We start from the raw sequence: 56105 nt of genomic DNA, 5'->3' as shown, positions 1-56105 counted from the left end.
GAGCACGCCGTCGTGCACGGCGCGCGCCAGGCGCACGCGCTCGGCCGCGGCCGCGGCCGCGCGCTGGGCGAGGTCGCGCTCGGTGGCCATCTCCTGCAGCGAGCCGCACATGTAGCCCACGATCGGGCCGCCGATGACGAGCAGGAAGACGTTGCCGTAGTTGTTCTGCGTGAGGTCCTCGCGCACCAGCAGGTCGGTGCCGCCCAGCGCCAGCCCGGCGACCAGGCCGCCGGCCCAGCGCCAGTGGACCGCCCAGGCCAGCAGGGCACCCATCACCCAGAAGCCGGGCAGCGACGCGCTGAACCCGTCGCCCTTGAGCAGCGGCGTCACCGCCAGCGAGCCCACCGCGAGCCCGAGGTCGGCCACGAGCAGCAGCGCCGTGCGCCGCCGGACCACGGCGTACGCCGCGAGCGCCACGCCGGTCCACACGACCATGGCGACGACCGCCGCCGCGGCCCACCGCGGGTGCTGGAAGTTCTCCGCGCGGTAGAGGTTGAGCCCGACCGCGTTGGCCAGCACCACCACCCGCAGCACGGCGAGCGCCCGGAACAGCCGGTCCTCGACCGCCCGCGCGGCCGCGCTCGCAGGACCCACCGGTCTCAGCCCACCGGTCTCAGGAGGCCTGGCGCCGGGAGTCCTCGGCGGCCTTCTCCTCCGCGCGCGCCCTCGCCTGCTCCTTGGCCAGGTCCTTGGCCTGCTCCTTGGCCAGGTCCTTGGCGCGGGTGGCGTACATGTCGACGTACTCCTGCTCGGAGAGCCGCATGATCTCGTACATGATCTCGTCGGTGACCGAGCGCAGGATGTAGCGGTCGTTCTCGAGGCCCTCGTAGCGCGAGAAGTCCAGGGGGCGGCCGAAGCGCACGATCGGTCGGGTGAACGAGCCGAATTTCTTGCCCGGCGGCGCCACGACGTCGGTGCCGACGACGGCGACCGGGACCACCGGCACCCCGGTCTCGAGCGCGAGGCGGGCCACACCGGTCTTGCCGCGGTAGAGCCGGCCGTCGTGGGAGCGCGTGCCCTCGGGGTAGATGCCGAAGAGCCCGCCCTCGCCGAGCACCCGCTTGGCCGACGCCAGCGCGCCCGCCGCCGCGTCGCCGCTGGTGCGGTCGATGGGGACCTGGCCGGATCCGGAGAAGAACGTCTTCTGCAGCCAGCCCTTGAGGCCGGTGCCGGTGAAGTACTCCGCCTTGGCCACGAAGGTCACCCGCCGCGGCAGGGTCAGCGGCATGAAGAGCCAGTCGGCGTAGGAGAGGTGGTTGCTGGCCAGGATGGCCGGGCCCTCGGGGGGCACGTTGTCGGCGCCGAAGGTCTGGGGGCGGAAGACGACCCGGAGCAGGGGGCCGATCGCGACCCACTTGAGGAACCAGTAGAACACCGAGACACCCTCCCCGACCTCGCACGCCTGTCACACCACGACCGCCAGCGCCGATCAGCTGGAGGGGCCGTCGGCCCGGGTCGCCAGGCGAAGACTAGGGCATGATCGCCGCCATGGAGACCCAGCCGCAGGTCCACCCGCAGGCGCAGCCGCTCTCGATCCCCGCGCGACCGGAGCTCACCGGCGGGCGCCGGGTGGGGGTGCTGCTCACCCACGGGTTCACCGGCTCCCCCGCCTCGATGCGACCGTGGGGCGAGCGGCTCGCAGCCCGCGGCTACGCCGTCGAGGTGCCGCGCCTGCCCGGGCACGGCACGTCGTGGCAGGACCTCAACACCGTCGGCTGGTCGCAGTGGCGCGACGCGCTCGACGAGACCCTGGAGGAGCTGGCCGCGCGCTGCGACGCCGTCGTGCTCGCCGGGCTCTCCATGGGCGGGGCGCTGGTGCTGCGCCTGGCCGCCGACCACGCCGACGACCCCCGGGTGGCCGGCGTCGTCGTGGTCAACCCCGCGCTGGCGACGAAGCGTCTCGACGTCAGGCTGCTGCCCGTGCTCAAGCACGTCGTGCCGTCCTTCCCCGGCATCGTCAACGACATCAAGCGACCCGGCGCCGACGAGCACGGCTACCACCGCACGCCGCTCAAGGCGGCCCACTCGATGATGCGCGCCTGGCCGGGGGTCGTGGCCGACCTGCCCCGCATCGCGGTCCCGCTGCTCTACCTGCGCTCCACCGTCGACCACGTCGTCGACGACTCCACCGAGCTGCTCGTGATGGACCGGATCTCCTCGCCCGACCGCACGCTGGTCCGGCTCGAGGACAGCTACCACGTCGCCACGCTCGACAACGACGCCCAGCGGATCGTGGAGGAGACGCTGCGCTTCCTCGAGCGGGTGACCGCACCCGCCCGCTGACCGCGTACCGTGGGCCGGGTGCAGCGTGAACCCCACGACGCCGAGGACGGGTCGACCGACCCCCACGACGCCGCCTGGCGCGCGATCGTCGACAACTACGGCGACCGCCCCGAGCTCGACCCCGACGACCTCCCGGGGGCGGGGCCGCACCACGACGACGCCGCGGCCGGCCCCGGTGACGCACCGGAGCCTCCCGCTGAGCGCGTGGGCCGGTGGCGCCTGGAGCCCGAGACCCCCGTCGAGGGACCCCGCGACCCGTTCGCGCTGACCCCGGAGGACCGCTTCGTGCCGCCGGAGCCCCCGCCGGTCGACCGCCCGCCGCTCGACCGCCTGGCGGCGTGGGTCGGTGTGCTCGGCGCCCCCGTGGTCGTGGTGGCCCTGCTCCTGCTCTCCACCGTGCTCGGCGTCGGGTTCCCCGGCTGGGTGCTGCTGCTGCTGGTGGCCGCCTTCATCGGCGGGTTCCTCTACCTCGTGGCCCGCATGCCCCGCGAGCCCCGCGACCCCTGGGACGACGGCGCCCAGGTCTGAGCCCCACCCGCGGGCGCCGGCACCCGGGCGGCCTCAGCCTCCGGCGGCCCCGCGCGCCAGGTACGCCGCACCGACGACGCCGGCCTCGGGGCCGAAGCGGGCCCGCAGCACCGGAGGCACGCGGCGGTGGGCGGCGCCGACCAGCGACCGGGCCAGCGCGGAGCGGGCCGGCTCGAGGAGCCGGTCGCCCGCGGCCGAGACCCCGCCGCCGACCACGACGACCTCGGGGTCGAAGGCGGCCACGAGGTTGGCCAGGCCCACACCGAGCCAGTCGCCGACCGACGCGAAGGCCTGCCGGGCCAGCAGGTCGCCGTGCTCGGCGGCCTCGGTGACCATCGGGCCGAGCAGCCGCTCCGGCACGCCGCCGCACATCTCCTCGAGCACCGTGGGCTCGTGGCCGAGGCGGTCGCGGGCGAAGCGGACCAGGGCGTTGCCGCTGGAGTACTGCTCCCAGCAGCCCCGGCCCCCGCACTCGCACGGCGCACCGTCGGGCACGACCTGCGCGTGGCCGAACTCGCCGGCCATGCCGTTGGTGCCGCGGTGCACCCGCCCGCCCAGCACGACCGCACCCCCGATCCCGGTGCCCATCGTGACCACCAGGGCCTCCGAGGCGCCCCGGGCGGAGCCGGCCACGCACTCGGCCAGCGCGGCGCAGTTGGCGTCGTTGTCGAGGGCGACCACGGTCTCCCAGCGCGCGGCCAGCCGGGCGCGCACGTCCTCGCCGCGCCAGGGCAGGTGCGGGGCGAACATCACCCGCTCCCCCGCCGCGTCGACGAAGCCGGCCGCGGCCAGGCCCACCCCCGCGACCGGTCGTCCGTCGGCCACCTCGCGCACGGCCTCGTCCAGGGCGGTCTCCACCAGACCCACCTCGACGCGGCGGCCCGGGGTGGAGCGGCGGGCGATGCGCGGCAGGGAGTCGTCGGGGGCGACCTCGGCGGCGAGCACCTTGGTGCCGCCGACGTCGACGCCGATGTACAGCCCGGCGCCGTCGCGCGACACCGTCTCGTGGGGCGGGGCCACGTCAGTAGCGCGCGAGGTCGGCGGCGCCGATGAGGCCCGCGCGGTTGCCCAGGCGGGCCTTGCGGATCTCCAGGCTGGGGCGGTGCCCGCGTCCGGTGAGGTTGGCCGCGAAGGCCTGGCGGATCGGGCCCAGCAACAGCTCGCCGGCCTCGCTGACCCCGCCGCCGATCACCACCACGGCCGGGTCGAGCACGGCGGTGAGCGAGGCGATGCCCTCCCCGAGCCAGCGACCGAGGTCGGCCAGCTGCTCCACCGCGAAGGGGTCGCCCTCGCGCGCGGCCTCGGTGATGAGGGGGCCGGTGATCGCCTCGGCCGCCCCGCCGGCGCGGTCGAGCAGGGTGCGCGCCAGCAGCGAGCCCCCCGCGGCGGCGCCGCGGGTCTCGCGCACCAGCGCCGAGCCGCTGGCGTACTGCTCGAAGCAGCCGTAGTTGCCGCAGCCGCACAGGTGCCCGCCCGGCACGACCCGCATGTGGCCGATCTCGGCGCCGACACCGAAGGCACCGCGCCGCAGGTGGCCGTCGAGCACCAGCCCGCCGCCGACGCCGGTGCCCACGGTGACGAGCAGCAGGTCGTCGACGTCGTGGCCCGCACCGAAGCGGAACTCGCCCCAGGCCGCGGCGTTGGCGTCGTTCTCGATCACCACCGGCAGGTCGACGCGCGCCTCCAGCTCCGCCTTGAGGTCGACGTGGCGCCAGGCGATGTTGGGCGCGAACATCACCACCGCGCGCGACTTGTCAACGTAGCCCGCGGCGCCGACGCCCACGCGGGTGATGTCGTGGCGGCTGCGCAGCTCGGTCACCAGCCCGGCGATGGCCAGCTCGATGGCCTCCTCGTCGGAGGCCGGGGAGACCACGCGCAGCTCCTCCAGGATGCTGCCGTCCTCGTCGACCACGCCTCCCGCGATCTTGGTGCCGCCGACGTCGATGCCGCACGTGAGCGTCACTGGTCCTCCTGGAGGTGCTGGGTCTGGTCGTGCGGGGTCTGGTCCTGCTGCTGCTCGGCCCGCGGGGGCCGGGCCGGGTCGGGCGGGTCGGGCGGGTCGTCGTCGAGGTCGATGTGCTGCACCCGGGACGGGCGCCGCTCGGCCGCGGCCCCGGTCGGGTCGGCCTCCGAGCGGTCGGCCCCCGTGGTGCGGGGGCCGGCGTCGTCGGGCACCTGGGTGGCCAGGACCCCGGCGGCGGCCTGCACGAGGGAGGAGGCCGCGGAGGTGAGGTGGGCGCGCACCTCCGGGCTGAGCTGGCGCACCGCGGCGACGGCACGGCAGACCGGGCACCAGGCGCACTCGGGGGCGCCCGTGGCGAGGTTGTCCTGGAGACCGCGGTGCACGTGCTCGCCGACGCGGGCGGCCTGCTCGGCCACCTGCTCGGCCAGCCCCGAGAGGCCGGCGCCGAGGCCCGACCCCAGCCCTGCGCCCAGGCCCGCGCCGAGGCCGGGGCCCTGGTCGCGGGCCCAGTCGGCGAGGGCGCCCATGAGCTTCGCGGCCTCCTCGGCCACGTCGCCCACGTCCTCACCGGACCCGCTGCGCGCGTCCGGCTCGCCCGCAGCGCCCGGCGGCTGCTCCTCCGGCCCGGTCACGACGTGCGCTCCCGTCGCGGGGGCACGTCCACGGCCGCGGCGGGAGCCCCGGCGAAGCGCACCTGCAGCTCCCCGTCGACCACACCGGCGCCGACGAGGTCGAGGCGCGCGAGGGCGGTGGGCAGGGTGAGCAGGCGGCGGTAGGACCCCACGGTCACGACGAGGTCGTCGGCGGTGCGGGCCAGGTCGACCTCCGAGCGGGTGGCGCCGGGCAGGGCCAAGCGCAGGACGGCGCCGTCGCTGCTGCGGGTGATGCGGAAGGGGCCGGCCCCCGTGGGCGCGGCGAGCGGGTCGTCCCCGGCGTAGAGCTCCTCGGCCAGGCCGCGCAGCGCCTCGAGGCCGACCGGCTCCTGCGCGCGGTAGGCCGCGCGCCACACCGGGAGGCCCGCGAAGGACTCCTCGACGCCGGCCAGCACGTCGTCCTGGGCGAGCACCCAGCCGGCACGCCAGTCGTCGGAGCCGCCGGCCGGGAAGACGCGGTTGGCCACGACGCCGTCGACGCGGTAGCCGAAGAGCGACAGGGTGGTGTGGAGGCGACGGGCCTCGGCGACGACCACCTGCTCGGGGGTCAGCACGAGGCGCACGCTGGCCTCGGGCCCCGAGAGCAGCGCCTGCACCTCGACCAGGTCGGCGTGCAGCCGCTCCAGCGCGCCCAGCACAGAGTCGGCGGGCAGCGGCACGCCCGCCGCGCGGGTCAGCACGGGGCGCAGCGCGCGCACCAGGCGCCGGTCGGCGGGCAGCGCGCGCTCGACGTACCACCCCAGCGCCTCCGGCAGGGCCAGCAGCCGCAGGGTCTCGGCGGTGGGCGCGCAGTCGACGACCACGACGTCCCACTCGCCGGTGAGGGCCTGAGTGCGCAGCTCGAGCAGCGCCAGCACCTCCTCCGCGCCGGGCACCACGGTGAGCTCCTCGGCGGTGACCGCGTCGACGCCGGCGCGGTCGAGCACGGAGAGCAGGTAGCCCTGCACCTCCACCCAGGACTGCTGGAAGCGCAGCTGCGCGTCGACCTGCTGCACGCTCAGGTGCGGCGCGACCTCGGTCGGCTCGCTGCCCACCGCCACACCGAAGGCGTCGGCCAGCGAGTGGGCGCCGTCGGTGGAGAGCAGCAGGGTGCGGTGACCCTCGGCCGCGGCACGGGCGGCCGTGCCGGCGGCGACGGTCGACTTGCCCACGCCGCCCTTGCCGGTGAACAGCAGGATGCGCACTGGTGCGTCCCGGTCAGGCGATCGACTCGACGCGCTTCTTCAAGCCCTTCAGCGCCGTGTCGATGAGGATCTTCTCGCCGCGGCGCTTGAGCATGCCGATGAGCGGGATGGTGACGTCGAGCGCGAGGCGGTAGGTGACCTCGGTGGAGCCGCCGGGCAGGGCACGCAGGGTGTAGGCACCGTCGAGGGAGCGCAGCATCTTGCCCTCGACCAGGGTCCAGGTGACCTCGCGGTCGCCGGACCAGGTGTAGGCCAGGGTGTACTCGTCCTTGATCGGGGCGACGTCGAGGACGAAGAAGACCTGCGCGGCCCGGTCGCCGCTGCCGGGCTCGACGACCTCGACCGTCTTCACGCCCTTGGCCCAGGCGGGGTACGACGGGAAGTCGGCGATCACCGCCATGACGTCGGCCGGCGCGGCGTCGATCACGATCGACGACGTGGTCTGCTCGGCCACGCGAGCCTCCTTGTTCCTACGGCATTCTTGCGGCTTGGTCTGGGGCTCGGCCGGTGGCGGGCGCCTCGGCCGGGTGGGATCCGGGCGACCCGGCGGCCGCACGTCGACCTCGCAGGTCCGCCGCGGCGCACGCCGGTGACGGGGGCAGGTCGATTCGCGAGCGTACCGGATGCCGCGCCTGCCGCCCCCAGCGGTAACCTGCGCCGGGACCGACCTCCTCGCGGTCGCGCCCGGACGGCCGACGACCGCCCGCTCCGGATCCGCTCCGGACCCCCGCCAGCACCCCACAGGAGGCACCGTGCGTGAGTTCTCCACGCCCCTGACCATCGAGGTCCCCGCGACCGGCAACCTCACCGACGACGTCGTGCGCAACGCCGCCGAGGCCCCCGACGCGGTCGTCTTCAGCCGGCCCGCCCCCGACGGGTCGGGGTGGGCCGACGTCACCGCGGCCACGTTCCTCGCCGAGGTCCGCGGCGTCGCCAAGGGCCTGGTCGCCGCCGGGATCGAGGCCGGCGACCGCGTCGCGCTGATCTCCAAGACCCGCTACGAGTGGACGCTGCTCGACTACGCGATCTGGTTCGCCGGCGCCGTCACCGTGCCGGTCTACGAGACCTCCTCCGAGGAGCAGGTCGCCTGGATCCTGCACGACTCCGGGGCCCGCGCGGTCGTGGCGGAGACCAGCGCCCACGTCGCCCGCGTGAGCGCCGTGCGCCGCGACCTGGAGGACCTCGTCCACGTCTGGTCGATCACCGACAACGCCGTCGACGTGCTCACCCGCCTCGGCGGCGACGTCACCGACGCCGAGCTGGAGGCACGACGTACGGCGGCGACGCCGCTGGACCTGGCCACCCTGATCTACACCTCCGGCACCACCGGGCGGCCCAAGGGCTGCATGCTCACCCACGGCAACTTCATGTTCGAGCTGGGCGTGGCCGTCGACGAGCTGGAGCGGCTCTTCGAGGCCGAGGGCGCCTCGACCCTGCTCTTCCTGCCGCTGGCCCACGTCTTCGCCCGGATCATCCAGGTCGGCGCGGTCAAGTCGCGCACCCGGCTGGGCCACAGCGCCGACATCACCCACCTGCTCGACGACCTCCAGGTCTTCCGCCCCACCTTCATCCTCGCCGTGCCCCGCGTCTTCGAGAAGGTCTTCAACACCGCCTCGCAGAAGGCGGCCGCCGACGGTCGCGGCGCGATCTTCGACAAGGCCGCCGAGACCGCCATCGCCTACTCCCGCGGCCTCGACAGGGGCCGCCCGTCGCTGGCGGTCAAGGCCCGCCACGCCGTCTTCTCCCGGCTCGTCTACGCCAAGCTGCGGGCCGCCCTCGGCGGGGAGTGCACCCACGCCGTGTCGGGCGGGGCGCCGCTGGGCGAGCGGCTGGGCCACTTCTACCGCGGGATCGGCCTCACCGTGCTCGAGGGCTACGGCCTCACCGAGACCACCGCGGCGCTCACCGTCAACCTCCCCGACGCCGCCAAGATCGGCACGGTGGGTCGCCCGCTGCCCGGCACGGCCGTGCGCGTGGCCGACGACGGCGAGCTGCTCTTCCGGGGCGGCCAGGTGTTCGCCGGCTACTGGCGCAACGAGGCCGCCACCGCCGAGTCGCTCGAGCGCGACGGCTGGTTCCACACCGGCGACGTCGGCGAGGTCGACGACGAGGGCTTCGTGCGGATCACCGGGCGCAAGAAGGAGATCCTGGTGACCGCCGGCGGCAAGAACGTCGCTCCCGCGGTGCTGGAGGACCGGCTGCGGGCCCACCCCCTGGTCGACCAGTGCATCGTGGTCGGCGACGGCCAGCCCTTCATCGGCGCCCTCGTCACCCTCGACCCCGAGTCGCTGGCCGCCTGGGCCCAGACCCACGGCAAGTCCGGCGGCGTCGAGGCCCTCGTCGACGACCCCGACCTCCAGGCGGAGATCGAGGCCGGCGTCGAGGAGGCCAACAAGGCGGTCTCGAAGGCGGAGTCGATCCGCAAGTTCCGCGTGCTCACCGAGGAGTGGACCGAGGAGGGCGGCCAGCTCACCCCGAGCCTCAAGCTCAAGCGCAACGTCGTCATGCGCGAGCTGCGCGCCGAGGTGGACGCGCTCTACTCCTGACGCATCCGACCAGCGCGGCTCAGGGCCGGGGTTCCCTCCTTCCCCGGGTCTCGCCCCCCTCGGCAGCGGGCCACCGGACGCAGGACGCGTGGCCCAGCCCGTGCCGCCTCGCCCTCTACGCAATTGCGCGATCCACGCACCCGGATCACGCACGTGCGCCGTACCGACGGCACGGCTGACGCACGACGAGCATTGCGCCACTTCGACCACCAACCCGGCCCCCACCCCGCACCAGCCACGCAAAGCCCGACCCCCACTACCCCACCGCGCTCCCCACCCCGCGCAATTGCGCGATCCACGCACCCGGATCACGCACTCGCGCCGTACCGACGGCACGGCTGACGCACGACGAGCATTGCGCCACTTCGACCACCAGCCCGGCCCCCACCCCGCACCAACCACGCAAAGCCCGACACCCACTACCCCACCACGCTCCCCACCCCGCGCAATTGCGCGATCCACGCACCCGTCGGCCGAGCCCACGGCGTCCGAGGCGGCCGCGGCGCCCCAGGCGTCGCAGGGGCCCCTCGGGTCCCACCCCACGAGACGGCGGGACCTTTTGCTCAGCAGCGGTGGCGATTGACCGAAAAGCCAGATGCACCGCCGGCGCGTCCCTAGCATGAGTCGCGGAGGGGCGCCAGGGCCGGATCGGCCCGGGCGCCGGTGCACGGGGCCCGAGGGCGGTCCCGTCTGAGCCGAGGAGAGGTCACCGACGATGGACCGACGCAGGGTGCTCCTGGTGGTCGCGGCCGTGGTGGCCGCCCTGGGCACGGTGCTGGTGTTCCTCTACGTGCAGGGAGCCGACAACCGGGCCGAGGCGCAGTTCGCGACCCAGGAGGTCCTGGTCGCCAACACCCAGATCGAGCGCGGCGAGACCGTGCGCCAGGCCCTCGACAGCGGGAAGCTGTCGCGCGAGGCCGTCGCCGAGGGGCAGATCCTGCCCGGGGCGCTGAGCGAGGCCACCGACGTCGCCGACCTGGTCGCCCTCACCACGATCTACCCCGGTGAGCAGATCGTGCCGCAGAAGCTCGGGGCCACCGCGGCCGGCGAGTCGCCGCTCACCATCCCGCCGGGCAAGATCGCGGTCTCGGTCAACCTCACCGACCCCGCCCGGGTCGCCGGCTTCATCACCCCCGGCTCGGAGGTGGCCATCATCTACAACGGCACCGACCCGGCCGGCCAGCAGTTCACCCGCACGCTGATGACGCGTGCCACCGTCCTGGGCGTCGGCTCCACCACCCCGGTCAGCGTGGCCGCCGCCGCCGACGGACAGGAGGCCCCCGCGCCGGCGGAGCAGGTGCCCAACACGCTGCTCACCCTCGCCGTCGACCAGGCGCAGGCCCAGCGCATCCTGTTCGCCCAGGGCTCCGGGGAGCTGACCTTCGCGCTGCTGACCCCCGAGGCCAACCTCAAGGCCGACCCGGGCGTCACCGCCGAGAACCTCTTCGGGTGACGACGTGCCCGTAGTCGTCGACCCCGACCCCGCCGTCCTGGCCGCCCTGCTCCCGGCACTGCCCGCGGGCAGCCAGGCCCTCGACACCACCGACCGCATGGCGGCCTGGCTGGCCCAGCACCACGACGAGTACGTCGTCGTGCTCGGCCCCGGCCTCAAGCTGGTCGACGCCCTCGACGTGTGCGAGCAGCTGCGCACCTCCCGCCCCACCGTCAGCGTGGTGCTCGTGCTCGGCGAGCTCGACACCACGATGCTCACCCAGGCCATGAAGGCCGGCGCGCGCGACGTGGTGCCCGAGGGCGACCTGGAGTCGCTCACCTCGGCTGTCGCCCGCGCCCACCAGCTCTTCGTCGCCCTGCGCGGCCCCGCCGGGGCCACGCAGGTGGGCAAGGTCGTCACCGTCTTCTCCCCCAAGGGCGGCGTCGGCAAGACGACCATGGCGGTCAACCTCGCCCTGGCGCTCAACGACGGCGGCGCCCGCCGCGTCTGCCTGGTCGACCTCGACCTCGCCTTCGGCGACGTGGCGATCACCATGCAGCTCTTCCCCAGCCACTCCCTCGAGCACGCCATCGGCTCCGAGGACAGCCTCGACCTCACCCTGCTCGACGGGCTGCTCACCCGCCACCGCGACTCGCTCATGGTGCTCGCCGCGCCCGCCCACCCCGACGTGCGCGAGCGGGTCACGCCGCTGCTGGTGGCCCGCATCCTGCGCACCCTGCGCGAGGGCTTCGACTACGTCGTCGTCGACACCGCACCGTCCTTCGACGAGCAGGTCCTCACCGCGCTCGACGAGACCGACGAGTGCGTCGTCGTGGCCACCCTCGACGTGCCGACGCTGAAGAACGTCAAGGTCGCCCTGGAGACCCTCGAGATGCTCGACATCGCTCCGGGCCACCGCCACCTGCTGCTCAACCGCGCCGACGACGCCGTCGGCATCAGCGCCGAGAAGGTGGAGACCATCCTGGGCATGCCGGTCGCGGCGCAGATCGCCACCTCGATGGACATCGCGGCGGCCACCAACGCCGGCACCCCGATCGTGGTCGGCTCCCCCGACCACCAGTCCAGCACCGCGATCCTCGCCCTCGCCGCGGAGCTCGTCGGCGACGCCGACGACCGGGCCGCCACCCCGGCGACCGCGTCGACCGGTGCCTCCGCCGAGCCCACCGCCGCGAAGGCCCGCTTCCGGATCAGGAGATGACGCGATGAGCACCCTCGCCGACCGTCTCGCCGCGGCCCGCCGCGCGTCCGGATCCCCCGCCGGATCCAGCACCACGACGTCCACCGCGACCACCGAGGTCGCACCGGGGCGGACCACCGAGGAGTCCGGCGCGCCGCAGCCGGCCCGCCACCGCGGCCCGGTCGGCGCGGTGACCCCGGAGGCCAGCGTGCAGGCGGCCGCCGCGGCCGCGGCGTCGTCCGCCACGGCCGGCTCGGCCCTCACCACCCGGCGACCGGCGCCCGCCGAGCAGCCCTCGGTGGGCGCCGCTGCCCGGCGTACGCTCGCCTCGCAGCAGGGCGACCGGATCGAGGAGCTCAAGAGCAACGTCCACGTCGAGCTGCTCAAGCAGCTGGGGCCCCACCTCTACGCCTCCGACATGGACCAGGACGAGCTCGACCAGCGCGTGCGCGCCGTGCTCGCCGAGGTGCTGGGGGCCCAGGACCGCCCGCTCAGCAGCAGCGACCGCGCCCGCGTCACCCAGGAGATCAGCGACGACATCCTGGGCTACGGACCGATCGAGCCCTACCTGCGCGACCCCGACGTCTCGGAGGTCATGGTCAACGGCCACGACTCGATCTGGCTGGAGAAGGGCGGCCGGCTGGTGCCGGCCACGGCCCAGTTCGCCGACGAGGACCACCTGCGCCGCACCATCGACAAGATCGTCTCCCGCATCGGCCGGCGTGTCGACGAGTCGAGCCCGATGGTCGACGCCCGTCTGCCCGACGGCAGCCGTGTCAACGCCGTGGTGCCGCCCCTGGCCGTCGACGGCTCGGCGCTGACCATCCGCAAGTTCGCCGCCGACCCGCTCACGGTCGACGACCTCATCCGCTTCGGCTCGCTGAGCCCCCACACCGCCGACTTCCTCGACGCCTGCGTGCGCGGTCGGCTCAACGTCATCGTCTCCGGCAGCACCGGCGCCGGCAAGACGACCACGCTCAACGTGCTGTCGTCCTTCATCCCCGACGACGAGCGCATCGTCACCATCGAGGACGCCGCCGAGCTCCAGCTCAAGCAGGACCACGTCGTGCGGCTGGAGTCGCGCCCGGCCAACATCGAGGGCAAGGGCGCGGTCACGATCCGCGACCTGGTCAAGAACAGCCTGCGCATGCGCCCCGACCGCATCATCGTCGGCGAGGTCCGCGACGCCTCCGCCCTCGACATGCTCCAGGCCATGAACACCGGCCACGACGGCTCGATCTGCACCCTGCACTCCAACGGACCGCGCGACACGCTGGCCCGCATGGAGACCATGGTGCTGATGGCCGGCATGGACCTGCCCGTGCGCGCCATCCGCGAGCAGGTCGCCTCGGCGGTGGACCTGATCGTGCACCAGACCCGCTTCAAGGACGGCACCCGCCGCATCACCCACATCACCGAGGTGGAGCGCATGGAGGGCGACGTCATCACGCTGCAGGACATCTTCGTCTTCGACAACGCCATGGGCTTCGACCACGACGGCCGCACCCTGGGCCGGATGCGTCCCACCGGGCTGCGCCCCAAGTTCCTCGACAAGATGGCCTACGCCAACGTCACCGTCGACCCGGTGCTCTTCGCGACGGACCGGATCTGATGCGCCCGCACTCCCCGAGGGGGTCCGGCGCGACCACGGCGAGGTCAGGCACCCGGCGCCTGCTGCGCGCCGCCGCCCTGCTCGCGGTCGCGGCGACCCTGGGCCTGGGCGCCGCCGGCCCGGCCCTGGCCGCCGGCTCCGCCCCCGGTTCCATCGCCGGCTCCCCTGGCGCGTCCGAGGCCACGATCTCGCACGTCGAGCCCCGCGACGACGGCGCCGAGGTGCTCGTCTCGGTGCCGCCCGACAGCGACGTCGACCTCGGCGGCGTCTCGGTGACCGTCGACGGCACCGCGGTCGAGGCCACCGCCCAGCCCGCGGGCAGCACCGGCGCGGTGAGGCGCACGGCGGTGCTCGTGGTCGACACCAGCAACTCGATGGCCGGGGAGCGGTTCGCCGCGGCCCGGCAGGCCGCGCTCACCTTCCTCGACAGCGCACCCGACGACGTCCTGGTGGGGGTCGTCGCCTTCTCCGGCGAGGTCACCGCGGCGCTCGAGCCGACCCTCGACCGCGACGCCGCCCGCGAGGTCGTCGAGGGCCTGTCCCTCTCGCGCGACACCCTGCTCTACGACGGCGTCCTCGGCGGGGTGGCCATGGCCGGCGACGAGGGCCAGCGCAAGCTGCTCGTGCTCTCCGACGGCGCTGACACCTCCGACACCGACATCGACGACGTCGCCGCCGCCGTCGAGGACTCCGGCGTGCTGGTCGACGTCATCGCCCTGGAGCAGGACTCGGCCCAGGAGAGGGTGCTGCAGGCCCTCTCGCGAGCCGGCCAGGGCCGGGTCGTGGCCGCTGACAGCGACGCGCTGCGCGCCGCCTTCGCCGAGGAGGCCGACGCCCTCGACCGCCAGGTGCTGGTCAGCCTCACCGCCCCGGCCGACCTCACCGCCACCGAGGCCGAGCTGCGGATCGCCCTGCCGACACCGCAGGGCGAGGTCGTCGCCGAGGCCTTCACCACCGTCAGCGGCGCCAGCGCGGCCGCGGCCGGGAGCACCGGCCTCGACGCGTCCGTTGTCGACGACAGCGGCTGGGTCGCCCCGGCCTGGACCATGTACGCCGGCGTCGGCGCCCTCGGCGTCGGCCTGGTCGGGCTCGTCGTCCTGCTCGTGCCGCGAGCGGCCGCGCCGATGACCGCCGCCGAGCGGGTCGAGTCCTACACCGCGAGCACCTCCGGCGGCTCCCGGCTGCCGACGGTGCCGAAGGTCGACCCCGACCAGGCCCTCCGGCAGGCCAAGGACGCCGCCGGCAAGGTGCTGCGCCGCAACAAGGGGCTGGAGGCCCGCATCGCCGTGCGGCTCGACGGGGCCGGCAGCGACCTCAAGGCCGCCGAGTGGCTGCTCGTGCACACCGGCGTCGTGCTCGCGGCCGGCCTGATGGGGCTGCTGCTCGGCCAGGGCAGCCTGGTCGTCGGCCTGCTCTTCCTCGCCCTGGGCGTGCTCGGGCCCTGGATCTACCTCGGCGTCCGGCGCTCACGGCGCCGCAAGGCCTTCAACAGCGCGCTGCCCGACACGCTGCAGCTCATGTCGGGCTCGCTGTCGGCGGGGCTCTCGCTGGCGCAGTCGGTCGACACCATCGTGCGCGAGGGCGTCGACCCGGTCGCCTCGGAGTTCCGCCGCGTGCTGGTCGAGGTGCGCCTCGGGGTGAGCCTGGAGGAGGCGCTCGAGAGCGTCGCCGAGCGCTTCGAGAGCAAGGACTTCGAGTGGGTCGTCATGGCGATCCGCATCCAGCGCCAGGTCGGCGGCAACCTCGCCGAGCTGCTCGACACCGTCGCCGGCACGATGCGCGAGCGGGAGTACATGCGGCGCCAGGTCGCCGCTCTGGCCGCCGAGGGCAAGCTCTCCGCGTGGGTGCTCGGGCTGCTCCCCCCGCTGTTCGTGGTCTACCTCGTGCTCACGAACGGCGACTACGTCAAGCCGATGTTCACCGAGCCCCTGGGGTGGTTGATGCTGGGTGGCGCCGGGCTCATCCTGGGGCTGGGCGTGTTCTGGATGAGCCGGCTGATCAAGGTGGAGGTGTGAGATGACCATGGTCTTCCTGCTCGGGGTCGTGCTGGTGGCGGTCTCCCTCGTCCTCGTCGGTGCCGCCCTGCGCACCGACGCCGAGTCGGCCGGGGTCACCCGCTCCCTCGCCGTGCTCGAGGCCATGACCGACGCTCCGAAGGTCCTCACCGAGGAGATCGACCGACCCTTCGCCGAGCGGGTCCTCGACCCGCTGCGGGCCCGCGCCCTCGCTGTCGGCCGGAGGATCACCGGCGCCGACGCCGCCGAGCGGCTCCGGCGCAAGCTCGAGCTCGCCGGCAACCCCGCCGGTCTCACCGTCGACAAGGTCGTGTCGGCCAAGGTGCTCGGCGCCGTGGCCGGGCTCGTGGCGGGCGTCCTGGTCGCCCTGCTCCTCGGCGCCTCGCTCGGGGTGCTGCTGGGCGTCGGTCTCGGCGGCCTCGTGCTCGGCTTCGTCGGACCCAACCTTTACCTCTACCAGAAGACCTACGACCGCTCGGCGCAGATCCTGCGCGAGCTGCCCGACGCCATCGACCTGATGACGATCAGCGTCGAGTCGGGCCTCGGCTTCGACGCCGCGCTCCAGCAGGTCGCCCGCAACACCGAGGGTCCGCTGGCCGACGAGTTCGCCCGGGTGCTCAAGGAGATGCAGATCGGCCAGGGACGCTCGGCGGCCCTGCGCGGCCTGTCGGAGCGCACCGACGTCGACGATCTGCGATCCTTCGTCAGTGCCATGGTCCAGGCCGACTCGTTCGGCATCCCCGTCGCCCAGGTGCTGCGCGTGCAGTCCAGCGAGATGCGCGTGAAGCGCCGCCAGCGCGCGGAGGAGAAGGCCCAGCAGGTGCCGGTGAAGATCACGGTGCCGCTGATCTTCTGCATCCTGCCCTGCCTCTTCATCGCCGTCATGGGCCCGGCCGTCATCAGCATCATGGACAACTTCTAGTGGGCCGCCCCCGGTGAAGGACCTCCAGCCGCTCTCCATCAGCGCCGCCGCACGAGCCTTCGTGCTGGTGGCCCTGCTGGTCCCCGTCTCCCAGGGGCGAGGGTCGGCTGCCGCCTACGCCCTGGTCGTGGCCGGGCTGGCCTGGCTCCTGGCGAGCCTGGCCGAGCGGCGCAGCGACAGGTCGTCGCTGCCGCTGCTGGTGGCCGAGGCGCTGGCGGTGGGCGTGGCCGCCGGGTACGGCCTGCCGGGCACGATCGCGATCCTCGGCACCCTCGCCGTGCCGCCCTTCGTCGCCGGGTTGAGCCGAGGATTCGCCGGCACCGGGGTGGCCCTGAGCGTCGAGCTGGCGGCCCTCCTGGCCGCTGTCGAGCTCGTCCACGACGGCGCGAGCGGCGAGCAGGCCTTCAGCATCGTCACCTGGACCATCACCGGCCTCGGCCTCGGCCTGATCGCCACCTTCCTGCGCTCCTCCATCGCCCGCACCAACGACCCCCTCGAGCCCTACCGCTTCGCCCAGGAGCTGCTGCGACAGCTCATCGACCTCAGCGGCGGCTTCAGCTCCGGCCTCGACCCCAACGCCCTGGGCGGGGCCATCCTCAGCGGAGTGCGCGACGAGATCCCCACCTCGACCCTGGTGCTCTACGTGCCCCGCGGCGACGGCCTCACCCCGCTGCTCACCCGCTCGCTCGAGGGTGAGGACCTCGGCGACAGCGAGCTGCGCGCCGAGCGCTCGTGGGCCGGAGCGGCCATCCTGGTGGAGGGCCGCTCCTTCGCCTTCCCGCTCTCCACCGGCGCCGGCGTCGCCGGCATCGTGGCCGGCACTCTCTCGGAGCGGCTCGACCCGGTGCCGCTCGACCTGCGCGACCGCCTGGTGGGCCTGGCCCGCGGGCTCGGCCCCAGCGCGGTGCACCTCGACACCGCCCTGCTCTTCGCCTCCTTCCGCGACGCCGCCACCGCCGACGAGCGCCGCCGGCTCTCCCGCGAGATGCACGACGGGGTGGCCCAGGAGATCGCCTCCCTCGGCTACGTCGTCGACGCCCTGGCCGCCCGGCCCGCCGACCCCCAGCAGGCCGAGCGGATCGAGATGCTGCGCGAGCGGATCAGCGCGATCGTCGCCGACGTGCGCCGCTCGGTCATCAACCTGCGCACCACGGTCGGCGAGAGCGAGAGCCTCGGCGCCGCGATCGGGGCGATCGCGCGCAACCTCAGCGAGGTCTCGGGCCTGGCCATCGAGGTCACCCTCGACGAGCACACCGGCCGGCTGCGCCCGGAGGTCGAGGCCGAGCTCTTCCGGATCACCCAGGAGGCCGTCAACAACGCGGTCAAGCACGCCCGCTGCACCACCGTGCGCGTGCACTGCCAGGTCCACCCGCCGCGGGCGTCGATCAGCGTGGTCGACGACGGCCGCGGCCTCGGCGAGCCCCGCACCGACTCCTTCGGCCTCGGCATCATGCGCGAGCGCGCCCGCCTGGTGGGGGCCGACCTCACCGTCGAGGACCTCCCCGGCGGCGGCGTCGGCGTGCGGGTGAGCCTCGGCGACCGGCCGGCGCCGCAGGACTCGTCCCAGCCCTCGGGCCCGGCGGCAGACAGCCAGCCCGTGAGCACCACTACAGTGAGGGCATGACCGACCAGCCGATCCGTGTCCTGCTGGTGGACGACCACGAGCTCATCCGCACCGGACTCTCCGGTGTCTTCGAGCTCGAGGCCGACATGACCATCGCCGGGGTGGCCGCCACGGTCAGCGAGGCCATCGCCTCCTTCGACACCCTGGCGCCCGACGTGGTGGTCACCGACCTCCAGCTGCAGGACGGCACCGGCCTCGACGTCGTGCGCGCGGTGCGCAAGCAGAGCACCACCGTCGGGCTTGTCGTGCTGACCATGCACTCCGGCGACGACCAGATCTTCGCCGCCATGGAGGCCGGCGCCTCGGGCTTCGTCGGCAAGGACGCCCCCTCGGCCGAGGTCATCCGCGCCGCGCGACACGCCAAGGTCTCCCCGCGGTCCTTCGTCTGCACCGGTCTGGTCGGGGCCATGATGCGCCGCACGGCCGCGGAGTCGACCCGGCTCACCGACCGCGAGCACGAGGTGCTGCTGCTGCTCGCCGACGGCCTGGGAGCCGCCGCAATCGGCGACAAGCTCTACCTCAGCGAGTCGACCGCCAAGTCCCACATCGCGCGGATCTACCAGAAGCTCGGCGCCGCCAACCGCGCCCAGGCCCTTGTCACCGCCATGCGGATCGGCCTGCTGTCGAGCATCGCCCCGGGCGGACGCTCCTGAGGCTCCGCCGACCGGGCCATGGGCCCGCGGCGGGCGGTGCCGGGGGGTAGTCCGAAGGGACTACCTGGGTCGGAGCGGTGGGCCGATCCGGCGGTGGGCGATCCCTAGCAGGATCAGTGGTGTGAGGTCCCCCGACCTCGATTTCAGATCCACGGACCACATGGGAGCCCCAATCATGATCACCTACCTGAGCATCCTGCTCAACGCCCTGCGCCCCGAGCGCGACGACGAGCGCGGCGCCTCCGCCGTCGAGTACGGCCTGCTCATCGCCGGCATCGCGGCTCTCATCGTGGTCGTCGCCCTCGCCTTCGGCGACAACCTGCGCGACATCTTCACCAGCACCTGCGACAGCGTCAACGGTGCCGAGGCCGGCTGCGCCACCGACGGCTGAGCACGACCCCGACAGGGGAGGGACCTGCAGCCCCCGCCGACCGCGACACGTGGTCGACGGGGGCTGCAGCACTTCCAGAGCCGACCGCCTTGCCAGGCCTCGCTGGTAAGAGGGGCCTCGTAGCCCAAAGGAACTACACGAAGCCGGGCGGGCAGCCGATTCGCCGGTGACCGGACTCCGCGAGGATCGAGTCATGAGGCCCCTCACCTCATCGCACCTCCACGGACCACCTAGGGAGCCCCTATGATCGCCTACCTGAGCATCGTCCTCGCCGTACTCCTGCCTGAGCGCGACGACGAGCGAGGCGCCTCCGCCGTCGAGTACGGCCTGCTCATCGCCGGCATCGCCGCCCTCATCGTCGTCGTCGCCCTAGCCTTCGGCGACAACCTCCGCGACATCTTCACCGAGACCTGCGACACCGTGAACGGTGCCGAGGCCGGCTGCGTCACCGACGGCTGAGCACCATCCGCACGAGCACGACCCCGTCAGGGGAGGGACTAGCAGCCCCCGGCGACCACAGCGGTGGTCGACGGGGGCTGCTCCGCGTCCGACGACGTCCCGTTGTCAGCCGGGGGCGTCGGCGAGGGCCCGCAGCTCGCCCCGCCAGTCCCGCGTCAGGCGCCCGACGCTGAGGCCCGACACCCGCCGCAGGGTCGCGCCGAGGTCCTCGCCGCGGCCGGTGGCCTCGTAGAGCCGCACGAGCGCCTGCTGCCCGGCCCGCTCCGCGACGACGCGGCAGGCCAGCCAGGCGCTCTCGTAGGTCGCCCCCAGGTGGGTCTGCGCGACGTCGAAGTCGTCGGTGCCGGGCAGGGCCGCGGGCAGGCCCTCGCGCCGCACCCGGGCGATGGCCTGCGCCGCGGTCGTGGAGAGGGGCAGGTCGACGTCGCGCAGGGCGACGTAGTCGGCGAAGCCCTCCACCAGCCAGAGCGGTGCCCGGCTGGTGGGGGCGTCGGTGACCGCGTGGGTGGCCTCGTGGCTCATCACCACCTGGGCGCCGGTCGGGCGCAGTCCCGACATCTCCTCGGGGTTGACGAAGACGTGCAGCGGGCCGTCCGGCTCGTCACGGCCGTCGACGGGGGCGGTCACCGCGGCGACGCCGGCGTAGGTGCCGGCGGGCACGTCGAGGAGCGCGTCGAGCTGGTCGGCGCTGGCGGGCACCTCGACCACCAGGCGGGTGCGGTCGGCGGGCACCACGCGCGCGACCACCGGCACGGCGCGGCGCGCCAGGGCGGCGTACTCGCGCAGCTCGGCGGCGTCGCCGGCGACCATCACCAGCGTGTCGGGGGTGCGGGCCACCCGCAGCGGCTCGGCGAGCCACAGCGGTGTGCGCAGGCCCCCTCCCCCGGCCGAGACGAGGGCGACGCGGTCGGGCTCGGCCCGCAGCGTGAACGCCACCTCGGTGCGGGCGGGCGCCGGGTCGAAGCCGCGCAGGCGCCAGGTCACCTCGACCGCCGCCGACCAGGTGCCGGCCGCGTCGACGGCGCTCGCCTGCTCGACGTAGCGCAGCGTCACGCCGGTGAGCCGCAGGTCGGCCGCGTTGTCGACCGCGGCCCGCAGGCGCTCCGCCGCGGCCGGGTCGTCGCCGGGGGCCAGGGCGGCCGCCGCCGCGACGTCGCCGCTCGCGATCGCCCGCTGCAGCCGCTGCAGCGCGGCCGTGGCCAGGCCGGGCTCGGCCTCCCCCGCCGCGGCCGGGTCGGAGCCGGCCGGTGCGACGTAGGGCGAGTCGACGACCCGCCACACCACGAGCCCGGCGAGCACCAGCACGCACAGCGAAAGGCCGGCCACCCACGTGCGTGGGCGACCGGCCTTCGAGGTCGGGGCGTCGGTCAGGGCTCAGCCCGGGCGGACGGCGCCGACGTAGGGCATCGACATCACCGGGGCGGTGGTGACACCGCTGCCGGGGTTGGCGGCGTGCACGATCATGCCGTTGCCGATGTACATGCCCACGTGGCTGATGGGGCTGTAGTAGAAGACCAGGTCGCCGGGCTGGAGGTCGCTGGAGCTGACCTGCGGACCGGAGGAGAACTGGGCGCTCGAGCTGTGCGGCAGGGAGACGCCCGCCTGGGCCCAGGCCATCATGGTGAGGCCCGAGCAGTCGAAGGCCGACGGACCGGCGGCGCCGTAGATGTAGGCGTCGCCGACCTGGGCGAGGGCGTACTGCACCGCGGCGGCGGCGCGCCCCGAGGCCGGCACGCTGGTGGGCGCGGGTGCGGCCGTGCGGGCCGAGCTGTCGCGCGAGACGACGGCCTCGCGGGCCTCGGTCTCGAGGCGGTCGAGCAGCGACTCGGCCTCGGCGAGCTTGTCGTCGATGGTCGCCTTCTCCTCGGCGAGCTGCTCCTTGGTCTCCGCGACGTCGGCGGCGCGCTGCGCGACGGCCTGCGCCCGGATGTCGAGGGCCTTGGTCTCGAGGGTGTAGCTGTCGAAGAGCTCGTCCTGCACGGAGTCGAAGGACGACATCGTGGTCATCTGGGCCAGGAAGGCGCTGGGGTCGTCGGAGACGACGACCTGGCCGACGGCGGAGATGCTCTCGCCCTCGTACTGGCGCACGACGGAGTCGCGGACCTGCTCGCGCACGGCGTCGAGTCGGGCGTCCTGGCGGTCCTCGTCGGCGTTGAGCGCCGCCAGGTCCTTCTGCAGGTCGGCCAGCTCGATGCGGGCGTCGTTGAAGCGCTCCGAGGCCTGCTCGGCCTCGTGGTAGAGACGGTCGACGCGTGCCTCGACGTCGTCGATGTCTGGCTCGGCCTGGGCCGGCGAGGTGGGGATGAGCCCGATCGCACCCACGAGGGTGAGTCCGACGAGGGCGGTGCTGAGTCGTTTCCGGCCGTGCTGCACGAGCGGACGGTCTCCCTTGCTGTCGTACGCCTACCGGGTGAGCTGACGGATTCGGGCACGACTCGCCCTACGCCCGCTCCTCGCACCGGTGGGTGCGCCTCGCGGGAGATTCACCCCAGAAGAGTTGGTTCCCCGGCTCCGGCGCCGCCAGGCGGCGTCGGACTCAGCGTGGTGCCCGCGCGAACCGGATGGTCCACTGCCACGGGCACCTGAGCACGCGAGGTTAGTCGCCTCACCCCGGCGGACAAAACCCGCCCGCCGGATCGCCCCGGCGCGTCGGGCGCCTTCACGCAATCTTTACCCCCGCCAGCCCCTCGGGTCCCAGTGACCACAGGAGTCACACCGGGCGCGGGGGTGCGTCACGCGGACTCGGCGCCCGGGGTGTCGACCGCCCGCACCAGCCGCAGCGGCGGCACCAGGCCGCCGGCGGCGAGCACCTCCAGCGCGGCCGCCTCGTCGTCGTCGAAGGTCAGCTCGGGCGGCGGCCCGAGCAGCACGGTGACCACGCAGTCGTGGCAGGCCAGGCCCCGGACCACGCAGCTGTCGCAGTCGATTCTCGTCGTCATGGGCGAGACGCTCGCAGGCGCCACCGACAGTCCCGCGCCGCACCGGGCGGGAGCGCGCGTCGCAGGGGCCGGGCCCGTGGGCCGGCGGCGCGGTGGGCGGTTGGTCGGCCCGGCGTCGGCCCGGTGTCCGCTCGGCGTCGGACCCGGCGTCAGACCCGGCCCAGCAGCCCCGCGAGCGCGTGGACGCCGACGACGCGCGCTCCGGAGCGGGTGACGTCGGCGCGCAGGCCGCGGTCGTCGGTGACCACGAGCACCGTGCGGCCGGCGGGCTCGGCCGCCACGAGATCGCGCAGCACGTCGTCGGCGATCACCCCGGGCGGGCTGAAGAGCACCTTGACCCCGCGGGGCGGGCTGACGGGGGGCCGGTGCTCGGAGTCGGCGGCGTCGAAGACCACCGTGGTCTCGGCCCCCGTGCGCGCGACCAGCGGCGCCAGGGCGGCCAGCAGCCGGATCCGCTGGGCCTCGAGCGACGAGCCGCCCCACACGCCCTTGCTGACGTTGTAGCCGTCGACGAGCAGCCGTCCGTGGGGCAGGGCGAGCAGCTGCTCGAGCACCGCCGGGCTCACGGTGTCGGCGACGCCGCCGGGGGTGCGGGGTCCGCGCTCCGCCGCCACCTCGGCCTCGACCCGGTCGGCCGGGCTGCCGCTCACCGGCGGCAGGGCCAGCTCGCGGCGCAGCCCCGCGGCGGCATCGATGACCGAGTCGAGCAGCAGACGGGCGCGCAGGCTGACCTCGTCGCGCTCGCTGCGGGCCGCGCGGCGCTCGGTGCGGCTGGTCGCCTCGAGCCGCTCGACCTGCGCCTGCAGCCGTCGTACGCCGCTCCGCTCGGCCGCCAGTGCGTCCTCGGCGGCCCGGCGGGCCCGGGTCTGCTCGTTGAGCTCGCCTCGGAGCCCGTCGAGGACCGCGTCGTCGACCGCCTGGTCGCCGCGGCGCGCCTCGGCCAGCCGGCGCCGCAGGCCCGCCACCTCGGCCTTGTAGTCCTCGACCTGCTGGCGGTGCAGGGCGCGTTGCTCGCGCAGGGCCTGCTCGGCCGCCTCGGCGCGGCGTCGCCACCGCGACTCCTGCTCGGCCTCCTGCTGTGCGGCCCGGGCCGCGGTCAGGTCGACCGCGGCGGCGACCGGCTCCTGCCAGCCGTCGGGGCGCACCAGCCAGGCCAGCGCGGCCGCCTCGACCGGGTCGTCCAGCCGCGCCAGGTCGGCGAGGGTCGACGACCGTCGAGCGGCGACCTGCACCGCCACCCGCTCGCGCAGGCGCTGGTCGCCCAGCGCTGCGGCGAGGGCGGTCGCACCGAGGCGCGCGCGCCGGGACGGCGTGAAGGCCGCGACCCGTCGCAGCGACGGCGGCAGCGCGGCCACGTCGGGCAGCACCTCGGCGCTCAGCGCCACCACCCGGGCGCGCACCGGCTCGGGGAGGTCCCCGAGGTCGGAGGGGGCGGCCGGGTCGGACATGGAGGGGCACCTCGCGGGGAAGTCGGGTCGGGCGGGTCGGGACGGGCGGCTCGGGGCGGGCACCGCGCGGTGGGCCCACAGCACCCGGGGCACGACCCGGACCGCGCCCCTGCGGACCGCCAGCCTATGCCGCGCGTCGCCACCGGACTGTCGGTGCGCCGCTCTAGCGTCGCCCACCATGAGCAGCAGCACGCGAGAGGCGCCCTCGCCCTGGGAGGCCCAGCGCAGCTTCGACGAGCTCGGGCGCCCCCTGCGCGACCTGACCTTCTGCGTGGTCGACCTCGAGACCACCGGGGGCTCGGCCGCGGGTGGCTCGATGATCACCGAGATCGGCGCGGTCAAGGTCCGTGGCGGCGAGGTCCTCGGCGAGTTCCAGACCCTGGTCGACCCCCGCGGCGAGATCCCGCCGTTCATCGCCGTGCTCACCGGCATCACCAACGGCATGGTCGCGGGCGCACCGCCGATCGAGTCGGCGCTCCCGGCCTTCCTGGAGTTCGCCGCGGGCTGCGTGCTCGTCGCCCACAACGCCCCCTTCGACGTCGGCTTCCTCAAGCACTTCGCCGCGGAGCAGCAGCGGCCGTGGCCGCGCTTCGAGGTGCTCGACACCGCGCGGCTGGCCCGCCGCGTCATCACCCGCGACGACGCTCCCAACTGCAAGCTCTCCTCGCTGGCGGCCCTCTTCGGCGCCACCACGACCCCCAACCACCGCGCCCTGTCCGACGCCCGCGCCACCGTCGACGTGCTGCACGGCCTCATGGAGCGGCTGGGGGGCCTCGGCGTGCACACCCTGGAGGAGCTGCAGACCTTCTCGGCCCGGGTGAGCACCGCCCAGCGCAAGAAGCGCCACCTCGCCGAGGGCCTCCCCCACGCCCCGGGGGTCTACCTCTTCCGCGACGACCGCTCGCGGGTGCTCTACGTCGGCACCTCGCAGGACCTGCGCACCCGCGTCCGGTCGTACTTCACGGCCTCCGAGACCCGCTCGCGCATGGGCGAGATGGTCGGGCTGGCCGCCACGGTCACCGGCATCGAGTGCGCGACGCCGCTGGAGGCCCAGGTGCGCGAGCTGCGGCTCATCGCCGAGCACGAGCCGCGCTACAACCGCCGCTCGCGCAACTCGCGCAAGGTGCACTTCGTCAAGCTCACCCGCGAGACCTGGCCGCGGCTGTCGCTGGTGACCCGGGTGCTCGACGACGACGCCGACTACCTCGGCCCCTTCGGCTCGCGCCGCGCCGCCGACAAGGCCCTCGCCGCGCTGCACGACACCTTCCCGGTGCGCCAGTGCTCGGGCCGCCTGCCGCGGCGCCCCTCCCGCAGCGCCTGCGTGCTGGCCGAGATGGGCCGCTGCCTCTCCCCCTGCGACGGCAGCGTCGACGAGCAGACCTACGCCGCGATGGTGCGCCGGCTCAGCGACACCCTGCTGCGCCGCCCCGACGAGGTCGTGGAGTCGATCAACCACCGCATGGAGGCGCTGGCCTCCGACGACCGGTTCGAGGAGGCAGGGGTGCACCGCGACCGCCTGGCCGCCTTCGTGCGCGCCGCGTCACGCACCCAGCGCCTCTCCGCGCTCAGTGGCTGCCCCGAGCTGGTGGCCTGCCGCCGCGAGGACGACGGCCGCTGGGCGGTGCACGTCGTGCGCCGGGGGCGCCTGGCCGCCGCCGGGGTGATCCCCACCGGCGCCGACGCCCACCAGTACGTCGCGGAGCTGCGCGCGAGCGCCGAGACCGTGGCCGCCGCGCCGGGGCCGGTGCCCGCGGCCACCGCCGAGGAGAGCGAGAAGATCCTGCGGTGGCTGGAGTCCCCCGGCGTGCGCCTGGTCGACGTCGAGGGCGAGTGGGTCTGCCCGGTGGCCGGGGCGACCCGCCACCTGGCCGTCCACGACGCGGTCGCCGAGTCGCGCCGCACCCTCGTGCCCTTCGAGGACCGCCGCGACCTCGCGCCCGTGCACCGCCCGGCGCGCTGAGCCCACCCCGGCCCACGGCCCCGCCCACCCCGGCGCCCCGACCCCGGCGCCCCCACCCCGGCGCCCCGACCCCGCCGCCCCCACCCCGGCCCGGGTCCGGTCGCGCGGGCTCGCGGCCCGCCGGGTCTAGGCTGGCCCGCATGCTGACTGCGATCGTCTTCGTCAAGGCCGACGTGGCCCGGATCCCCGAGGTCGCCGAGGGCATCGCCGCCCTCGAGGGCGTCTCGGAGGTCTACTCCGTCACCGGTCAGATCGACCTGATCGCGCTCATCCGGGTGCGCCACCACGACGAGGTCGCCGCGGTGGTGGCCGACCGGCTCAACAAGGTCCCGGGCGTGCAGTCCACGGAGACCCACATCGCCTTCCGGGCCTACTCCCGCCACGACCTGGAGTCGGCGTTCTCCCTCGGCCTCGACTGAGCCGCGGTCGGGCCCCTCAGGCGGAGGCGGCCACCCAGCGGGCGAGCAGGTCCTGGGCGGCCCCGGTGTCGACGGCCTCGGCGGCACGCGCGATGCCGGCGGCCAGGGCCTCGTCGACGGGCTGCCCCGGCGCTGCGTGCACCGCGAGGGCGGCGCCGGCGTTGAGCAGCACGGCGTCGCGCACCGGCCCGCGCTCACCGGCGAGCAGCCGCCGCACCACCTCGGCGTTGTAGGCGGGATCGCCCCCCGCGAGGTCGGCGGTCGTCGCCGCCGCGAGACCGTGGGCCCGCGGGTCGACCGAGGTGCGGGTGACCTCCCCGGCGTGCACGACCCACAGCGAGGACGTGGTGGTGGTGGTGAGCTCGTCGAGGCCGTCGTCACCGCGGAACACCCAGGCGTCGACCCCGCGGGCGGCGAACACGCCGGCCATGACCGGGGCGACGGCGGCGTCGGCGCACCCGACGGCCTGGGCCGCGGGGCGCGTGGGGTTGGTGAGGGGGCCGAGGAAGTTGAAGGTGGTGCCGACGCCCAGCTCGCGACGGGCCACGGCGGCGTGACGCATGGCCGGGTGGAAGGCGGCCGAGAAGCAGAAGGTGATGCCGACGCTGCCGGCCAGCTCCGCCACCCGAGCGGCGGAGAGGTCGAGGCGCACCCCGAGCGCCTCCAGCACGTCGGCGGAGCCGGACTTGGAGGAGGCCGAGCGGTTGCCGTGCTTGACCACGCGGGCGCCGGCGCCCGCGGCGACGATCGCCGACATCGTGGAGATGTTGACCGACATCGAGCGGTCCCCGCCGGTGCCGACGATGTCGAGCAGGCGACCCTCGACCGAGATGGGGGTGGCGCGCGCGCTCATCGCCTCGACGAGGCCGAGCATCTCCTCGATCGTCTCGCCCTTGGCGCGCAGCGCCACGGCGAAGCCCGCGATCTGCACCGGCGTGGCGTTGCCCTCGAGGATCTCTGCCATCGCCCAGGCGGTCTGCTCCGCGCTCAGGTCGCGGCGCGCGACGAGGTCGCCGAGGACGTCGGGCCAGGTGACCACGGCGCTCAGGTCGCCGCGGGCGCGCGGTCGCGCAGCAGCGTGACGACGGTCTCGGCGAGCTGGAGGGGGTCGATGGGGTGGGGCACGGCCGCCTCGGCCCGTGACCAGGTGGCCAGCCACGCGTCCTGCGGGCGGCCGGTGAGCACGATCACGGGCGGGCAGTGGTAGATCTCGTCCTTGAGCTGCTTGGCGATGCCCATGCCGCCGGCGGGCACGGCCTCGCCGTCGAGCACCGCGAGGTCGATCAGCCCGGAGTCCATGTGCTGCACGACGACCGGCTCGGTGGCGACCTCGACGTACTCCAGCTCGGGGAGGTCGGGGTGGGGGCGCCGGCCGAGGGCCAGGATCACCTGCTGGCGCGTGTGCACGTCGTCGCTGTAGACGAGCACCTTCAGGGCGGTCTTCGGGCTGGTCACGGGCGCGATGCTACCTCTCGGGATCGCGGCCGGGCGGCGGGGTGGCGGCGCTCCCCGCGCCGGCGACGGCCGCCGAGCGGGCCTCGCGTGCCTCCATCAGGTCGAGGCGACGGTCCTCGCGCGTGGCCTCCTTCATCGACGAGCGCACCCACTGGGTGAAGAGCACGCCGAAGAAGACCAGGGCGATGAGGTCGCCGGTGCCCCACAGGATCCCGCCCGCGAGGTGCTGGTCGTCCATCGGGTCGGGGAGCCAGGCGCCCATCGGGCCCTCGGAGAGCCGGGGGTACCAGTCGCCGCCGAGCAGGGTCTCCTGGCCCATGATCGTGACCCCGAGGAAGGCGTGGAAGGGCAGCGTCAGCACCGTGAGCAGGACCCGGAAGGGGTAGCCCACCCGTCCCGGCACCGGGTCGATGCCCATGAGGGGCCAGAAGAAGAGGGCGCCGACCATCACCAGGTGCACGTGCATCATCTCGTGGACCCACACCGACTCCAGCGAGGCGCGGTACCACCCGGAGAAGTAGAGCGCCCACGGCGAGACGATGTAGAGGGTGAAGGTGAGCGGGGGGAAGGACAGCACCCGCCCGACCCGCGAGTGGAGCACGGCGAGGAGCCAACGGCGGGGGGTCGCGGGGAGCGTGCGCAGCGCGAGCGTGACCGGCGCCCCCAGGGCGAGCGCCAGCGGCACGAGCATCGACAGCGCCATGTGCTGCACCATGTGCACGCTCAGCAGCGTGGTGTCGTAGGCCGCCAGCCCCGAGGCCGTCGCGACGTAGAAGGTGCCCATGCCGAGCACCACGAAGGAGACGGTCCGGCCCACCGGCCAGTGGTCCCCCCGGCGGTGCATCGCGCGCACGCCGAGCAGGTAGAGCCCGACGACCCACACGGTGCCGATCGTGGGCACCGGGGCCAGCGACCACTGGCTGAAGAAGGCGCCGAGGTCGAAGGGCGGCAGGGTCAGGTCGGAGGTCCAGGCCGTGCCCGCGGACACCGCCGGAAGACCTCCGGTGGAGGCGGGCAGGAGCGACGACAGCGCGGCAGGATCCACGCGCTCCACGATAGGACGACTCTCATGAGGGGGTCGGGGTGGCCTCAGCCCGGGCTCAGGACATAATGCTCAGGTGGCGACAGCAGCAACTATCCCTGCATCCCGTCTGCACGGGCACCATGACCGACCGAGCATGGTCAGCGTCGGGACAATCATCTGGCTTTCGAGCGAGCTGATGTTCTTCGCGGCCCTGTTCGCGTCGTACTTCACGATCCGCGCGGTGAGCCCGGAACTGTGGGCCGAGAACACGGCGGTCCTCGACGTGCCGTTCGCCTCGGTGAACACCACGATCCTGGTCCTCTCCTCGCTGACCTGCCAGCTCGGCGTCTTCGCCGCGGAGCGGGGCCAGGTGGGCCGTGCCGGCTCCCTGCTCCAGTTCCGCACGTGGGGTCTGCGCGAGTGGTTCTTCCTCACCTACGTGATGGGCGCGATCTTCGTCGGCGGGCAGGCGGTGGAGTACGCCAACCTGGTCCAGGAGGGCATCACCATCCAGGACTCGGCGTACGGCTCGATGTTCTACCTCACCACCGGCTTCCACGGGATCCACGTGACCGGCGGACTGATCGCGTTCCTCCTCGTCCTCGGTCGCACCTACCTGGCCAGGCGGTTCACCCACGAGCAGGCGGTCAGCGCGATCGTCGTCTCCTACTACTGGCACTTCGTCGACGTGGTCTGGATCGGTCTGTTCGCCACGATCTACCTGGTGAAGTGACCGATTCCTACACAACAGATGTAGAGTTTTCTCAACAGACGACAGAGGATCTACTGTGCGCTTCCTGAACCGCTCCGCCGGACGACTCTCCCGGCACCGTCGTGGCCGCCTCGCGGGCCTGATGATGCTGGTCGTGGGTCTGCTGCTCACCGGCAGCATGTACGCCGCCTTCGCGCCGGCCCAGGCGGAGAGCACCGACACGCAGGCCGCCGACGTCGAGGCCGGCCGCGAGCTGTTCCTCATCGGCTGCGCCTTCTGCCACGGGCAGAACGGCGAGGGCCAGTACACCGTCAACGGCGACCAGATCGGCCCGAGCCTCGTGGGCGTCGGCGCCGCGGCGGTCGACTTCCAGGTCGGCACCGGCCGGATGCCGATGGCCCAGCCCGGCCAGCAGGCCCCCCGCAAGCCGGAGTCCTACAGCGACGAGGAGACCGCCCAGCTGGCGGCCTACGTCGCCTCCCTCGCTCCCGGCCCGGGCATCCCCGACGAGAGCGACTACAGCCTCGAGGGCCTCACCGCCGAGGAGCAGGAGGCCGCCATCGTCCGCGGTGGCCAGATCTTCCTCACCAACTGCACCGCCTGCCACAACTTCGAGGGCGCCGGCGGGGCCATGCCCCGCGGCGGCTACGCCCCCACCCTGCGGGGCGTCGAGCCGAAGTACATCTACGAGGCCATGCTGACCGGCCCGCAGGCGATGGACAGCTTCTCCAACGGCAACATCACCCCTGACGAGAAGCGCGACGTCATCGCCTACCTCGGCTCGCTCGAGGAGTCCCCGCAGTACGGCGGCTTCGGCCTCGGCGGCCTCGGCCCCGTGGCCGAGGGCCTCTTTGCCTGGGTCGTCGGCATCGGCGCCCTGGTCGGCTTCGCCATCTGGATCGCAGCCCACACGACCCGCTCGAGCAAGAAGAAGGTGAGCGCGTGACCACGACGCACGACTCCCAGGGAGGCGGCGCCGGACTCGAGCAGAGCTCCGACGGCCACCACCTCCCCGCGCTCCCGCCCGAGGAGCCGCTGGCCAACCCCGGGCTCCCGGAGCACACCTGGCGTCCCACCGACGTCGACCCCAAGGCCGAGAAGCGCGCCGAGCGCCAGGTCGCGGTGCTGTTCGGCCTGTCGGCCGTGTGCACCGTGCTCTTCGTCGTCGGCTACATCGCCCTCGGCATCGGTGACAACCACGACACGGTGCTCAACTACGGCGCCTCGACCGTGGTGCTCGGCACCACGCTGGGCGGCGCGCTCCTGCTGATCGGGATCGGCATCATCCAGTGGGCCCGCAAGCTCATGGCCGACCACGAGATGGTCGAGATGCGCCACCCCGCCCGCTCCTCCGACGAGGACCGCGAGGTCACCCTCAAGGCCCTCAACGACGGCCTCGAGGAGTCGGGCATCGCCCGGCGCCCCCTCGTGCGGAACTCGCTGCTCGGCGCCGTCGGCCTCCTGGGCGCGCCGGCGATCGTGCTGCTGCGCGACCTCGGCCCCACCCCGAGCCAGGCGGCCGCCGCCGACCCCGAGAGCGGTGGCCTCGAGCGCACCATCTGGGCACCCGGCATGCGCATCGTGCGCGACGTCGTCGGCACCCCGATCCGCGCCTCCGACCTGGAGATCGGCGACCTCGTCAACGCCGAGCCCGAGGCCATCTTCCCGACCGAGGAGAACGGCTACCCCGAGATCGAGGGCGTCGAGCTCAACGTCGCGAAGTCGAAGGCCGCGGTCATCCTGCTCCGCATGGACCCCGACGAGATCATCCCCGGCGAGGGCCGGGACAACTGGACCGTCGACGGCATCACCTGCTACTCCAAGATCTGCACCCACGTCGGGTGCCCGATCTCGCTGAACGAGCGCACCACGCACCACCTGCTGTGCCCCTGCCACCAGTCCACCTTCGACCTGGCCGACTCCGGCCGCGTCATCTTCGGCCCGGCCGCCCGGCACCTGCCGCAGCTGCCGATCATGGTCGACGACGAGGGTTACCTGGTGGCGCAGAGCGACTTCACTGAGCCCGTCGGGCCCAGCTACTGGGAGCGATCCCACGAAGACATCGGCGATCAAGGCGAGGCTGACCTATGAGCATCGACACCAGCAAGGTCGCGACGACCACCTCCGGCGCCGCGGCGACGGCCAAGCCCAACCGGGCCGGCGCCGTCGCGAACTGGGCGGACGAGCGCCTCGGCCTCGGCACGCTCGCGAAGAAGAACCTGCGCAAGGTCTTCCCCGACCACTGGTCCTTCATGCTGGGCGAGATCGCCCTGTGGAGCTTCGTGGTCCTCCTCCTCAGTGGTGTCTTCCTGACGCTCTGGTACGTCCCGAGCATGGGCGAGGTCCACTACGAGGGCTCCTACAACCAGCTGCGCGGGATCGCGATGTCGGAGGCCCTGGCCTCCACGCTGCACATCTCCTTCGACGTGCGCGGCGGCCTGCTGATGCGCCAGATGCACCACTGGGCCGCGATGCTCTTCATCGCGTCGATGATGATCCACCTGCTGCGCGTCTACTTCACGGGTGCGTTCCGCAAGCCCCGCGAGCTCAACTGGGTCATCGGCTCGCTGCTGCTGCTCCTGGGCACGCTCGAGGGCTTCACCGGCTACTCGCTGCCCGACGACCTGCTCTCCGGCACCGGCATCCGGGCCGCGGACGGCTTCATGAAGTCCATCCCGGTGGTCGGCACCTACCTGTCGTTCTTCCTCTTCGGCGGCGAGTTCCCGGGTGAGTCGATCATCCCGCGGCTCTACACCATCCACGTGCTGCTCATCCCCGGTCTGCTGCTGGCCCTGATCGCGGCCCACATGCTGCTGCTCGTCTACCACAAGCACACGCAGTGGCCCGGTCCCGGACGCACCGAGGAGAACGTCGTCGGCTTCCCGATGCTCCCGGTCTACGCCGCGAAGGCCGGCGGCTTCTTCTTCATCGTGTTCGGCGTCTGCGCCATGATGGGCGGCCTGCTGACCATCAACCCGGTGTGGAAGTACGGCCCCTACGACCCGACGAAGGTGACCGCGGGATCCCAGCCCGACTGGTACATGGGCTGGCCCGACGGAGCGCTGCGCATCATGCCGGGCATCGAGTCGCACATCTTCGGCTACACGATCGCGTGGAACGTGTTCCTCCCGATCATCGTGCTGCCGGGCCTGATGTTCACGATCCTGCTGATGCTGCCCTTCATCGAGTCGTGGATCACCGGCGACAAGCGGGACCACCACCTGCTGGAGCGCCCGCGCAACGCCCCGACGCGCACCGCGATCATGGTGGCGCTGATGACCTTCTACGGCCTCATGTGGGCCGCGGGCGGCAACGACATCATCGCGATCAAGTTGAACCTGAGCATCAACCAGATCAGCTACTTCATGCGGGTGGCGGTCTTCGTCGGTCCGGTGCTGGCCTTCTTCATCACGCGTCGCTGGTGCATCTCGCTGCAGCGTCACGACGAGCAGAAGCTCCTGCACGGCTACGAGACCGGCATCATCATGCGCTCCCCCGAGGGCGGCTACAGCGAGCGTCACCTGCCCATCTCGGAGAGCGCGGCCTACACCCTCACCGCCCGCTCCCGCGAGGAGGTCTACGACCCCGAGGCGCAGACCGACGCCAACGGTGTGCCCGCCCCCGGCGGTCGCCTGGCCAAGCTGCGCGGACGGCTCTCCACGCTGTGGTACGCCGACAACGTGCAGAAGCCGACGGCGGCCGAGCTCGAGGAGGCCCACCACCACGCGGAGCACGAGCACCAGCTCCAGGGTGCGATGGAGGGTCGCTCCGCCGACGGTCACCAGTTCGACGGTCACCACTCCGTCGAGGGCGAGACGCTCCGCGGCGACCACTGATCCACCCGCACCACCACGACGAAGGCCCCGGACCGATCGGTCCGGGGCCTTCGTCGTACCCGCTCTCCCCTCCCCCGCCGCGCCCGCCGCACGCGCGTGGCGGCCAGGCCCTCGCTCGTGCGCGAGCGACCCCCGAGGACGCCTCTGACGACGCCCAGCGGGGCTGCACCGGTCTCAGAGGGGGCGAGCGGCGTGAGTCAACCGCGCCGCACCACAGGACACCCGAGAGGGCGCCCGGGTGCCGCAGAGCGGCCTCAGAGGGCGGAGGCGGCCCGGTAGTCGGCGTAGGAGGCGTTCCAGTCGCCGTAGCCGTTGTCGAGCGTCATCGGGCGGTCGGTGCCGGTGTACTCGACGACGTCGCCGCGCAGCGTCATGGCGTAGAGCCAGGCGGCGTTCTCGGTGCTCATGCCCGTGCAGCCGTGGCTGACGTTGGCCGAGCCCTGGGACGACACCGACCACGGGGCGGCGTGGATGAACTCGCCCGAGTAGGTCAGCCGCATGGCGTACTGGACGTCGGCGATGTCGTAGGCCTCCGCGCTGCCCGCGGCGATGCCGACGGTCTCGGAGTTCATGCGGCGGCTCTCGAACTTCTCCATGATCACCTTCGTGCCCGACCGGGTGGTGAACCCGGCCTTGCCCGTGGTGATCGGGATGGTGCGCAGCAGGTCGCCGTTGCTGAAGACCTGCATCTGGTGGGTCCTGGCGTCGACCTTGTAGACGTGGGCGTCACCGACCGTGAAGTCGATGTCGCGGTCCTCCTGGCCGTAGATGCCGCCGCCGGCGTCGACGCCGTTGACGTCGACGTCGACGCTGACCTGCGTGCCGGCCTTCCAGTAGGTCTTCGGCCGGTAGTGCACCTCGGAGTCGCTGAGCCAGTGCCACGTGCCCGGCTGCGCGGGGGTCGCCGTCACCGACATCGCCCGCTCGATCGCTGCGCGGTCGGTCACGGGCAGGTCGAAGGTCACCACGACGGGCATGCCGACGCCGACGGTCTCGCCGTCGAGCGGTGCGACGGAGGGGAACGTCTGCTGGTCGAGGGTGAGGTCGGCGGTCGTGAAGCGCGTGACGTCGCGGACCGGCTCCCCCTCCCCGTCGTGGGCGAGCGTGGTGACGGTGTAGGGGGTGCCGGGCTCCAGCCGCTCGGACGCCTTCCAGGACGAGGCGTCGTCGGCCATGGCGCCGGCGACCGGCCCGGCCGGGGAGGTCACCTTCACCGAGTCGAGCTCGGCGTGGGCGACGGTCACGGCGACGAGGGTGTCGACCGGCACGTCCTGGGCGGCCTTGCGCACGTTGGCCGAGACCGAGGCGGGGGCCGCCTGCGAGGTCTCGTCGGTGCCCGACCGTCCCGGCGCGGTGTCGCTGCCGGCGCCCGCGTCGGTCTGTCCCGCGTCGCAGGCGGTCAGGCCCACGCAGGCCGCCAGGGCCAGGGAGGTCATGACGGCCGCGCTCGACCGGCGGGCGCGACGGGGCAGGCTGAGCGACATGCGGGCGACTCCAGGAGGACGACGTCCCGGGTCCCCCGGGACAGGTGGTGGCGTCGGCCCAGCAGGGCCGCTCCTCCAGGGTAACCGCGCAGAGTAAAAAGACCGACTCCGCACGCCGGACGGCGTGCGGAGTCGGTCACTGCGCGGTGCGGTCCGTGCGGGACCTCACGACGGGGCCTGCCTCAGTGGGCGTGCTCCCCGCGGTAGAACTCGAAGATCAGGCCGCAGGTGGCCACGGCGCCGAGCACGGTGCCGATGATGAAGAGCCACCACGCGCCCATGGCGATCGCGAACACCATCACGCCCAGGGTCAGCGCGGCCCACAGCGGCCACCACGAGTACGGCGGGAAGAAGCCCAGCTCGCCGGCGCCGTCGGCGATCTCGCCGTCCTTGCGGTCCTCGGGCCGGTCGTCCATCTTCTTGGCGTGGAAGCCGAGGTAGATGGTGACCATGAGGGTCAGCAGGGTGGTCATGGTGAGCGCCGAGGTGCCCGTCCAGTCGCCACCGGTGCTGCCGGCCTCGGTGATGAACCAGTACGCCGGGGTCACCAGCACCAGGAAGATCGTGCAGATCGCGAAGATCCAGGCCTCGGCCTTCATCGCTGGGTACCTCCGTCGGTGCCGTGGTCGTCGGTGCCGGTCTGACCGCGCCGCTCTCGCAGCAGGTCGGCACGGCCCTCCATGTCGGGTGCGTCAGCGAACGAGCCGCTGTCGGCGGCGGCGGCGTTCTGCTCCATCTCCATCGCCGCGATCTCCGGGTGGTGCAGGTCGAAGGCGGGCGACTCCGAGCGGATCCGCGGCAGCGTCACGAAGTTGTGGCGCGGCGGCGGGCACGAGGTGGCCCACTCCAGCGATCGGCCCCAGCCCCACGGGTCGTCGGTCTCGACGAGCGGGGCGTTGCGGGAGACGTAGACGTTGTAGAAGAAGGGGATCATCGAGGCGCTGAGCAGGAAGGCGCCCACGGTCGAGATCTGGTTCAGCGTCGTGAAGCCGTCCTCGGGGAGGTAGTCGGCGTAGCGACGGGGCATGCCCTCGACACCGAGCCAGTGCTGCACGAGGAAGGTGAGGTGGAAGCCCACGAAGAGGATCCAGAAGTGGAGCTTGCCGAGCCGCTCGTCGAGCATGCGGCCGGTCATCTTGGGCCACCAGTAGTAGAAGCCGGCGAACATCGCGAACACGACGGTGCCGAAGACGACGTAGTGGAAGTGCGCGACCACGAAGTAGGAGTCGGAGACGTGGAAGTCGAGCGGCGGGCTGGCCAGGATGATGCCGGTGAGACCACCGAAGAGGAAGGTCGTCAGGAAGCCGATCGACCACAGCATCGGGGTGTCGAAGGACAGCGAGCCGCCCCACATCGTGCCGATCCAGTTGAAGAACTTCACCCCGGTCGGCACGGCGATGAGGAAGGTCATGCCGGAGAAGAACGGCAGGTCGACCGCGCCGGTCACGAACATGTGGTGCGCCCACACCGCCACCGAGAGGATCGCGATGCCGAGCGTGGCGCCGACCAGGCCGACGTAGCCGAAGAGCGGCTTGCGGCTGAAGACCGGCAGGATCTCGGTCACGATGCCGAAGAACGGCAGCGCGATGATGTAGACCTCGGGGTGGCCGAAGAACCAGAACAGGTGCTGCCACAGGATCGCGCCGCCGTGGGCGGTGTCGAAGACGTGGGCACCCAGCTGCCGGTCGGCCTCGAGGGAGAGCAGCGCGCCGGCGAGCACCGGGAAGGCGATGAGCACCAGCAGGCTGGTGATCAGGGTGTTCCAGACGAACAGCGGCATCCGGAACATCGTCATGCCCGGAGCGCGCATGCAGATGATCGTGGTGATGAAGTTGACCGCACCGAGGATCGTGCCGAGACCGGCCATCCACAGACCCATGATCCACAGGTCGCCACCCACGCCGGGCGAGCGGACCGCGTCGGAGAGCGGGGTGTAGGCGAACCAGCCGAAGGAGGCGGCGCCCGAGGGCGTCAGGAACCCGGAGGCGGTGATGAGGCTGCCGAAGAGGAACAGCCAGTAGCTGAACATGTTCAGGCGCGGGAACGCCACGTCGGGCGCACCGATCTGCAGCGGCATGATCACGTTGGCGAAGCCGAAGAACAGCGGGGTCGCGAAGAGCAGCAGCATGATCGTGCCGTGCATGGTGAAGAGCTGGTTGTAGAGCTCGTCGTTGACGACCTGCTGGCCGGGGTAGGCCAGCTCGGAGCGGATCAGCAGCGCCATGACGCCACCGATCAGGAACCACGCGAACGACGTGATGAGGTACAGCTTGCCGATCAGCTTGTGATCGGTCGTGGTCATGATCGTGACCAGCTGCTGGCCCAGCTGCTTGCGCGGCTGGCCCTGCGGCGCCGACGTGGTCGGCTGTGCTGCGGTGGCGGTCACTCTGCTGCTCCCTCGGTCTCGTCGGTGGGGGCTCCGGCCTGCGTCCGGACGAACTCGCCGCCGGTGATGGGTGCGTCGGTCTCACGACCGGCGTCGACCAGGGTCTGCAGGTAGGCGTCGTACTCCTCCTGCGGGACCACCTGGACGTTGAAGAGCATCCGCGAGTGGTAGGTGCCGCAGAGCTCGTAGCACTTGCCGGCGAACTCGCCGAGGCGCTTGGGCGTCACCTGGAAGGAGTTGTCGCGCCCGGGGATGACGTCCATCTTGATCAGGAAGCCCGGCACACCGAAGTCGTGGATGACGTCGGGCGAGCTGAGCTCGAAGCGCGTGGTGGAGCCCTCCGGCACGTAGAGCGTCGGGATGTAGCCGGCGGTGCCGGCCTCCCACACGTAGCGGTCGGTCTCGGAGACGCCGTCGCCGTTCTCGTCGTCGAGGGCGTAGTTGAAGGCCCACGACCACTGGAAGCCCACGACGCCGATGGTCTGGTCGGGCGGGGTGTCCTCGTCGAGGACGATGTTCTGCACACGCACGGTCTGGGCGAAGAACACGATCACCATCATGATCGGCGCGACGGTGTAGAAGATCTCCAGCGGCAGGTTGTAGCGCGTCTGCACGGGGATCTCGTCGTCGCTGCGCCGGCGGTAGCGCACCACGACCCAGAAGATGAGCCCCCACACCACGACGCCGGTGACGAGGGCCGCGATCCACGCGCCCTGCCACAGGTCGAGGGTGTGCTCACCCTGCTCGGTGACGGGCTCGGGCATCGCCAGACGCCGCGCCTCCGAGGAACAACCGGACATCAGCAGCACGCCGAGGCCGAGCGCGACAGACAGGCCGAGGCGGCGTGCACCGCCTCGACTCACAGCTGAGCGCTGGGGAAGCCACAGACTCACGAAAGAGCCTTCCTCTCAAGCCATCTTGGGTAGTTCTCAGAGTACTTCACCGCCCCCTCACGGGGGGAGCAGGGTGGCCTACGGTTGCCACCGTGACCGACTCCGCGCCGCGACCGGCCGCGACCTACCTCGACGCCGCGTCCGGCGAGCCGCTCCATCCTGCCGCGCGCGAGGTCGTGCTCGCCGCGCTCGAGCGGGGCTACGCCGACCCGCGCCGCCTGCACGGGCCCGCCCGCGACGCCCGACTGCTGCTCGACAACGCCCGCGCCGTGGTGGCCGAGTGCCTCGGGGTCCGTGCCGACGAGGTCAGCTTCACCGCCTCGGGCACCGACGCGGTGCACCGCGGACTGCTGGGCCTGCTGCGGGCCCGCGCCCGCAGTGGCGACCGGGTCGTGCTGCCGAGGGTCGAGCACTCCGCCGTCCTGCACGCCCTGGAGTGGGCCGGCGCGAGCGCCGAGACCCTCGAGGTCGACCGGCTCGGCCGTGCCGACCCGGCCTCGCTCGCCGCGGCGGCCTCGGCGCCCGGGACCGCGCTGGTGGCGCTGCAGTCGGCCAACCACGAGGTCGGCACCCGCCAGCCCGTGACCGGTCTCGTCGCGGCCCTGCGCGCGGGCGGCAGCGACGTGCCCGTCTTCGTCGACGCCCGGGCCTCGGCCGGTCGCGAGGACCTGCCGCCCGGCTGGGACGTCGCCGCCGCCTCGGCCCACCTGTGGGGCGGTCCCGCGGGCGTGGGCGTGCTGCTGGTGCGCCACGGCACGGGCTGGGTCAGCCCCTTCCCCGCCGACGACCGCGTCGACGAGCGCACCTCCGGCTTCGAGAACGTGCCGGCGGCGCTGGCCGCTGCCGCCGCACTGCGCGCCGTGGTCGCCGAGAGGGTCGAGGTCGATGCGCGGCAGCGCCGGCTCGTCGACCGCATTCGGGCTGCCGCGGCGGCGGTGCCCGACACCGAGGTCGTCGGCGACCCCGAGGACCGGCTGGCCCACCTGGTGACGTTCTCCTGCCTCTACCTCGACGGCGAGGCGCTGGTCACCGCGCTCGACCGACGGGGCTTCGGGGTGGCCAGCGGCTCGGCCTGCACCGCCTCGACCCTCGAGCCCAGCCACGTGCTGGCCGCGATGGGCGCCCTGACCCACGGCAACGTCCGGGTGTCGCTGACCGCCGCGACCACCGAGGACGAGGTCGAGCGCTTCGTGAGCGCGCTGCCCGAGGTCGTCGCCGACCTGCGGGCCGAGGTCGGCCTGTGACCCGGGGCGCCGACCCGGACGAGGCGCCCGGCCAGGTGCCGGCCCAGGTGGCGGGCCAGGTGGCGGGCCAGGACCCGACCGCGGTCGCCCTCGAGCTCGACTGCCGCGGCATGGTGTGCCCCGCGCCGGTCATCGAGCTGGCCCGGCACGTCGGCGACGTGGCGCCCGGCGAGGTGGTCGCGGTGGTCGCCACCGACGTCGCGGCCCGCGTCGACGTGCCGGCGTGGTGCCGCATGCGCGGGCACCACTACGTCGGCGCCGACGACCTCGGCGACGGCGCGGTGCGGCTGCGGGTGCGCCGGGCCTGAGCCCGGCCGACGGCGGGCGGGCCCGCCGGCACCTCAGGCCAGGCGGGCCACGTGCGGAGCGACGTCGGCGGCCGCCTCCGCGCCGTAGGAGTCCTCGAGGCGGCCCAGGAACTGCTCGGAGGTGAAGGAGTACTCCTGGGTGCCGACGGTCTCGACGACGTAGGCCGCGAGCACGCAGCCGACCTGCGCGGAGCGCTCGAGGCCGAGCCCCCAGGCCGCGGCGGCGAGGTAGCCCGCACGGAAGGCGTCGCCGACCCCCGTGGGCTCGACGGCGGTCACGCCACGGGCCGCGTGGAGCTCGATCGGCTCCTCGCCCGCCCGCAGGATCCGCACGCCCTCGGCGCCCAGCGTGGTGACCTGGGTGCCGACGCGGTCGAGCACCTCGGCGCCCGACCAGCCGGTCTTCTGCTCGATCATCGCCGACTCGTACTCGTTGGAGAACAGGATGGTCGCGCCGTCGATGAGGTCGCGGATGACCGCCCCCTCGGCGAAGGCCAGCTGCTGGCTGGGGTCGGCGATGAAGGGGTAGCCCCGCTGACGGCACTCCTCGGTGTGGCGCAGCATCCCGTCGGGGTCGTCGGCGCCGATGAGGACGTAGGCCGGGGCGCCGACCTTCGCCACGATCGGGGCGAGCTCCAGCAGGCGGGCCTCGCTCATCGCGCCGGGGTAGAACGACGCGAACTGGGCGCCGGTCGTGTCGGTGGTGCAGACGAAGCGGGCGGTGTGCTTGCTCTCGGAGATGCGCACGTGGTCGCAGTCGACGCCGTGGCGCTCCAGCCAGGAGCGGTAGCCCGCGAAGTCCTCGCCGGCCGCTCCGACCAGCACCGGGCGCAGGCCGAGGCGGCCCAGGCCGAAGCTCATGTTGGCCGCCACTCCCCCGCGACGGATCTCGAGGTCGTCGACCAGGAAGGACACCGAGAGCTTGTCGAGCTGGTCCACGACCAGCGAGTCGGCGAACCGGCCGCCGAAGCCCATCAGGTGGTCGGTGGCGATCGAGCCGGCGATGAGGAGCGCGGCGGGAGCGTCGACGGGGGCGTCGGCAGAGGTGGGAGGCACGTCGGCGAACACTACCCGCGGGTACTCCTGGGAGTACCCGTTGGTAGCCCCTAGCGTCGCACGCATGACTGCTGACGCCCGCACCGACCGGCTCGCCCACGCCGACCTCGCCAGCCCCGTCGACATGCGCCGCGACTGTGTCGAGGTCGGCCGCAACCTGGGCCTGGCCGACGCCCTCGACCGGGTCGGCACCCCCGCCCCGGGCCTCACCTACGACCGCTACCCCACCGATCTCCCCAAGCGCGAGATCGCGATCTCCGAGGCCGCGCAGCGGCTGGCCAACGCGCTGCACCTGCACCTCGACTGACCTGCGGACGGGTCGCCCGGCCCCGTCGTCGGACCGGGTCCGCTCGCCGACGGTGCCGTCGGACCTCCGGCGGTGGGCCGCCCGCGGGTCGGGGCCGCCCCCGCCGGCAGCGGCTGGCGCGGGTGCGGCGACGGCGGCCCGTCGGAGTGGCGGCGAACGACACGCCGGCGGTCCGTCGACCTGCCGTCTGCCGCCACTTCGTGGGACCGAGCGGCACCACCGGCCCTACGACTGGGGTCCGAGGGCCCGGAGCCCGCATTCAGCCGGCCCGACGGGCCGACGTCGAGCGCCCGACCGTCCCTCGGGTCCGGGGGGCGGCGGTGCGGTGGCCTGTCGGGCGCCGTCTCGCTCAGGGCTGCCCGCCTCGACGGGCCCCACGACCGAGACCGCGACCACGGGCCCGGGGCCTGACCGGGGCTGGTCCGACGACGAACGCCCCCGACCAGAGGTCGGGGGCGTTCGTCGTCCCGCAGCCGGTGGCGGCCTCAGGGGCCGTCCGGCGCGTCTGCTGCCGCGGTGCGGCTCAGTGGAAGGAGTCGCCGCAGGCGCACGAACCCGTCGCGTTGGGGTTGTCGATGGTGAAGCCCTGCTTCTCGATGCTGTCGACGAAGTCGATCATCGCGCCGTTGAGGTAGGGCACGCTCATGCGGTCGACCACGACGGACACGCCGTCGAAGTCGGTGACGACGTCGCCGTCGAGGCTGCGCTCGTCGAAGAACAGCTGGTAGCGCAGGCCCGAGCAGCCACCGGGCTGCACGGAGATGCGCAGCGCGAGGTCGTCGCGGCCCTCCTGCTCGAGGAGGCTGTTCACCTTCGCAGCCGCCACCGGGCTGAGGTTGATGCTGTCGGTGCGGCGCTCCGTGGTGGTCTCCACCTGCTCGGTCATGTCTGTGGCTCCCGATCGTCGAGGGTGCGAGGGTGTCGCCCCGGGGAGGAGCGACGTCTACGTTCTCCTCAATGGTCGCACACCTGCGGCTATTCCCCCGCCGGTCGGCACCTCAGCGCGACCAGGTGCGGGCGACCCGCTCGGCGAGCTCCGCCAGGGCCCCGGCGGGGTCGGCGAAGGCGCGCTCCTCGCCCACCAGGTCGACCAGCGAGTACGCCGACTCCACGCCGAGGGCCCGCATCTCGCGCGAGCCGACCAGCACCTGCCCGGCCAGCGCGACGCAGGGCCGCAGCGCCTGCTGGGCGACGTCGGCCACCCCGGAGGGCACCTTGCCCGCGCGGCTGGAGAAGTCGAAGGCGCCCTCGCCGGTGAGCACGAGGTCGGCGGCGCGGGCCCGCTCGGCGAGCCCCACGGCGTCGACGACGAGGGCGATGCCGGGCTCCCGGGTCGCCCCGAGCAGCAGCAGCGCGTGACCGAGGCCCCCGGCGGCCCCGGCGCCCTTCTCCAGCGACGTGCGCCGGTCGGTGGCCCCCGCCCACTCCTCGAGCCAGCCGTCGAGGACCGGCAGCCGGTCCTCGCCGACGCCCTTCTGCGGACCGAAGACCTTGGTGGCCCCGAAGAGGCCGGTCAGCGGGTTGTCGACGTCGGAGGCGGCGACCAGCCGCACGTCGCCGACCCGCTCGCGGGCCGCGGACAGGTCGACCTGCGTGACGCCGGCCAGACCCGCGGGCCCGGCGTCGAGGGCGACGTCGGCGGTGGCCCCCAGGGCGGCGAGGAGGCCGGCTCCCCCGTCGTTGGTACCGCTGCCGCCCAGGCCGAGGACCACGGTCCGGACGCCGGTGCCCAGCGCGGCCTCGAGCAGCTCCCCCACCCCGCGCGTGGTGGCGCCCTCGGCCCCGGAGGCGCCGGTGAGGTGCAGTCCGCAGGCCTGCGCGGTCTCGACGTACGCCGTGCCGTCGAGCACCAGCACCGTGGCCGGCGTGGGCGCACCGGTCGGGCCGGTGACGGTCACCGCCAGCAGCTCGCCGCCCCGCGCGGCGTGGAGGACGTCGACGAAGCCGGGTCCGCCGTCGGACATGGGCGCCAGGTCGACCTCGTCGTCGGGCGCCTGCCGGCGCCAGCCGAGCGCGACCGCCTCGGCGGCCTCGACCGCGGAGAGCGTGCCGGCGAACTTGTCGGGAGCCACGAGGATGCGCATGCGACCATCCTCACACCCTGCGCCGGGCGGCCCGGGGACCTAGGGTCCCGGTCATGGGCGCAGACGTGGACGGCTGGGTGCTGAGGCCGATGGACCACGGTGACGTGGCGGCGGCCGAGGCGCTCAGCGGCGCGGCCTTCGAGGCCGTCGACACCGCCACCCGGCGGCCCGGTCGGCCCGAGCCGGGCCGCCGTGGGCCCGAGCGGGTCGCACGATGGGTCACCCGCACCGCACGCTTCCTCGACACCGACCCCGGCGGCTGCTGGGTGGCCGAGGACGCCGCGGGGCTGGTGGGGTTCGCCACCTCGGTGAGGCGGGAGCGGCTGTGGGTGCTGGTCACCTTCGCGGTGCGCCCGGGAGCGCAGGGTCGCGGCGTCGGTGCGGCCCTGCTCGCCCGCGCCGAGGCGCACGGAGCCGGGTGCGACCGCGCGATGCTGTCGGCCTCGGAGGACCAGGGTGCACTGCGGCGCTACTGGGCTGCGGGCTTCAGCCTGCACCCCCAGCTGCTGCTCCACGGGCGCCTCGACCGGTCCCTGCTGCCGTCGGTGAGGGGGCTGCGGGAGGGCACCGCGGCCGACCGCACGTGGATGGACGACCTCGACCGCGCGCTGCGCGGCGGACCGCACGGGCCCGACCACGTCTCCCTCTCGGAGATGGCGCCGCTGGTCGTGGCCGGCGACCGCTCCGGCTACGCCTACGCCGGCCCCGCGGGCCCCGCCCTGCTCGCCGCTCGAGACGAGGCCACCGCCCGCGACCTGCTGGTGGAGTGCCTGGCCCGGGCGGAGGACCGCGCGGGCTCCTCGGTGCAGGTCGGCCACCTCACGAGCCTCAACGCCTGGGCCGTCGACGTGGCCCTCGGGCTGCGGCTCGCGCTCGACACGCAGGGCCACCTGGCGGTGCGCGGCATGGCGCCGCCCGCGCCGTACGTCCACAACGGCGCCCTGCTCTGAGGCCGCCGGGCGGGGCCGGGGCACGCCGCGGGGCGTCCAGCGCCGCGCAGGGGATGCGCCGGCGCGCGGGTGGCAGGAATACGATCGGGGCATGACGACCGTCGACCTCCCGCTGCTGCCGCTGGGCCGCGGCACCGACCTGTCCGCCGAGCGCGGCGTCGAGTGCCCGGGCGACCTCCCCCCGGCCTCCGACCCCGACCTGGTCGCACGCGCCCGGGCGGCCAAGGAGGCGCTGGGCGACAAGGTCTTCGTGCTCGGCCACCACTACCAGCGCGACGAGGTCATCGCCTTCGCCGACGTCACCGGCGACTCCTTCAAGCTGGCCCGCGACGCCGCGGCCCGCCCCGACGCGGAGTACATCGTCTTCTGCGGCGTGCACTTCATGGCCGAGTCGGCCGACATCCTCACCGGCCCCGACCAGCAGGTCATCCTCCCCGACCTCGCCGCCGGCTGCTCCATGGCCGACATGGCGCGCCTGACCCAGGTCGAGGCCGCGTGGGCCGCCCTCGAGGCCGCCGGCGTCGCCGACTCGGTCGTGCCGGTGACCTACATGAACTCCTCGGCCGACATCAAGGCCTTCTGCGGTCGCCACGGCGGGGTGGTGTGCACCTCGAGCAACGCCGAGGTAGCCCTCGAGTGGGCCTTCGAGCAGAAGGGCGGCGTCGCCGGCGGCGCGAAGGTCCTCTTCCTGCCCGACCAGCACCTCGGCCGCAACACCGCCGTGCTGCAGATGGGCCTGGGCCTCGACGACTGCGTCGTCTACGACCCCCACCGCCCCGACGGCGGCCTGAGCCCCGAGCAGCTCTCCGACGCGACCATGATCCTGTGGAAGGGCCACTGCTCGGTGCACGGCCGCTTCTCCGCCGAGGTCGTCGACCAGCTGCGCGCCACGATCCCCGACGTGCAGATCCTCGTGCACCCCGAGTGCACCCACGAGGTCGTGCTGAAGGCCGACCTGGTGGGCTCCACCGAGTTCATCATCACGACCATCGAGTCCGCACCGGCCGGCTCCAGCTGGGCCATCGGCACCGAGCTCAACCTCGTCAAGCGGCTGGCCGCCGCCCACCCCGACAAGCGCATCACGTTCCTCGACAAGACCGTGTGCTACTGCTCCACGATGAACCGCATCGACCTGCCCCACTTCGTGTGGGCCATGGAGTCGCTCGTCGCGGGCACCGTGGTCAACCGCATCGAGGTCGACCCCGAGACCGAGAAGTGGGCGCTCGTGGCGCTCGAGCGGATGCTCGCCCTGCCCGGGCGCACCGCCAAGGACTGACCCGAGCGCCGTACGCCGGGGCCGCCCCGCGGTCCTGGCCGCGGGCCGGGCCGACGGGTCGGCAGGTCCGGGCGGCCGGTCGGAGCGACGAATCGGAGCGGCAGGTCGGAGCGGCAGGTCAGAGCGGCAGGGCGAACCAGACGGTGGCCCCGCCGCCAGCGGTCTCCGTGACACCGACGTCGCCGCCGTGGGCCTCGACGATGCGGCGCACCGTGGCGAGGCCGATGCCGAAGCCCGGCACCTCGGTCGCGACGCGGGCCAGGGGCTCGAAGACGCGGTCGCGCTGCTCGGCGGGGATGCCGATGCCGTGGTCGACGACCTCCACGCGCCAGCCGTCGACGCCCTGGCCCGCCTCGGGGTCGAGCGGGTCGGCTACCCCGGGGCCGAGGACCACGGTCGGTCGGGCGCGGACCTCGATGCGGGCCGGCTGCCCGGGCCGGGTGAACTTCGCGGCGTTGGCCACGAGGTTCTGCAGGACGGCACGCAGCTGCACGTGGTCGCCCGGCACGGTGGGCAGCGGGTCGATGGTCAGCTCGGCGCCGACCAACGCGGTCTCGAGGTCCTCGTGGACCTCGGCGGCGACCTCGTCGAGGTCCACCGGCTCCCGTGTCAGCTCGGCCCCCACGCGCGCGAAGGCGAGCAGGTCGTCGATCATCGACTGCATGCGCGTCGCGCCGCCGCGGGCACGGCGCACGAGGAACTGGAGGTCGTCGGACTCCGGGTCGACCTCCTCCTCGATCATGCTCAGCGACATGGCGACGGCGGTGAGCGGGTTGCGCAGGTCGTGGCTGACCTGGCCGGCGAAGGCGGCCAGCTGCTGGTTGGAGCGCTCCAGCTCGACCCGCGCACCCTCGAGCTCGACGACGGAGGCCGCGAGCTCACGGCTGCGCAGCTCGAGCTCCAAGAGGTCGACCACACGGTCCGCGAGCTTCGTCAACGCGCCCTCCTGGGCCGACGACAGCTCGCGCGGCACCGTGTCGAAGACGCACAGCGTGCCGATGACCACCCCGCCCGGTGTGGTCAGCTGGTGGGTGGCGTAGAAGCGCACGTCGCCGAGCACCCCGGTGACGAACGGGTTGTCCCTGAAGCGCTCGTCCTGGGAGGCGTCGGCCACGATGACCGGCTCGTCCTCGTGGAGGACCGCGGCGCACATCGAGTCCTCGCGGCTGCACACCGAGGCGTCGAAGCCCTTGGTGGCGATCTGGTGCTGGGAGGTGTCGGAGATGAGGTTGATGGTGGCCATCGGCACGTCGGCGACCTGGGCGGCCACCTCGACCAGGGCGACCAGGTCGTCGCGCGGCGGGTCGACGAGCACCTGGTAGCGGTCGATCTCCACCACGCGCTGGCGGTCGAGGGCCGAGCCGTCGCCGTCCGGCGCCACCGGCGGCGCGGGGTGGGGCCGGGACTGCTCCGAGAGGGACACGACGCTCCTGGGGGGTGAGACCGCGGCCCCCGCGGGGGGACGTGGGCGCGGTGGATGGGTCCTGGGGCAGACCCTAGTGCCTGGGAGCACGCGTGTGCGGCGTACGGCCGGGTCGGGGCCGCGGGGTCACAGGCCCGGTGCGCCCCAGACCGCGAGCCAGCGCGACATGTCCTTCTCCACGGGCAGCTCGCCGGCCAGGGTCTCGCGCAGGGAGATCTCGGTGAGGTTGTCGCGCTGCTGCGGACCCGACGGGGCGAAGGGGTAGAAGGTCCCCTGCTTGTAGAGGTAGACCAGCCCCACCCGACGCCCGGAGGCGTCCTGGAAGGGCACCAGGGAGCACAGCAGCCCGGGACCGAACCCGTGGGCCTCCAGGGTCGTGTTGACCGCGTGGAGGTCGGTGCACAGTCCCGCGACGTCGTCGGGGTCGTCGTCGACGACCAGCCAGGTGAAGCCGAACTCGTCGCGGCTGGTGCGCACCTCGGGAGCGTCCGGGGCGTCGCGCAGCAGCGCGAGGATGTCGGCCTCGACCTGCCCGAAGGCGGCACCGCCGGCGGCGCGGTAGCACACCGCCCCGGAGCCGGTGGGCCGCAGACCGGCCGAGGCCTGCAGGGTGATCGCCGCGCTGGGCACGAGGAAGAGCGCGTCGAGGTTGGCCTGCTTGGGGGTGGTGCGCCCCAGGATCGCGTCGAGGAAGCCCATCAGAGCGCCGGCCGACCGAGCTCGGCCTGGATGCGGGCCAGCTGCTCGAGGCGCTGCTCGAGGGAGGGGTGGGTGCTGGTGAGGGTCTTCAGCGAGGCGCCACGCACGGCGGGGGCGATGAAGAAGGCGTTCATCGACTGCGAGGCGCGCAGGTCCTTCTGCGGGATCGTGTTGATCTCGCCGGTGATCTTCTGCAGCGCGGAGGCCAGTCCCTGGGGGTTCATCGTGAGGTAGGCCCCCGAGCGGTCGGCCGAGAGCTCGCGGTAGCGCGAGAGGACCTTGATGAGCACGAAGCTCACGGCGTAGGTGACCACGCTGACCAGCAGCACGAGCAGCCACACCGGGAGCCCGTTGTTGTTGTCGCGGCGCCCGCCGCCGAAGATCGCGCCGTACTGCGCGCCCTGGGTGAGGGTGCCGGCGAGGATGCCGGCCGAGGAGGCCGCGGTCATCACCAGCACGTCGCGGTGCGCGACGTGGGAGAGCTCGTGGGCGAGCACGCCCTCCAGCTCCTCGGCGTTCAGGGTCTGCATGATGCCGGTGGTGACGACCACGACCGCGCGCTCCGGGGACCGGCCGGTGGCGAAGGCGTTGGGCAGCCGGTTGTCGGCGATGCCGACCCGCGGCTTCGGCATGTCGGCCAGGGCGCACAGCCGGTCGATCATGCCGTGCAGCTCGGGGGCCTGCTGCGGGGTGACCTCGCGGGCCCGCATGGCCTTCATCGCCACGGTGTCGGAGGAGTACCACTGCCACCACACCAGCCCGAGGCCGGCGACGCCGATGAGCAGACCGAGCCCCGGGCTGCGGAAGGCCGCCATCAGCCCGACGACGAGCACCACGAAGAGCAGCCCGAGCAGGAACATCACGAGGGTCATCCGCGCGGTGAGGCCGCGGTCCTTGACGAAGCGGGAGTGGGCCATGACCCCAGTGTCCCCGACCTGCCCAAGAGGACCCTGTGAGCGGCCTGGGGCGGGAGGACGGGCCCCACGGCGGGTCAGCCGGGGATGAGCCCGTCGTCGGCCAGCATCTCGCGCACCTCGGCCAGGCTGGCGTCGGCGGGCGGGAGGATGAGGTCGGACTCGTCGAGGCTGTCGAGGGCGTGGGCCACGCCGACGGTGCGCACGCCCTCGAGCAGGGCGTGCAGCGCCGGCGCGAAGGCGTCCTCGTCGCCGGCCTCGACGGCGGTCTCCACCGCGGCGTCGAGCGCGTTGAGACGGTCGAGGGCGTTGTCGGCGACGTCGTACTGCCCCTCGCCGAGGATGCGGACGATCATGCCTGGCCGTCCCGCGGCTGCTCGGCCCTCTGCGGCTCGGCGGCGAGGATGTCGCCGCCGTCGCCGCCCTCGATGGCCTGCGGCTGCGCGGGGGCGGAGACGCCCTTGAGCCGGGCGAGCTCGGCCTCGACGTCGGACTGCGAGCTCATCGCGTCGAGCTCGCGGCTGATGTCGTCGCCGCGGTTGAGGGAGCTGGCGTCGTCGAGCGCACCGGAGGCGATCAGCTCGTCGATGGCGCCGGCGCGGGCCTGCATCTGCGCGGTCTTGTCCTCGGCGCGCTGCATGGCCAGGCCGATGTCGCCCATCTCCTCGCCGATGCCCGACATCGCCTCGTTGATGCGGGTCTGGGCCTCGGCGGCGGTGTAGGTGGCCTTGATCGTCTCCTTGCGGGTGCGGAAGGACTCGACCTTGGCCTGCAGGCGCTGCTGGGCGAGGGTCAGCTTCTCCTCCTCACCCTGGAGCTGCGCGTGCTGGGCCTTGAGGTCGTCGATCTGGCCGTTGAGGGCCGACTTGCGCGTGAGCGCCTCGCGGGCGAGGTCCTCGCGGCCCATGTCGATGGCCTTCTGGGCCTGGCCCTGGAGCTTGGCGCCCTGCTGCTCGAGCTGGTTGACCTGCAGCTCGACCCGCTTGCGGCTGGTGGCGACGTCGGCCACGCCGCGGCGGACCTTCGAGAGCAGGTCGAGCTGGCGCTGGTAGCTGTAGTCCAGCGTCTCGCGGGGGTCCTCCGCACGGTCGAGGGCGGTGTTGGCCTTCGACCTGAAGATCAGGCTGATGCGCTTCATGAGGCTCATGGGGTGCTGGTCCCTCTTCCGGACGGGTGCGGCTGTGGTGCTCACCCTACGGCCGCGCGGCAACACCGGCCACGGCCACCGGGGCACGGGCACGCACGGGCGGCCGGGCAGCACCCCCGGCACACCGTCACCGCACTGCCACCGCACCGCCGACGGCGCCACGACGCCGGTAGGCTGGCACCGGGCAGGTGCGCGGGGCCGCCCTCACGCTCAGCACCCTCTCCGTCCGCTCCCCGCCCGTCACGAGGTCACCGCGTTGTTTGGTCGCAGCAAGTCCGACACCACCACCGAGGCGCCGCCGGTCGTCAAGCCCGGCGGCAAGGGGCGCCCGACGCCCACCCGCAAGGAGGCCGAGGCCGCCGCCCGTGCCCGCGCCAAGGTGCCGCGCACGCGACGCGAGCAGGCCCAGGCCCAGCGCGCCGCCCGCGTGGAGTCGAGCCAGAAGGTCCGCAAGGCGATGAAGGAGGGCGACGAGCGCTACTTCCTGGCCCGCGACCGGGGGCCCGTGCGCAGCTTCATCCGCGACTTCGTCGACGTGCGCTTCTCCTTCATCGAGCTGATGATCCCGCTGCTGATCATCACGATGATCCTCACCTACTCGGGCAACGCGACGCTGGCCGGCATCGGCAACACCATCCTCTTCGGCACGCTGCTGCTCGTCGTGCTCGACATGGTCTTCCTGCGCTTCAAGATGCGACGCGAGCTCAAGCGACGCTTCCCCGACACCGCGCTCAAGGGCACGACGTACTACGCGCTCACCCGCGCGCTGCAGATGAAGTTCATGCGGCTGCCCAAGGCGAAGGTGAAGCTCGGCCAGAGCCTGCCCGAGCACTACCGCTGACCCGGCAGCCCCGGCGCCACACCCCGGCACGACACCGCCCCCCGACCGAGCCGGTCGGGGGGCGGTGCGCGTCGGGGGGCGGTGCGCGTCCGGGGCGGCGACGCCCCAGGGCGGTCGGGGCTCAGCGGTCGGAGAAGTCCCGGGTCCTCGGCGACTGGGTCTTGGCGGGGTCGCGCTCGACGACGGGGTCGAGCACCTCGTCGATGCGGCGCAGCGCCTCGTCCTCCAGCCTCACGCCGGCGGCCTTGACGTTGTCGGTGACCTGCTCGGGGCGGCTGGCCCCGATGATCGCGGAGGAGACGTTGGGGTTGTGCAGCACCCAGGCGATCGCCAGCTGGGCCAGGGTCAGGCCGGCCTCGTCGGCGATGGGCTGCAGCTGCTGCACGCGCTCGAGCACGTCGTCCTTCATCCAGCGGCTGATCATGTCGGCGCCGCCCTTGCTGTCGGTGGCGCGCGAGCCGGCGGGGGCGTCCTGGCCGGGCTTGTACTTGCCGGTGAGCACGCCCTGCGCGATCGGCGACCAGACGACCTGGCCGATGCCGAGCTCCTCCGAGGTCGGCACGACCTCCGACTCGATGACGCGCCAGAGCATGTTGTACTGCGGCTGGTTGGAGACGAAGGGGATGCGCAGCTCGCGGGCCAGCGCGTGGGCGGCCCGGATCTCCTCCGCGCGCCACTCCGAGACGCCGATGTAGAGCGCCTTGCCGGAGTGGACGACGTCGGCGAAGGCCTCCATCGTCTCCTCGAGCGGGGTCTCGTAGTCGTAGCGGTGGGCCTGGTAGAGGTCGACGTAGTCGGTGCCGAGGCGCGAGAGCGAGCCGTCGATCGACTCCATGATGTGCTTGCGCGACAGGCCGTGGTCGTTGTGGGCGCCGGGGCCGGTGGGCCAGTAGACCTTGGTGAAGATCTCCAGGCCCTCGCGCCGCTCGCCGGCGAGCGCCCGGCCGAGCACGCTCTCCGCGGCGGTGTTGGCGTAGACGTCGGCGGTGTCGAAGGTCGTGATGCCCTCCTCCAGCGCCTGCCGCACACAGGCCAGGGCGGCGTCCTCCTCGACCTGCGAGCCGTGGGTGAGCCAGTTGCCGTACGAGATGGCCGAGATCTTCAGGCCGCTCTTTCCGAGGTTACGAATCTCCATGGCTCCGACCCTAGACCCGGGGGGCAACGGCCCGGGGCCGCCGGGTGCTGCGAGGATCGCGCCATGACCTCTGCCGGCCCCGACGTGTCCGTGCGGGTGGCGTGGGCCGACGACGCCGCCGCCATCGCCGCCCTCCAGCTGCGCGCCTGGCCCGACCTGTACGCCGGGGCCGTGCCGGTCGACGCGCTGCCGAGCGGCCCCGAGGCGGAGGCGGCCGCGGCCGAGACCTGGGCCCGGTCGCTGGCCCGCCCCGCCGACGCCCGCAACCGCGTGCTCGTCGCCCTCGAGCGCAACCGGCCCACCGGCTTCGTCGTGCTCACCCCCGCCGCCGACCCCGACTGCGACCCGGTGGCCGACGCGGAGGTCGTCGAGCTCGTCGTGGCCGCGGCCGACCGCGGGCGCGGCCACGGGTCGCGGCTGCTGCAGGCGGCGGCCGAGACCCTGCAGGCCGACCGCTTCACCCGCGCCGTGCTGTGGTCGGTGGCGGCCGACGACGCCCTGCGGGCCTTCCTGGTGGGCGCGGGCTGGGCCGCCGACGGCGCCCACCGCCGCCTCGACCTCACCGGCGACGGCACCACCGTGGTCTCGCAGGTGCGGCTGCACACCTCGCTGGTCTGACGCGGCGCCCGTGACCACCCCACCCGGCGACGGCGGGCAGCCTCCCGCGGCCCACGAGCCCACCGGGGAGCCGGTCGGAGGACCGGGCCAGGAGCCGGGCCGTGAGCGTGCCCAGCGGCGCGCGATCGTGCGCGACGGCCTCGGCATCGGGCTCGCCACCGGCGCCTACGGCCTCTCCTTCGGCGCGGTGTCGGTCGCGTCGGGGCTGGACGTGGCCCAGACCTGCGTCCTGTCGCTGCTGATGTTCACCGGGGCCTCGCAGTTCGCGCTCGTCGGCGTGCTCGCCGTCGGCGGCAGCCCCGTCTCGGGTGCGGTCACCGCGCTGCTGCTCGGCACCCGCAACACCCTCTACGGGCTGCGCCTCGCCCCGCTGCTGGCCTGGCGCGGGCGTCGCCGGGCGCTGGCCGCCCACCTGCTGATCGACGAGTCGACCGCGATGGCGGTGGCGCGCCCCACGACCGCGCTCGCCCGTCTGGGGTTCCTGTCGACCGGCCTGGCCGTCTTCGCGCTGTGGAACCTCGCCACCCTCCTCGGCGCCCTCGCCGGCGGGTCGCTCGGCGACCCCCGCGCCCTCGGCCTCGACGCCGCGGTGGGTGCGGCGTTCCTGGCCCTGCTCTGGCCGCGGCTGCACGACCTGCCGACCCGCCTGGTGGCGCTCGCCGCGGCCGGTGTGGCGCTGGGCGCCGTACCCCTCACGGCCGCAGGCGTGCCCGTGCTCGTCGCGGGCGGGGTGGCGCTGCTGGTCGGCGTGCTGCGCCGCGACCGGCCCGACCCGGGGACGGCCCCGGGGGCGGCAGCGGGGGCGGCGTCGTGAGCGCGACGTGGCTCGCCGTGCTGGGCGCGGGCGTGGGCTGCTACCTGCTCAAGCTGGCCGGGCTCTCGGTGCCCGAGCGGGTGCTGGAGCGTCCGGTCGTGCGGCGGGTGGCCGACCTGCTGCCGGTGGCGCTGCTGGCCGCGCTCGTCGCCGTGCAGGTGCTGGCCGGCGACCGGCGGCTCGAGGTCGACGCCCGCCTGGCCGGTCTGGGCGCGGCGGTGCTGCTGCTCCTGGCCCGGGCGCCCTTCCTCGTCGTCGTGGTCGGGGCCGCGGCGACCGCAGCACTCCTGCGCCTGGCCGTCTGACCGCCCGGCCACACCTGGTCACCGGGCGCCGCGACGCACGACGGCCCCCGGCCGGAGCCGGGGGCCGTGCGTGGTCGGGCAGGGGCGCGACCAGGCCGGGTCAGGCGGGCTGGACCTGGCCGAGCACCTCGAGCACCTCGTCGGTGGTGGAGGCCCGCTCCAGCCGGGCGACCTGGTCGTCGTCGAGGAACACCTCGGCGATGCGACCCAGCAGCTTGAGGTGGTCCTTGCCGACGGCGGCGATGCCCACGACGAAGCGCACCTCCTTGCCCTTCCAGTCCAGCCCGTCGGAGTAGCGCACGAGCGAGATCGCGGTGCGGTGCACCGAGGACTTGGCCTCGTTGGTGCCGTGCGGGATGGCCAGGCCGTTGCCCATGAAGGTGGACACCGACGCCTCGCGCTCGTGCATCGCCTCCACGTACGCCGGCTCCGCGGCCCCGGCGGCGACGAGCAGTCGGCCGGCCTCGGTGATGGCGTCGTCGCGGGTGCGGGCCGTGCCGTCGAGCACGATCGACTCGCGCGCCAGGAGCGCGCCGCCGAGGGCGCCCTCCTCCTCCGCCGACGCCGGGGTCGGGGCACCGCCCGCGCCGTTGCGCTGGCGCAGCAGGTCGACGATCTCGTCGTAGGCGGGGCTCTGCATGAAGTTGTCGACCGACACGTGGAGGGCCGAGCCGCTGCGCTGCCGGGCCCGGTCGGTGAGGTCCTGGTGGGAGACCACGAGGTCGACGTCGTCGCGCAGGTTGGAGATCGCCTTGTTGGTGACGCTGACGTCGGAGAAGCCGGCGGCCTGGACCTTCTTGCGCAGCACCGAGGCGCCCATCGCGGAGGAGCCCATGCCGGCGTCGCAGGCGAAGACGATCGAGTGGATCGCCCCGGTGCCCGCACCCGGACCGGTCAGCGCGGAGGCCACCGACGACTTCTTGCCCTTGCGGGCCTCCATGTCCGCGGTGGCCGCGGCGAGGTCGCCGGCGTCCTCGGAGCGGTCGAGCTTGAGCAGGAAGGAGGCGACGAGGAACGACACGCCCGCGGCCACGACGACCGAGGCCGTGACCCCGAGCAGGCTGCTGGGCGGGGCTGCCGCCCACACCGCGATGATCGAGCCGGGCGAGGCCGGCGAGCGCAGGCCGGAGTCGAAGACCAGGTTGGTGGCGATACCGGCCATGCCGCCGGAGATCACCGCGAGCACCAGGATCGGCTTCATCAGCACGTAGGGGAAGTAGATCTCGTGGATGCCGCCGATGAACTGAATGACGATGGCGCCGGGGGCCGAGGCCTTGGCCGCACCCTTGCCGAAGAACATGAAGGCCAGCAGCAGACCGAGGCCCGGGCCGGGGTTGGCCTCGAGCAGGAAGAGGATCGACTTGCCGTTCTCGGCGGCCTCGGACGTGCCGAGCGGGGTGAGGATGCCCTGGTTGACGGCGTTGTTGAGGAAGAGGATCTTGGCCGGCTCGATGAAGATCGACGTCAGTGGGAGCAGGTTGTTCTCGACCAGGGTGTCGATGACGTTGGAAGCCGCGTCGCTGAAGGCCTCCACGAAGGGTCCGGCCACCACGAAGCCGATGATGGCGAGGAAGCCGCCCCAGATGCCGGCGGAGAAGTTGTTGACGAGCATCTCGAAGCCGGGGCGGATCTTGCCGTCCCACAGCGCGTCGAGCTTGCGCATCGACCAGCCGCCCAGCGGGCCCATCACCATGGCCCCGAGGAACATCGGCACGCTGGCGCCGGTGATGGCACCCATGGTGGCGATGGCGCCGACCACGCCGCCGCGCATGTTGCCGTCGTACATCATCTTGCCGCCGGTGTAGCCGATGAGCAGCGGCAGCAGGTAGGTGATCATCGGGCCGACGATCCCGGTGCCGTCGGCGCCGGACCCCCAGGCGCCGAGGTCCTCGACGAAGCCGTAGCCGCCCGAGTAGCCCAGCTTGTCGCCGATGAGGGTGATCCAGCCGGCCTCGATGAACAGGGCCGTGATCAGCCCCCAGGCGATGAAGGCCCCGATGTTGGGCAGGACCATGTTGGACAGGAAGGTCCCGAACCGCTGGACGTGGACGCGTGCCCCCGACCTTCCGGGTGCTGTGTGGGTGGTGCTGGCCATGGCGCCTTCTCTCGAACAGCCCGGCCGAGCCGGGATCCCGTGTCGAGGCGGGTCGGGCGATCTGTGACCGCGGTCACCCACCTTCGTTTCGTTGTTTATACCCCGACCTCCGAGGCCCGTCAAGCAACAAACCAACACAAGCGGGTGCGTTTCCACACAAACGCGGGTAGGGTCGGCGCGAGCCCCGGCCCCGCGGCCGAGGTCTAGGGTGATCCGTGGGTGACCGCGGTCACTCCCGTCGACAGCACCCCTGGAGGAGACACATGAAGGCCCTGCGGTTCTACGCCCCCGAGGACGTCCGGCTCGAGGACGTGCCCGAGCCCGAGTGCGGGCCCGGCGAGGTCAAGCTCAAGGTGAAGAACTGCTCCACCTGCGGCACCGACGTGAAGATCTTCCACAACGGCCACCAGAACCTCACTCCCCCGCGCACCATCGGCCACGAGATCGCCGGCGAGGTCGTGGAGGTCGGTGCCGACGTCAACGCCACCTACGGCAGCAGCTGGGCCGTCGGCGACCGGGCCCAGGTCATCGCCGCCGTGCCGTGCGGGGAGTGCCACGAGTGCCGCAAGGGGTGGATGGCGGTCTGCCAGAACCAGACCTCGGTCGGCTACCAGTACGACGGCGGCTTCGCCGAGTACATGATCGTGCCGCAGCAGGTGCTCAAGGTCGACGGGCTCAACCGCATCCCCGACAACGTCGGCTACGACGAGGCCTCGGCCGCCGAGCCCTTCGCCTGCGCCATCAACGCCCAGGAGCTGCTCGACATCGAGGAGGGCGACACCCTCGTGGTCTTCGGCGCCGGCCCGATCGGCTGCATGCACATCCGCATCGCCCGCGGCGTGCACAAGGTCGGCAAGGTCTTCCTCGTCG

The 56105-nt window shown here is 73.4% G+C and carries 56 protein-coding genes and 1 riboswitch (2 of these 57 cut by a window edge); of the genes, 28 read left to right on the top strand and 28 right to left on the bottom strand.

The window, feature by feature from the left end; genetic code table 11:
- Positions 1-594, bottom strand: the 5' portion of a protein-coding gene (macS, locus tag ASF47_RS02940) for a MacS family sensor histidine kinase (RefSeq protein WP_056862477.1). The gene continues 591 nt to the left of window position 1, outside the view; the window shows 594 of its 1185 coding nt (coding positions 1-594); it begins with the start codon at positions 592-594; its stop codon lies beyond the left edge, outside the window.
- A 19-nt stretch (positions 595-613) separates the two neighbouring features.
- Positions 614-1375, bottom strand: a complete 762-nt coding sequence (locus ASF47_RS02935) for a lysophospholipid acyltransferase family protein (RefSeq protein ID WP_056862476.1) — start codon at positions 1373-1375, stop codon at positions 614-616.
- A 113-nt stretch (positions 1376-1488) separates the two neighbouring features.
- On the opposite strand from ASF47_RS02935, the gene ASF47_RS02930 reads away from it, so the two are divergent.
- Together ASF47_RS02930 and ASF47_RS02925 are read left to right on the top strand one after the other, a co-directional pair.
- Entirely contained in the window at positions 1489-2283 is a 795-nt protein-coding gene (locus tag ASF47_RS02930) for an alpha/beta hydrolase (RefSeq protein ID WP_082500020.1), read from the top strand.
- Between the two features lie 18 nt (positions 2284-2301).
- Positions 2302-2811 carry a hypothetical protein gene (locus tag ASF47_RS02925; RefSeq protein WP_156697697.1) on the top strand — a complete coding sequence of 170 codons (510 nt, stop codon included), beginning with the start codon at positions 2302-2304 and terminating at the stop codon, positions 2809-2811.
- Between the two features lie 33 nt (positions 2812-2844).
- Here ASF47_RS02925 and ASF47_RS02920 read toward each other — a convergent pair whose 3' ends face one another.
- From ASF47_RS02920 to ASF47_RS02900, 5 genes are read right to left on the bottom strand one after another with little or no spacing between them, the layout of a single operon-like run.
- On the bottom strand, positions 2845-3831 hold the full coding sequence (locus ASF47_RS02920; protein WP_235558594.1) for an ROK family protein: 987 nt from the start codon (positions 3829-3831) through the stop codon (positions 2845-2847).
- Position 3832: 1 nt separating this feature from the next.
- Complete coding sequence (locus ASF47_RS02915; RefSeq protein WP_056862474.1) at positions 3833-4774, bottom strand: ROK family glucokinase; 942 nt, start codon at positions 4772-4774, stop codon at positions 3833-3835.
- The gene (locus ASF47_RS02910; RefSeq protein ID WP_056862473.1) at positions 4771-5406 is read right to left on the bottom strand and encodes a hypothetical protein; all 636 of its coding nucleotides are present in this window, start codon (positions 5404-5406) and stop codon (positions 4771-4773) included. The genes ASF47_RS02915 and ASF47_RS02910 overlap by 4 nt, the downstream gene beginning before the upstream one ends.
- Positions 5403-6611 (bottom strand): ArsA family ATPase, encoded by a 1209-nt coding sequence (locus ASF47_RS02905; protein ID WP_056862472.1) that lies wholly within the window; start codon positions 6609-6611, stop codon positions 5403-5405. Before ASF47_RS02905 ends, ASF47_RS02910 begins: the two co-directional genes overlap by 4 nt.
- A 13-nt stretch (positions 6612-6624) precedes the next feature.
- A complete protein-coding gene (locus ASF47_RS02900) occupies positions 6625-7065 on the bottom strand; it encodes an SRPBCC family protein (protein WP_056862471.1) in 441 nt (146 codons plus the stop codon).
- 298 nt (positions 7066-7363) lie between these two features.
- Between ASF47_RS02900 and ASF47_RS02895 the strand changes: the two genes are divergently transcribed.
- The 10 genes from ASF47_RS02895 (at position 7364) to ASF47_RS02850 (ending at position 19463) form a co-directional block, all read left to right on the top strand.
- The gene (locus ASF47_RS02895) at positions 7364-9157 is read left to right on the top strand and encodes an AMP-dependent synthetase/ligase (protein WP_056862470.1); all 1794 of its coding nucleotides are present in this window, start codon (positions 7364-7366) and stop codon (positions 9155-9157) included.
- A gap of 715 nt (positions 9158-9872) precedes the next feature.
- Positions 9873-10610, top strand: a complete 738-nt coding sequence (gene cpaB / locus ASF47_RS02890; protein ID WP_056862469.1) for a Flp pilus assembly protein CpaB — start codon at positions 9873-9875, stop codon at positions 10608-10610.
- A gap of 4 nt (positions 10611-10614) precedes the next feature.
- Positions 10615-11808, top strand: a complete 1194-nt coding sequence (locus ASF47_RS02885) for an AAA family ATPase (RefSeq protein WP_056862468.1) — start codon at positions 10615-10617, stop codon at positions 11806-11808.
- Between the two features lie 4 nt (positions 11809-11812).
- A complete protein-coding gene (locus ASF47_RS02880; RefSeq protein WP_082499925.1) occupies positions 11813-13399 on the top strand; it encodes a CpaF family protein in 1587 nt (528 codons plus the stop codon).
- Complete coding sequence (locus ASF47_RS02875; protein ID WP_056862467.1) at positions 13399-15414, top strand: type II secretion system F family protein; 2016 nt, start codon at positions 13399-13401, stop codon at positions 15412-15414. Before ASF47_RS02880 ends, ASF47_RS02875 begins: the two co-directional genes overlap by 1 nt.
- Position 15415: 1 nt before the next feature.
- Positions 15416-16336 (top strand): type II secretion system F family protein, encoded by a 921-nt coding sequence (locus tag ASF47_RS02870; RefSeq protein WP_056862466.1) that lies wholly within the window; start codon positions 15416-15418, stop codon positions 16334-16336.
- A gap of 13 nt (positions 16337-16349) precedes the next feature.
- The gene (locus ASF47_RS02865) at positions 16350-17960 is read left to right on the top strand and encodes a sensor histidine kinase (RefSeq protein ID WP_056862465.1); all 1611 of its coding nucleotides are present in this window, start codon (positions 16350-16352) and stop codon (positions 17958-17960) included.
- Positions 17957-18613 carry a response regulator transcription factor gene (locus ASF47_RS02860; protein ID WP_056862464.1) on the top strand — a complete coding sequence of 219 codons (657 nt, stop codon included), beginning with the start codon at positions 17957-17959 and terminating at the stop codon, positions 18611-18613. The genes ASF47_RS02865 and ASF47_RS02860 overlap by 4 nt, the downstream gene beginning before the upstream one ends.
- Before the next feature lie 175 nt (positions 18614-18788).
- Positions 18789-19004, top strand: coding sequence for a Flp family type IVb pilin (locus ASF47_RS02855; protein WP_056862463.1), 216 nt, complete (start codon positions 18789-18791; stop codon positions 19002-19004).
- A 243-nt stretch (positions 19005-19247) separates the two neighbouring features.
- Complete coding sequence (locus tag ASF47_RS02850) at positions 19248-19463, top strand: Flp family type IVb pilin (RefSeq protein WP_056862462.1); 216 nt, start codon at positions 19248-19250, stop codon at positions 19461-19463.
- 105 nt (positions 19464-19568) lie between these two features.
- On the opposite strand, the gene ASF47_RS02845 is transcribed toward ASF47_RS02850, so the two are convergent.
- The 4 genes from ASF47_RS02845 to ASF47_RS02830 form a co-directional block, all read right to left on the bottom strand.
- A complete protein-coding gene (locus ASF47_RS02845) occupies positions 19569-20789 on the bottom strand; it encodes a hypothetical protein (protein WP_156697696.1) in 1221 nt (406 codons plus the stop codon).
- Between the two features lie 48 nt (positions 20790-20837).
- The gene (locus tag ASF47_RS02840; protein ID WP_056862460.1) at positions 20838-21836 is read right to left on the bottom strand and encodes a C40 family peptidase; all 999 of its coding nucleotides are present in this window, start codon (positions 21834-21836) and stop codon (positions 20838-20840) included.
- Between the two features lie 12 nt (positions 21837-21848).
- Positions 21849-22003, bottom strand: a riboswitch (cyclic di-AMP (ydaO/yuaA leader).
- A gap of 192 nt (positions 22004-22195) precedes the next feature.
- Positions 22196-22402, bottom strand: a complete 207-nt coding sequence (locus tag ASF47_RS02835) for a hypothetical protein (protein WP_056862459.1) — start codon at positions 22400-22402, stop codon at positions 22196-22198.
- Positions 22403-22551: 149 nt separating this feature from the next.
- Positions 22552-23850, bottom strand: a complete 1299-nt coding sequence (locus ASF47_RS02830; RefSeq protein WP_056862458.1) for an NYN domain-containing protein — start codon at positions 23848-23850, stop codon at positions 22552-22554.
- A 178-nt stretch (positions 23851-24028) separates the two neighbouring features.
- Between ASF47_RS02830 and ASF47_RS02825 the strand changes: the two genes are divergently transcribed.
- Both ASF47_RS02825 and ASF47_RS02820 read left to right on the top strand, forming a co-directional pair.
- Positions 24029-25810: a DEDD exonuclease domain-containing protein gene (locus ASF47_RS02825; RefSeq protein WP_056862457.1), complete on the top strand. Its 1782-nt coding sequence runs from the start codon at positions 24029-24031 to the stop codon at positions 25808-25810.
- A 140-nt stretch (positions 25811-25950) separates the two neighbouring features.
- On the top strand, positions 25951-26229 hold the full coding sequence (locus ASF47_RS02820) for an Lrp/AsnC family transcriptional regulator (RefSeq protein WP_056862456.1): 279 nt from the start codon (positions 25951-25953) through the stop codon (positions 26227-26229).
- A gap of 16 nt (positions 26230-26245) precedes the next feature.
- Here ASF47_RS02820 and trpD read toward each other — a convergent pair whose 3' ends face one another.
- The 3 genes from trpD to ASF47_RS02805 are packed head-to-tail and all read right to left on the bottom strand — an operon-like array spanning position 26246 to position 28729.
- Positions 26246-27268, bottom strand: a complete 1023-nt coding sequence (gene trpD, locus ASF47_RS02815; RefSeq protein ID WP_056862455.1) for an anthranilate phosphoribosyltransferase — start codon at positions 27266-27268, stop codon at positions 26246-26248.
- A gap of 5 nt (positions 27269-27273) precedes the next feature.
- Positions 27274-27684 (bottom strand): Rv3143 family two-component system response regulator, encoded by a 411-nt coding sequence (locus tag ASF47_RS02810; protein ID WP_056862454.1) that lies wholly within the window; start codon positions 27682-27684, stop codon positions 27274-27276.
- 10 nt (positions 27685-27694) lie between these two features.
- The gene (locus ASF47_RS02805) at positions 27695-28729 is read right to left on the bottom strand and encodes a cytochrome c oxidase assembly protein (protein ID WP_228942163.1); all 1035 of its coding nucleotides are present in this window, start codon (positions 28727-28729) and stop codon (positions 27695-27697) included.
- Positions 28730-28802: 73 nt separating this feature from the next.
- On the opposite strand from ASF47_RS02805, the gene ctaE reads away from it, so the two are divergent.
- Genes ctaE through qcrB form a run of 4 tightly spaced genes read left to right on the top strand, consistent with a single transcriptional unit; the run spans position 28803 to position 33256 of the window.
- Positions 28803-29441, top strand: a complete 639-nt coding sequence (gene ctaE / locus ASF47_RS02800) for an aa3-type cytochrome oxidase subunit III (RefSeq protein WP_082499923.1) — start codon at positions 28803-28805, stop codon at positions 29439-29441.
- A 55-nt stretch (positions 29442-29496) separates the two neighbouring features.
- Positions 29497-30366: a cytochrome bc1 complex diheme cytochrome c subunit gene (gene qcrC, locus ASF47_RS02795; RefSeq protein ID WP_156697695.1), complete on the top strand. Its 870-nt coding sequence runs from the start codon at positions 29497-29499 to the stop codon at positions 30364-30366.
- Positions 30363-31511 carry a cytochrome bc1 complex Rieske iron-sulfur subunit gene (qcrA, locus tag ASF47_RS02790; RefSeq protein ID WP_056862451.1) on the top strand — a complete coding sequence of 383 codons (1149 nt, stop codon included), beginning with the start codon at positions 30363-30365 and terminating at the stop codon, positions 31509-31511. Before qcrC ends, qcrA begins: the two co-directional genes overlap by 4 nt.
- Positions 31508-33256 (top strand): cytochrome bc1 complex cytochrome b subunit, encoded by a 1749-nt coding sequence (gene qcrB, locus ASF47_RS02785; protein ID WP_056862450.1) that lies wholly within the window; start codon positions 31508-31510, stop codon positions 33254-33256. The genes qcrA and qcrB overlap by 4 nt, the downstream gene beginning before the upstream one ends.
- Positions 33257-33510: 254 nt before the next feature.
- Here the strand turns inward: qcrB and ASF47_RS02780 are convergent, their stop codons facing one another.
- The 4 genes from ASF47_RS02780 to ctaC all read right to left on the bottom strand — a co-directional run bounded on the left by ASF47_RS02780 (position 33511) and on the right by ctaC (position 37989).
- Positions 33511-34740, bottom strand: a complete 1230-nt coding sequence (locus tag ASF47_RS02780; protein WP_056862449.1) for a L,D-transpeptidase — start codon at positions 34738-34740, stop codon at positions 33511-33513.
- A 182-nt stretch (positions 34741-34922) separates the two neighbouring features.
- Positions 34923-35339 carry a cytochrome c oxidase subunit 4 gene (locus tag ASF47_RS02775; protein ID WP_056862448.1) on the bottom strand — a complete coding sequence of 139 codons (417 nt, stop codon included), beginning with the start codon at positions 35337-35339 and terminating at the stop codon, positions 34923-34925.
- A complete protein-coding gene (ctaD, locus tag ASF47_RS02770; protein WP_374108185.1) occupies positions 35336-37066 on the bottom strand; it encodes an aa3-type cytochrome oxidase subunit I in 1731 nt (576 codons plus the stop codon). Before ctaD ends, ASF47_RS02775 begins: the two co-directional genes overlap by 4 nt.
- Positions 37067-37122: 56 nt before the next feature.
- Positions 37123-37989: an aa3-type cytochrome oxidase subunit II gene (gene ctaC, locus ASF47_RS02765; RefSeq protein ID WP_442937554.1), complete on the bottom strand. Its 867-nt coding sequence runs from the start codon at positions 37987-37989 to the stop codon at positions 37123-37125.
- Between the two features lie 122 nt (positions 37990-38111).
- On the opposite strand from ctaC, the gene ASF47_RS02760 reads away from it, so the two are divergent.
- Both ASF47_RS02760 and ASF47_RS21810 read left to right on the top strand, forming a co-directional pair.
- Positions 38112-39263 carry a cysteine desulfurase family protein gene (locus ASF47_RS02760; protein ID WP_056862445.1) on the top strand — a complete coding sequence of 384 codons (1152 nt, stop codon included), beginning with the start codon at positions 38112-38114 and terminating at the stop codon, positions 39261-39263.
- Positions 39260-39571, top strand: coding sequence for a sulfurtransferase TusA family protein (locus ASF47_RS21810; RefSeq protein WP_228942167.1), 312 nt, complete (start codon positions 39260-39262; stop codon positions 39569-39571). The genes ASF47_RS02760 and ASF47_RS21810 overlap by 4 nt, the downstream gene beginning before the upstream one ends.
- A gap of 33 nt (positions 39572-39604) precedes the next feature.
- Here ASF47_RS21810 and ASF47_RS02750 read toward each other — a convergent pair whose 3' ends face one another.
- Positions 39605-40546 carry a carbohydrate kinase family protein gene (locus ASF47_RS02750; protein ID WP_056862921.1) on the bottom strand — a complete coding sequence of 314 codons (942 nt, stop codon included), beginning with the start codon at positions 40544-40546 and terminating at the stop codon, positions 39605-39607.
- Between the two features lie 145 nt (positions 40547-40691).
- Between ASF47_RS02750 and ASF47_RS02745 the strand changes: the two genes are divergently transcribed.
- On the top strand, positions 40692-40934 hold the full coding sequence (locus ASF47_RS02745) for a hypothetical protein (RefSeq protein ID WP_056862444.1): 243 nt from the start codon (positions 40692-40694) through the stop codon (positions 40932-40934).
- 523 nt (positions 40935-41457) lie between these two features.
- Here the strand turns inward: ASF47_RS02745 and erpA are convergent.
- Together erpA and ASF47_RS02735 are read right to left on the bottom strand one after the other, a co-directional pair.
- A complete protein-coding gene (gene erpA / locus ASF47_RS02740; protein WP_056862443.1) occupies positions 41458-41820 on the bottom strand; it encodes an iron-sulfur cluster insertion protein ErpA in 363 nt (120 codons plus the stop codon).
- A gap of 112 nt (positions 41821-41932) precedes the next feature.
- Positions 41933-43018 carry a glycerate kinase family protein gene (locus ASF47_RS02735; protein ID WP_056862442.1) on the bottom strand — a complete coding sequence of 362 codons (1086 nt, stop codon included), beginning with the start codon at positions 43016-43018 and terminating at the stop codon, positions 41933-41935.
- 53 nt (positions 43019-43071) lie between these two features.
- On the opposite strand from ASF47_RS02735, the gene ASF47_RS02730 reads away from it, so the two are divergent.
- Positions 43072-43968, top strand: a complete 897-nt coding sequence (locus tag ASF47_RS02730; protein WP_056862441.1) for a GNAT family N-acetyltransferase — start codon at positions 43072-43074, stop codon at positions 43966-43968.
- Positions 43969-44059: 91 nt separating this feature from the next.
- On the top strand, positions 44060-45244 hold the full coding sequence (gene nadA / locus ASF47_RS02725) for a quinolinate synthase NadA (protein WP_056862440.1): 1185 nt from the start codon (positions 44060-44062) through the stop codon (positions 45242-45244).
- Between the two features lie 118 nt (positions 45245-45362).
- Here the strand turns inward: nadA and ASF47_RS02720 are convergent, their stop codons facing one another.
- From ASF47_RS02720 to ASF47_RS02700, 5 genes are all read right to left on the bottom strand, one after another.
- Positions 45363-46667, bottom strand: coding sequence for a sensor histidine kinase (locus ASF47_RS02720; RefSeq protein ID WP_200918923.1), 1305 nt, complete (start codon positions 46665-46667; stop codon positions 45363-45365).
- A gap of 126 nt (positions 46668-46793) precedes the next feature.
- The gene (gene pspAB, locus ASF47_RS02715; RefSeq protein ID WP_056862439.1) at positions 46794-47366 is read right to left on the bottom strand and encodes a PspA-associated protein PspAB; all 573 of its coding nucleotides are present in this window, start codon (positions 47364-47366) and stop codon (positions 46794-46796) included.
- Complete coding sequence (gene htpX, locus ASF47_RS02710) at positions 47366-48283, bottom strand: zinc metalloprotease HtpX (protein WP_056862438.1); 918 nt, start codon at positions 48281-48283, stop codon at positions 47366-47368. The genes pspAB and htpX overlap by 1 nt, the downstream gene beginning before the upstream one ends.
- Positions 48284-48357: 74 nt before the next feature.
- Positions 48358-48636: a PspA-associated protein PspAA gene (gene pspAA / locus ASF47_RS02705; protein WP_056862437.1), complete on the bottom strand. Its 279-nt coding sequence runs from the start codon at positions 48634-48636 to the stop codon at positions 48358-48360.
- Positions 48633-49427: a PspA/IM30 family protein gene (locus ASF47_RS02700; RefSeq protein ID WP_200918922.1), complete on the bottom strand. Its 795-nt coding sequence runs from the start codon at positions 49425-49427 to the stop codon at positions 48633-48635. Before ASF47_RS02700 ends, pspAA begins: the two co-directional genes overlap by 4 nt.
- Before the next feature lie 256 nt (positions 49428-49683).
- On the opposite strand from ASF47_RS02700, the gene ASF47_RS02695 reads away from it, so the two are divergent.
- Positions 49684-50268: a DUF3043 domain-containing protein gene (locus tag ASF47_RS02695; protein WP_056862435.1), complete on the top strand. Its 585-nt coding sequence runs from the start codon at positions 49684-49686 to the stop codon at positions 50266-50268.
- A 121-nt stretch (positions 50269-50389) separates the two neighbouring features.
- Here ASF47_RS02695 and ASF47_RS02690 read toward each other — a convergent pair whose 3' ends face one another.
- Entirely contained in the window at positions 50390-51403 is a 1014-nt protein-coding gene (locus ASF47_RS02690; RefSeq protein WP_056862434.1) for an aldo/keto reductase family protein, read from the bottom strand.
- A gap of 63 nt (positions 51404-51466) precedes the next feature.
- Here ASF47_RS02690 and ASF47_RS02685 point away from each other — a divergent pair, with 63 nt between their 5' ends.
- From ASF47_RS02685 to ASF47_RS02675, 3 genes are read left to right on the top strand one after another with little or no spacing between them, the layout of a single operon-like run.
- Positions 51467-52021: a GNAT family N-acetyltransferase gene (locus ASF47_RS02685; protein WP_056862433.1), complete on the top strand. Its 555-nt coding sequence runs from the start codon at positions 51467-51469 to the stop codon at positions 52019-52021.
- 10 nt (positions 52022-52031) lie between these two features.
- Positions 52032-52835, top strand: a complete 804-nt coding sequence (locus ASF47_RS02680) for an AzlC family ABC transporter permease (RefSeq protein WP_082499922.1) — start codon at positions 52032-52034, stop codon at positions 52833-52835.
- A complete protein-coding gene (locus ASF47_RS02675; RefSeq protein WP_056862432.1) occupies positions 52832-53140 on the top strand; it encodes an AzlD domain-containing protein in 309 nt (102 codons plus the stop codon). The genes ASF47_RS02680 and ASF47_RS02675 overlap by 4 nt, the downstream gene beginning before the upstream one ends.
- Positions 53141-53240: 100 nt before the next feature.
- On the opposite strand, the gene ASF47_RS02670 is transcribed toward ASF47_RS02675, so the two are convergent.
- A complete protein-coding gene (locus ASF47_RS02670; RefSeq protein WP_056862431.1) occupies positions 53241-55235 on the bottom strand; it encodes a PTS mannitol transporter subunit IICBA in 1995 nt (664 codons plus the stop codon).
- A gap of 263 nt (positions 55236-55498) precedes the next feature.
- Between ASF47_RS02670 and ASF47_RS02665 the strand changes: the two genes are divergently transcribed.
- A protein-coding gene (locus ASF47_RS02665) for a zinc-dependent dehydrogenase (protein ID WP_056862430.1) crosses the window boundary here: on the top strand, positions 55499-56105 show its 5' portion. The gene runs 452 nt beyond the window's last position; the window shows 607 of its 1059 coding nt (coding positions 1-607); it begins with the start codon at positions 55499-55501; the stop codon falls past the right edge of the window.

The sequence above is a fragment of the Nocardioides sp. Leaf285 genome (genome assembly GCF_001422955.1).
In the GTDB taxonomy this organism is placed as follows: Bacteria; Actinomycetota; Actinomycetes; order Propionibacteriales; family Nocardioidaceae; genus Nocardioides; species Nocardioides kribbensis.
The sequence above is the reverse complement of the archived record's forward strand: the minus strand, read 5'-3'. Positions and strand labels throughout refer to the sequence as shown.

What these genes read in the sequence shown, in the direction of transcription:
- ASF47_RS02930 (WP_082500020.1), top strand. Translation starts at nt 1,489, where the DNA reads ATGGAGACCCAGCCGCAGGTCCACCCGCAGGCGCAGCCGCTCTCGATC.
- cpaB (WP_056862469.1), top strand. Translation starts at nt 9,873, where the DNA reads ATGGACCGACGCAGGGTGCTCCTGGTGGTCGCGGCCGTGGTGGCCGCC.
- ASF47_RS02880 (WP_082499925.1), top strand. Translation starts at nt 11,813, where the DNA reads ATGAGCACCCTCGCCGACCGTCTCGCCGCGGCCCGCCGCGCGTCCGGA.
- ASF47_RS02875 (WP_056862467.1), top strand. Translation starts at nt 13,399, where the DNA reads ATGCGCCCGCACTCCCCGAGGGGGTCCGGCGCGACCACGGCGAGGTCA.
- ASF47_RS02870 (WP_056862466.1), top strand. Translation starts at nt 15,416, where the DNA reads ATGACCATGGTCTTCCTGCTCGGGGTCGTGCTGGTGGCGGTCTCCCTC.
- ASF47_RS02860 (WP_056862464.1), top strand. Translation starts at nt 17,957, where the DNA reads ATGACCGACCAGCCGATCCGTGTCCTGCTGGTGGACGACCACGAGCTC.
- ASF47_RS02855 (WP_056862463.1), top strand. Translation starts at nt 18,789, where the DNA reads ATGATCACCTACCTGAGCATCCTGCTCAACGCCCTGCGCCCCGAGCGC.
- ASF47_RS02850 (WP_056862462.1), top strand. Translation starts at nt 19,248, where the DNA reads ATGATCGCCTACCTGAGCATCGTCCTCGCCGTACTCCTGCCTGAGCGC.
- ASF47_RS02835 (WP_056862459.1), bottom strand. Translation starts at nt 22,402, where the DNA reads ATGACGACGAGAATCGACTGCGACAGCTGCGTGGTCCGGGGCCTGGCC.
- ASF47_RS02830 (WP_056862458.1), bottom strand. Translation starts at nt 23,850, where the DNA reads ATGTCCGACCCGGCCGCCCCCTCCGACCTCGGGGACCTCCCCGAGCCG.
- ASF47_RS02825 (WP_056862457.1), top strand. Translation starts at nt 24,029, where the DNA reads ATGAGCAGCAGCACGCGAGAGGCGCCCTCGCCCTGGGAGGCCCAGCGC.
- ASF47_RS02820 (WP_056862456.1), top strand. Translation starts at nt 25,951, where the DNA reads ATGCTGACTGCGATCGTCTTCGTCAAGGCCGACGTGGCCCGGATCCCC.
- qcrB (WP_056862450.1), top strand. Translation starts at nt 31,508, where the DNA reads ATGAGCATCGACACCAGCAAGGTCGCGACGACCACCTCCGGCGCCGCG.
- ASF47_RS02780 (WP_056862449.1), bottom strand. Translation starts at nt 34,740, where the DNA reads ATGTCGCTCAGCCTGCCCCGTCGCGCCCGCCGGTCGAGCGCGGCCGTC.
- ASF47_RS02775 (WP_056862448.1), bottom strand. Translation starts at nt 35,339, where the DNA reads ATGAAGGCCGAGGCCTGGATCTTCGCGATCTGCACGATCTTCCTGGTG.
- ASF47_RS02750 (WP_056862921.1), bottom strand. Translation starts at nt 40,546, where the DNA reads ATGGGCTTCGGCGGCCGGTTCGCCGACTCGCTGGTCGTGGACCAGCTC.
- ASF47_RS02745 (WP_056862444.1), top strand. Translation starts at nt 40,692, where the DNA reads ATGACTGCTGACGCCCGCACCGACCGGCTCGCCCACGCCGACCTCGCC.
- erpA (WP_056862443.1), bottom strand. Translation starts at nt 41,820, where the DNA reads ATGACCGAGCAGGTGGAGACCACCACGGAGCGCCGCACCGACAGCATC.
- ASF47_RS02735 (WP_056862442.1), bottom strand. Translation starts at nt 43,018, where the DNA reads ATGCGCATCCTCGTGGCTCCCGACAAGTTCGCCGGCACGCTCTCCGCG.
- ASF47_RS02730 (WP_056862441.1), top strand. Translation starts at nt 43,072, where the DNA reads ATGGGCGCAGACGTGGACGGCTGGGTGCTGAGGCCGATGGACCACGGT.
- nadA (WP_056862440.1), top strand. Translation starts at nt 44,060, where the DNA reads ATGACGACCGTCGACCTCCCGCTGCTGCCGCTGGGCCGCGGCACCGAC.
- pspAB (WP_056862439.1), bottom strand. Translation starts at nt 47,366, where the DNA reads ATGGGCTTCCTCGACGCGATCCTGGGGCGCACCACCCCCAAGCAGGCC.
- htpX (WP_056862438.1), bottom strand. Translation starts at nt 48,283, where the DNA reads ATGGCCCACTCCCGCTTCGTCAAGGACCGCGGCCTCACCGCGCGGATG.
- pspAA (WP_056862437.1), bottom strand. Translation starts at nt 48,636, where the DNA reads ATGATCGTCCGCATCCTCGGCGAGGGGCAGTACGACGTCGCCGACAAC.
- ASF47_RS02700 (WP_200918922.1), bottom strand. Translation starts at nt 49,427, where the DNA reads ATGAGCCTCATGAAGCGCATCAGCCTGATCTTCAGGTCGAAGGCCAAC.
- ASF47_RS02690 (WP_056862434.1), bottom strand. Translation starts at nt 51,403, where the DNA reads ATGGAGATTCGTAACCTCGGAAAGAGCGGCCTGAAGATCTCGGCCATC.
- ASF47_RS02685 (WP_056862433.1), top strand. Translation starts at nt 51,467, where the DNA reads ATGACCTCTGCCGGCCCCGACGTGTCCGTGCGGGTGGCGTGGGCCGAC.
- ASF47_RS02670 (WP_056862431.1), bottom strand. Translation starts at nt 55,235, where the DNA reads ATGGCCAGCACCACCCACACAGCACCCGGAAGGTCGGGGGCACGCGTC.